Source organism: Stieleria tagensis (assembly GCF_024129865.1).
In the GTDB taxonomy this organism is placed as follows: domain Bacteria; phylum Planctomycetota; class Planctomycetia; order Pirellulales; family Pirellulaceae; genus Stieleria; species Stieleria tagensis.
Genome location: NZ_JAMYFE010000091.1, coordinates 1 through 50,110, shown reverse-complemented (window position 1 = coordinate 50,110; position 50,110 = coordinate 1). Strand labels below are relative to the sequence as shown.

Genomic DNA, 50,110 nt, shown 5'->3' with positions numbered 1-50,110 from the left:
ACCAGAGTCAAAATCTTCGCCGCAAGTTTTCCAATTGTTGCCAGCCACCGTTTGTGGGTATTGGACTGAACCCTGGCGGGCCCAGCTACCAAGAGAGAATTCAATTGAGCGGCACTTGGGTGGGGCTCATCAGATAGGCGATCAGATCCCGAATTTGTTCGGGTGACAGTGTGGTCAGCAATCCATCGGGCATCGGCGATAGCGTCGTTTCATTGATCTGGTCGATGGATTCCAGCGGCAGCGTTTCCTGTCGCGACTGGGTTTGAATGACCATGGTTTTGTCGTTCTTTGACACCACCAGTCCATTCAACACGCGTCCGTCGTCGGTCAACACGATCGTCATCCGATAGTCTTTGCCGACCACGGCGCTGGGATCCAAGATGTTCTCCAACAGGTAGTCCAAACTGGCCCGCTGGGCGCCGGTCAGGTCAGGACCAATTTTCTCTCCTTCGCCAAACAACCGGTGACACTGCGCACACGTTTTCTTGAACAGGGCGCGTCCGGCAGACAAATCAGCCTCGGCGAGCAGTTCAGGTGTTAGCCGGTCTTTGGTCGTTTTGATGGCATCCCGTCGGTCGGTGGGTGAATCACGCAGTGTCCCCCAGACTTGACCGAGCTTGTCTCGCAAGCCGTCGTCGCCCAGACTTAAAATCTGCCGCGCATGAAACGCAGTGATGTCATCGCGCGGGATTGCGTCGCGATCAGCGCCCATCTGATCCAGCAACCCGGCTGCGAAACTCGGGCGTGAAACTAGAATTTCGATCACGCCAGGTCGATCATCGGATTGGAAACGACGATAGGTCTTGGCAAGTTTTTGGCCAATCGCGGGATCGTCAAACAACGCCAGGCCTTGAGCTGCTGTGGCATTGAGCCCGCGTTGGCCGAGTAGTTTTTCACAGATTTGGCGCAAATCATCCGGGCGAGCATCGATCAAGGTCCGCAGCGCTGATTGTCGCGTTTGCAAACCCTCCTTGGACGACAGCGCTAGTTCGCGCAGTTCCTCGACGGCTCTTCCATCGCCAAACAACAGATTCAGCTGGCGCGTGGTGTCGGGGCGATCCAGGGCTGCTACTGTCTGGGAAAACTGTGGCCAAGTGTTTGGCATCGAAACTTTCAACCAGCCACGAAACGCATCCGACATGCCCGCCAAAACACTCGCTTGCAACGCCGGCGGCATCTCAATCGCGGCGGCCAATAAATCATCCAGCGTGCCCGGATGGGACTCGACTTGGCTGGCGACTCCGCGAGTGATCGATTTGAGTGTCGATGGTAACCTGCATTGCTTTCCAACCGCAACCAAAGCCGCGGGATCATGGCCGACCAATGGCATCAGTCCGTACCACACCAGCGCGGGCAGGTCTCGGTCATGGGCAAATTCCTGACGCCGAACCAACTCGGTCGCCAGTTCGGCGCGATATTGCAATGGCAATCGTTGTAGCGTCGATGCCAATCCCATCAGCACCAATCCGGACGAATCGTTGCGAGCGATGTTGATCAGGGCCTGCCGCGTTTGCGGATCGTCTGGATAGGTGGCGTCGGGCAGTGGTCCGTGCAGGGTGTCGATTGGCCAATGATCGGTGAGCAAACGAATCGCCCAAACGCGGACATGTTCGTCGGGGTCCTGCAATCGGCTTCGAAGTTGTTCGGGGGTGGTCGCGCCAGATTGGTAGTCACGCCAGAGTTGTGCCAAACCGCTTTCACCACTCAGGCAGGCTGGTTTACTGAATGGACGCGTGGACGGTTGGCCGGCATCAAAACTGATTTTGTAAACACGTCCGCTGGTGCGATGAACGCCGGTGTGATCATGGCATTCCCCGGTATCACTCCAGTCCAACACATAGACATCACCATCGGGACCAACATTGATTTCGATGCCGCGAAAAAAGGGATCTTCCGCGATCAGAAAATCAGGTTCATGGCTAGCCACATATCCGGCGCCTTGCCGCCTGATGCGTTCCACGTTGGCACGCAATCCGTGCATGTTCAACGTGAACAATTTGTTCCGATAGTTTTGGGGCCAACGATCCGATTGATAAATCATCATCCCGATGTGTGCGTGACCGCCACCGAGACTGTTGGCCGCTCCGTCACGACTCGCCTGCCAGGTGCCGGTGCGGTCGTAGTGATAATGGTCGGCAATCATATCGATGCGATCGTAGACCAATGGATTCGCGCTGTCGCCAAAGGACTCCTTGAAATGGGCGCCGGAGATACAGTGCCACAGGTGACCGATGACGGTGTTGATGAAAAACAATTCACCGTTGGCGTCCCAGTCATGTCCCCAGGGGTTCACCGTGCCGTGACACAGGACTTCGACGGTTTGACGGTCGGGGTGATAACGCCAGATCCCGCCACTGATCGGGATTCGCTGCGTATCGGGTGTGCCCGGCACGCCAAGATTCCCAGGACACGAGTGCCCGCAGCGCCCATACAACCAACCATCAGGCCCCCACCGCAAACCGTTGGCAAAATTGTGATAGTTACTGTCGGCAACGGTGAACCCATCCAAGACGACTTGGGGCGGACCGTCCGGCACATCGTCTTGGTCGGCATCGGGTATGAACAATAACTGTGGGGGACACATCAACCAGACGCCGCCGCGCCCGAGTTCGACACTGGTCAGCATTTGCACCTGGTCGGTGAACACCTTGCGCGAATCCGCTTTTCCATCGCCATCACTGTCATCCAAGATGATCACTCGATCGCGCAGCGACAGGTCGAAGTGCTGGGTGCGATCGGAGTAGGTGTAGTTTTCGGCAACCCACATCCGCTGGCGATCATCCCAAGCCATCGCGATCGGGTTTTGCACCTCGGGTTCACTGGCGAAAACGGTGGCCGAAAACCCATCCGGCAACTGCATCGTCGCAGCGGCTTGTTCGGCCGGCATCGGCTGGGCATCCGAAGTGCTTTCGTTATTGAACACGACTGGAAAATCGTCGCCCAACGCCGTTGCGCTCGCCCAGGGAATTGTGGCAAAAACTAAACCGGCGACAAAACGAACGGCAGTCGGTGGAATGGAGTATCGAACGTTCACGTCGCAGAATCTTGGGCAGGAGGAGGAGAGAGGGGGAGGAGGCGTGGGAGATGAGCAATACGCGGCGATCGCGTCATCCCGAGCGTTTAATTTCGAATCAGCGTTTCAAAGGGTCTTTCACCGAATAGGTTGCGATAGCGTCCTGCGAACCGGCCAAGACTGGTCACTCCCCATTTGTGGGCGACCTGTTCGACGGTCGATTCACCGTGCTCCATGGCCAGCAATTCCTTGCGAATTTGGTTCATTTGGGTGACCAAAAACAAGCGACGCGGCGAAATGCCGTAGACCTTTTTTACTTTGCGTTCAATCGATCGCTGACTCATTCCAGTTCGGGCACACAGCGTTGCCATGCGAAACGGTTCTTTCAATCGTTCGGTTAGTTGGGTCTCGATACAGCGTACCAACGAACGTTCGCCGCAATCGCACCAAACCTGCTGCCCTTCGGATTCGGTGGCCAAGCGGAGCACGGCGTCTACCGATTCGAACAATTGCCTCTCCAAGCGAGAGGCCACTGCAACCAGTTCCGACGGGCACAGCGTTGCTGCGATTTGGAGGATCGAGGCGGCTACCGCGCGTAGCGAATTGACCGACGGTTTCGGGACTCGCAGATTGGTCGTGCCCCGAAGCGGCAGACGAAGTTCTTGCGAAGATTGCATTAAAGCGTGTCGCTGCAGTTGTTCGCGACGAAACTGCAGTGCGTACCAAGGTGAGGCGGGAGAACTGCGATAGTCCAACGTGCTGCCTTCGGCATAGAACTGGATGTGTGTGTCATCAAGTTCATATCCATTGACCCACGCCGGACGGACAGGACAGGGTGTCAAGCCGATCATGAGCCAGCCCTCAGGCACGGCCCCGATCGCGAAACAAGGAAGTGAATAGTGTCCCCGGTCGAGACGGCAATGCGGGAGAACCACTCGGTCAAGTTGACCTGTGAAGTGACCACCGCACAGCAGTCGATGTTCAAACCCGCTGGCACTCACCGCCTGAAACAGACACTCAGGCTCGAAAGTCTGTAACGATTGATGTCTGTTAATCGGGGCCATCTCGTTGCCTGGCGGAATGTGCACATTTAATTCAGTCTCAAACCGAAGATCGATATTTTACGTGATTCGAAACCCGATGCGGGTTTACCACCCAGAATAATTCCCCGCAGTGTCACCGGGCTCACCTAGCGATCGACCAAAAATCCATGGCTACCGAGTTCGTCATTCGATTCCTTCCCACGACTACACCTTGGAAACGCCACATGAAATTTCGACCACAACTCCTCTTCGCGGCGATGACAATCATTGCTGTCGCGTCGATTCCACTCGCCCAGGCTGCGGACAAACCAAACATTGTCGTGATCTGGGGTGACGACATTGGTGTGCATAACATCAGCAAGTACAACCATGGCATCATGGGGTATCGAACGCCGAACATCGACCGGATCGCCAATGAAGGAGCGTTCTTTACCGATGCCTATGCACAACAGAGTTGCACCGCTGGTCGCGCCGCATTCATCTTGGGGCAGCATCCGTTCCGAACGGGTTTGTTAACCATCGGCATGCCGGGCAGCGACCACGGGATTCCCGACTGGACGCCCACCATCGCCGATCTGTTGAAAGATCAGGGCTATGCAACCGGCCAATTTGGCAAAAACCACTTGGGTGACCAAGACAAACACCTGCCGACGAAACATGGCTTTGATGAATTCTTTGGGAATCTGTATCACCTCAACGCCGAAGAAGAACCCGAGGGATACTACTACCCAAAGAATCCCGAGTTCCGCAAAAAGTACGGTCCGCGGGGAGTCATTCATTCACATAGCGACGGCCGTGTGAGCGACACCGGCCCGCTGACCAGCAAGCGCATGGAAACGATTGACGAAGAAGTCCACACCCACGCAATGGACTTTCTGGAGCGAAGCGTTGAGTCCGAAAAACCTGTGTTTCTTTGGTACAACACGACTCGGATGCACGTCTTCACGCACTTGAAAGAAGAATCGAAAGGTCGCACCGGAATCGGGCTCTATCCAGACGGGATGGTCGAGCACGACGACTACGTCGGCAAAGTCCTGCAAAAACTAGAGGACCTCGGCATCGACGAAAATACGATCGTTGTCTACAGCACGGACAACGGTGCCGAACCCTTCACTTGGCCCGATGGCGGCGTGACCCCGTTCTACGGTGAAAAAGGAACGACCTGGGAAGGCGGCCACCGCGTGCCAATGCTCGTTCGCTGGCCAGGTGTCATCAAACCAGGAACGATTTACAACAACATCATCTCCCAGGAAGACTGGATGCCCACCTTCCTGGGCGCCGCCGGCGTTCCAGATGTCGTCGAAAAGTTGAAAGAGGGCTACACGGCCAACGGTCGCGAGTTCAAGGTCCATCCCGACGGCTACAATTTCATGCCGTTTTTCAAGGGAGAAACCGAGGAGAGCCCGCGCAAGGAATACTTCTACTTTGGCCAGGGCGGTGAACTCAACGCGATCCGTGTCCAAGACTGGAAGATCCACTTTGCAGTCGTCAATGGCAACATCGCTGATGGCGTTCGCCAAGTCCCGAACTGGCCGCTCTACATCAATCTGAAAGCGGATCCCTACGAACAGATGTGGAAGCGAGCCACGATGGGCTACTGGCGTTGGTATGCCGACAACATGTGGGTCATGGTTCCTGCTCAAGACTACATCAAAGAGTTTATGAGCACATTCAAAGATTACCCCTTTCAAGCCGGCGCTAGCCTGAACGCGGCAGGCATCAACTACCAGTCGCTCAAAACAGAGGACATTCTCAAGAAACTGGAAACCCTGGAATACCCTCGCAACTAGGATCGAAGAAGTATGAGTAAGTACATTGTTTGTGTATTTGACAGTGAAGACGCTGCCTACGCGCTCTCCTGAGCGACTTGGTTGGCGCACCAATTGCCGCGTCACCCTTTAGGCGTTGGACGACTTTTCTCTCTCGGCGGATTGCAGGCATCCGCCGAGAGTTTCGTTCGGCCCCCCAGGGTGGCACCTGAAATCCCCGCGACGGACCACTGGCAGGTTTTCCACACTCTCGCTCACGTTTCTGACTATCAACGTGTCGCGAGGAAAACCACTCAAAAGTCGCATTGATGCTGCTACAAATCGCCGGTCTCAATCGACCGAAATGCAGCTACAATCTAGTGATGATGCTCGCCTGCCATTCCACGCCCACCCCCCCGCTGATGCGTTTTATGCTTCCCTCTTGCTGCTGGAAATTCGACAAACGTCTGTCGTCGGCCCGACTAGCCGTCTCGCTGGCTGGAATCGCGTTGTTTTCAACGCTTGCCGTTTCTGCTGAACCGACCGTCGATTTCAATCGCGACATTCGAACACTGCTGTTTGGAAAATGCGTGACCTGTCACGGCCCGGACGAGAACGAACGGGCGGCCGGATTGCGGCTTGATACCCCCTCGGGGGCGCACGAGGATTTGGGCGGCTATGCGGCGGTCGTCCCCGGCGATGCCGAAGCCAGCGAATTGATGTTGCGGATCACCAGCGACGACGAAGACATGCGGATGCCGCCGGCGGGCAAAGGCAAACCGATGACGCCAGCCGAGATCGAACTGCTGCGTCGTTGGATCAATCAGGGTGGCCAATATGCAAAACACTGGTCCTATCAAGTTCCCGTTCGGCCTGAACTGCCAACGGTTGTCGACCAGGATTGGCCGCGTGGCGCGATCGATCGATTCACGTTGGCCAAGATGGAATCGGCGGGATTGCAACCGACCCCGGCGGCGGATCGATTGACCTTGGCCCGGCGGGTCGCGATCGATCTAACCGGGCTGCCGCCGACCTGGGAACAAGCCCAAACGTTTGTCAACGATCCAACCGACAACGCCTACGAAACCTACGTCGATTCCCTGTTGAGCCAGCCGGCGTTCGGCGAACGCTGGGCACGTGTCTGGCTGGATCTGGCCCGCTATGCCGACTCGGCCGGCTATGCAGACGACCCACCGCGAACGATCTGGGCCTATCGCGATTACGTGATCAACGCGATCAACCAAAACATGCCGTTTGATCAATTCACGATCGAACAGATCGCCGGTGACTTGTTGCCCAACCCCAGCGACGATCAATTGATCGCCACCGCCTTTCATCGCAACACGATGACCAACAATGAAGGCGGCACCAACGACGAAGAATTTCGCAACGTCGCCGTCGTCGATCGAGTCAACACCACGATGGCGGTTTGGATGGGCACCACCATGGCCTGCGCCCAATGCCACACCCACAAATACGACCCGATCACTCACGAGGACTACTTTAGCTTCTTTGCATTTTTTAATAGCACCGAAGATGCCGATCGGCGTGATGAAAGCCCACTGCTGAAGGTTTGGAGCGAGTCACAAAAACAACTGCAGAAAGAACTGCCCCAGCAGATCGCCGCATTGGAAAACCAGATCAAACAACCCTCGCCACAAGTCGACCAGCAACGCAAGCAGTGGTTGGCGGGATTCACCACGCCGCCAGTGTGGACGACAGCCACCAGCAAAATCATCGCTGCAAAACGCGACTTGCAAATCGACGCCGACAAATGGATCACCGGCAAAGACTCGGCCCCCGTTGACGGTGACACCTACCAGTTGCAAATCCCAACCGATTCACAATCGGTCACAGGCCTGCGATTGCAGACATCGGCTGACCAAGCCGACAATTTCGTGGTGACCCAAATTCACGCCCATTGGACGCCGACCGAATCGTCCCCGACACCGGCGCGTTTCGTCCGCATCGAATTGCCCGGCAAAGCAAAGCATCTGCATTTGGCGGAGATCCAAGTTTTTGGCAACCAACAAAACTTGGCTCTCGATGCCGTGGCTACGCAAAGTTCGACCTACAGCGATGCGATCGCCGCAAGGGTCAACGATGGCAACACCGACGGTGACTACCACCATCAATCCGTCCAGCACACCAGCCAACAATCCGATCCCTGGGTCGAACTTGATTTAAAAACCACTCGGCCGATCGACGAACTGGTGATTTGGAATCGCACCGACGGCAATCAAAGCATTCTCGATCGGCTGGATGGATTCAAAATTTCCCTATTGGACGAACAGCGAAACGTTGTCTGGAGCCGACAACCCGAACAACGTGGCCAAAAACGCTACTCGGAATCCACCTCCGGTGTGCGGCAAATCCGATTCCGTTCCGCATCGGCTGATTTCCAGCAACAGGGTTTTCCGGCTTCCAGCGTGATTGTCAGCCCTGCCGATCTAAAAACAGGCTGGGCCGTTTCGCCAGAGCAGGGCAAGCCGCATCAATTGACGTTGTTGCTGGAAACGCCGACACCAGCCGACCCAGGCTATTTGACCGTCTCCATCGAACAGCAATCGGTGCACAAGAATCATTTGCTCGATCACTTTCGATTACAGATCAGCTGCGACGACCAACTGACACGCTGGGCAGACCTGCCGCAGCCGATGCAAGAAATCGTTGCCCGGCGGCCTGAACAATGGAGCGACCAGGATGTGGCGGCTGTCGATCAATACTTCCGCACGATCGCTCCGGCGCTGGAACCCCAGCGCATCAAACTGGAATCCCTGCGAGCAGAACTGCAGAACATGAAACCGGTCACAAGTGTTCCGATCATGCGGCAGTTGCCGGACAAAGATCATCGTGTGACCAAGATCCAGATTCGCGGCAATTACCAAAGCACTGGTGACACGGTGACCGAGGGTACTCCGGCGGTGTTCCACCCGATCGAACATGCCGACGATCCAGACCGACTGGATTTGGCAAGGTGGTTGATCAGCCCCGACAACCCGCTGACGGCGCGTGTGATTGCCAACCGCCACTGGGAACAACTGTTTGGAATCGGGATCGTTGAAACCAGCGAAGAATTCGGCTCGCAAGGTGAACTGCCTTCGCATCCGGAATTGCTGGACTGGTTGGCCGTGGAATTTCGTGAGAGCGGCTGGGACATCAAGCAGTTGATTAAATCGATCGTGATGTCAGCGACCTATCGGCAAAGCAGTGTCACCACAGCCGAACGGGTTGATGTTGACCCGGCGAATCGGTTACTTGCCCGTGGGCCTCGGTTTCGCGTGTCTGCGGAAATGGTGCGTGATCAAGCCTTGTTTGTCAGCGGCCTGCTGAGCGACAAACGACTGGGACCGCCGGTCAATCCGCCACAACCAGAACTGGGATTGAAGGCTGCGTTTGGTTCCGCCACCGACTGGAAAACCAGCAAGGGCGAGGACCGTTTTCGCCGCGGGTTGTACACGACCTGGCGACGCAGTAGCCCGTATCCCTCGATGGCCCAGTTTGATGCGCCCAATCGCGAGGTCTGTACCGTCCGGCGGATCCGTACCAACACGCCTCTGCAAGCGTTGGTCACTCTAAACGATCCGGTCTATGTCGAAACCGCTCAAGCGTTTGCACGGAACATCATCGCAACCGGCGACACAGCGGAACAACGCATTCGCTATGCGTTTCACACCGCGTTGATCCGCGATCCGGACGATCAAGAAACCGAGCGTTTGGAACAGTTGGTGGTTCGCACCCGGGAGGCGTTTGAGCAATCACCGGACCAGGCCGTCAAACTGGCAACCGACCCGATCGGCAAATTGCCCGCGGGGGCTGATCCGATCGAATATGCCGCCTGGACGGTCGTCGGCAATGTCATTTTGAATCTGGACGAAATGTTGATGAAGCGTTGACCGCTCACAAAATCCGAACCGTCTTTCGCACCGCCACCCGCAATCAGCTCCCGCCTCCTTTGAGAGCCGCCGACATGGATCCTCGACTCACCCGCATTCACCAAAACACACGCCGTCACTTTCTACAGCAATCCACTGCCGGAGTCGGCGGGATGGCGCTCGCCGCGCTGATGGCGGATCCATCGGCTGGGGTGGCCGCACCATCGGCAACCCAGAATAACCCGCTGGCGGCACGGCCGCCGCAATTTGCGGCCAAAGCAAAACGGGTGATCTATTTGCACATGACCGGTTCGCCGCCGAACTTGGACCTGTTCGATTACAAACCCGAACTGATCAAACGCAGCGATCAAGATTGTCCCGACCAGTTCTTAGAAGGCCGTGAATTCGCCTTCACCTCCGGCACTCCCAAACTGATGGGATCGCCGCGCAAATGGAAGCAGGTCGGCCAAAATGGGATGTGGATGTCGGATGCGATTCCGCACTTCCATGACATCGCAGACGAAATGTGTGTGGTGCATTCGATGTACACCGACCAATTCAATCACGCTCCCGCCGAGCTGTTGGTTTACACCGGATCACCCCGCAGCGGACGTCCGTCGATGGGTTCCTGGGTGACCTATGGACTCGGCAGTGAGAACGAAAACCTGCCCGGCTTTGTGGTGTTGATCTCCAGCGGTGTGCAGCCCAACGGCGGCAAAAATTCGTTCGGTAGCGGATTTCTGCCATCGGTCTATCAAGGCGTTCAGTGTCGTTCCCAAGGCGATCCCGTGCTGTATTCCTCGGACCCGCCCGGCATGGACCGCAAGCTGCGACGGGCGACACTCGATGCATTGGCCGATTTGAATCAGATGCAAGCCGACCAGATGGGGCACCCCGAAACACTGACCCGCATCTCCCAGTACGAACTGGCCTACCGGATGCAAACCTCGGTCCCCGAAGTGATGGACATCTCGGCCGAATCCCAACAGACGCTCGACGAATACGGCGCCACGCCAGGCGGATCTAGTCTGGCCAACAACTGCCTGCTCGCCCGACGATTGGTTGAATCGGGTGTGCGGTTCGTCCAGCTGTTCGATTGGGGATGGGACTTTCACGGCACAGGCGCTGACACCGGCATCACCGATGGCCTGACGCAAAAATGCGCCTCGATGGACAAACCCATCGCGGCGCTGATCCGGGACCTGAAACGGCGCGGATTGCTGGAGGACACGCTGGTGGTCTGGGGGGGCGAATTTGGTCGCACCCCGTTCCGCGAAGGCCGCACGGCCAAGAGCAAGATCCTGGGCCGTGACCACTATCCAGACACGTTCACCATGTGGATGGCCGGCGGCGGGATGAAAAGCGGCTTTGAGTACGGCCAGTCCGACGAATTGGGATTCGGAGTCGCTGAAAACCCGGTCCACGTGCATGATTTGCAAGCGACCATCCTGCACCAGTTGGGTTTCGACCACGAACGCCTGACCTATCGCTTCCAAGGCCGTGATTTCCGACTGACAGACGTCCACGGACACGTCGTCAAAGACCTGTTGTCGTAAATCTTTGCCGCGAAGGGTTTACACCACTGATCGTTGTGGCTAACCTTCTTTGCTATTGAGATACATTCTCATTAGCTTTCAAAGTGTAGCAAGCCAGGCACTTTCCGGGCTCGAGCCGGTGCGATCGTCGCACCACCGGGACCTTGGTCACTGTGAGCCAGCTAGCAAGAAACGAAGCTATGCACCACATCGCATTGTGCGGTGATTGGGCATCCCGTTTCCTTGTTGGATGATCAGTTCTATGCGTGTCAGGTTGTTATTTGCTGTCGTGATCGGACTTGCGGTCGGTGTTTGTCACGACCTTTCGGCAGCCATCGTGGTGCCTGGTGATTCGGTCCCCGGTGTCGCCGGCGAAATCTTCACCTGGAATGAATCCCAGACGCACAGCACCTACGCGTCATGGCAACGTTTCGACGATTTTCCGGGTGGCACGTCCCCCGGATTTCTGCCGGCCGGAACCTCACCGGCGTCACAGAGCAGCTTCAACGCTGGCCCAACGAACCACTCGCTGACATTCGAATCGGATCAATCTTTGGCGTCCAGCGGCAACGCCTATGGTGGTCTGTTTGGTCCAGGCGACAGTTCGTCGTTCCTGACCGACGCCTACACCACCGTTCGCTCGGGCACATCCGGCGGCAACTTCACTCGAATCGTGGTGCAGTTCGATACGCTGGGATCAGAACTCGACTACAGCTCGATTCTGTTGAGCCCCTCAGCGGCCACCACCGGCACGGTCGCGCCGACGTTTGCGGTCGAGACCGAGCGCACCTCGCTGGGTGGTACGTTTGGCGGTGACGCAGTCAGTTATCTATCTAGCGATGTGGGACTTGAATGCGTCGCAGGACGAATACCGCGTTGATTTCATGGCCGCTGCCAACAGTATGTCGATCGACAATTTTCGCGTTGATAGTTTCACGCAATCGATGGCGTTTGTCTCGCCCAGCGCCGTACCCGAACCGAGCGGATTGGCGTTTTTGGCGATTGCCGCCGGCGGACTGCTGTGCCGACGATCGCGGCGGCGTCAATCGGTCGCTCCACGGTCCATCACTACCTAGTCGACGCTTCCTATTTCAAAGCACAAGACAGCGCTATGAACGCCAAACCAAACCGACGCGATCCACTTGGGTTCACCTTAATCGAATTGCTGGTGGTCATCGCGATCATCGGCATTCTGGTCGGATTGCTATTGCCCGGTGTGCAAGCGGCTCGTGAGGCGGCGCGGCGAATGTCATGCAGCAACAATCTGAAACAATTCGGATTGGCAATGCACAATTACAACACCGTCCAGCGTAGTTTGCCGCCATCGGTATTAGGAATCCGCGTAAGCAGTGCTCAAGGCCAACCGGTCAATCGTGCCGGGTTGACGGCCTGGGTTGCGCTGTTGCCGTACCACGAAGAAACGGCCCGCTACGAAGACTTTGATTTTAACTTGGATGGCGAGGCGCCCAGCAACGAAGCCGCAGCCAAGAACACACCGGCCGTGCATCGCTGTCCCTCGATGTCGTTGCCCGACACGTCGGATGCACCGCGAGGCTATTCGAGCTACGCCGTTTCGACAGGAACGAAAAAATACCGCAATCAAATGCACGACGGCGCCATCATTGATTCCATGAACGTGTTTCGTGGCGAACGCATCACGGGGGGGATTCCGTCAGCCGAGTCGTGGTTGAGCGGTGTCACCATCGCCGACATTTCAGCGGCTGACGGCACGTCCAATACTCTGTTGCTCGGTGAATACGGCGTCCAATTTCGCGACACCTCGTCGTTGCCCTTTCCCTATCCGGGAGCGAGCGGTGAGAGCGCAGGGAAATGGGCGGTCAGCTATCCGTATCATTCCACGGCATCGGTGTTTGGCCAATTCAACGCCAATCGCATCTCGCTGTTCGATATTCCGTCCTACGAATCCTTTCGTGGCCCACATCCAGGCGGCGTCCAATTCACATTAAGCGACGGCAGTGTTCGGATGCTGACTGAATCGGTCGATGCAGTCATTCTGCAGCGTCTGGCCGCACGCAATGATCACCAACAGATCAATCCGGAGCCCTGGTGATGACCAGCTTGCTACGATGCCTGCTAGGGATCGTCACAGTCCTACCCTTGCTAGGATGCACGCCGTCGGCTCGGCCGGGCGTTACCACGACCGGGACGGTCACCGTCGACGGCCAACCACTCTCGGGGGCCGTCCTGACCTTGGAACCGATCAATGAAACAACCGGTCCGAATGCGTCCGTTCCCGTCTTGGGCGGTCGCTTCGAAATCGATGCCAGCGCGGGTTTACATGGCGGCGACTATCGCGCGCGCGTGTCCATGATTCCGGCGGAGATCCGGGCATCGATCCCTGCAACCGCCGGCTACGAATTGCCACCGCCGAGTGCCGTGATCGACCCCGCCTTTGACGGCGATAGTCAACTGAAATGCCACCTGACGCCCGACGACGACAATCCCTTGGAATTTGCAGTTCGCTTTTTGGCACGCTGATAATTCCCCCCTTCCATCCACTCCGCTTCACTTCCCCCAACAATCGACGAGTTACCACTCATGTCACGAATTTGGAAACGGCTAACGGTTGCCGCTGCAGCATTGACTGCACTTGTCCTCATTGCCGGCAGCACGGCGCACGCACACTTCGCTTGGCTGGCAACCAATGCCCAGGGGCACGCCGAAGTCTGGTTCGGTGAATCGGGCGAGGATCACACCTATCCGATGCCCAAAACGATTCATTCCATTGAATTGCACAGCGATGGAACGGCGCCGGCAATCGAGATGAAACCGGTTGAGCTGGAAAATTTGGTGGGATTGCAAAGCGCCGCACCGGTTGATTCCAAAGCGAAAATCACGGGCAGTGTGACCTACGGTTTGTACCACGGCACCAAACTGACCTATCACGTCGAACACCTGCCACAATCCGATCCCGCCAACTGGCCGACGCAACCCCGCGAAAACGCCGCGCTTCAAACAGTGATCCAACAAACCGCTGACGGATCGTTGACGGTCAATGTGCTACGTGACGGCAAACCACTTGCTAAAACCGATGTCAAACTGTTCGATCATCAGGGACAGGAAGCGGACGATCAACAGACCGACGAAGCAGGCACCGTGACGTTTGCCGCCGACAAACTCTCCCCCGGATTGAACGCCCTGCTGGTGGGCTGGTCCGACGAAGACGCCCCCGGCAAATACCAAGGCGAAGCGTACGGCGGTACCACCGACTACTTGACGGCAACCTTTCGCATTGGCAAACCCTCGGAGCCCGGAGTGAGCAAACCAGCAGCGAAAAAGCCGCAGGTCGATGTCAACAGCGGCGCCTCCATCAAACCCGCCGGGTTGCCCGATCTGCCCGAGGAATTGACCAGTTTCGGTGCCGCAGTCGCTGGCGATGAATTGTTTGTTTACGGCGGCCACACCGGCAATGCCCATTCGTATTCGTCGCAGGAACAGTCGGACCGTCTGTGGAGCCTAAAGCTCAATTCGAATGACGACACTGCCTGGCAAACTCGATCCACTGGCCCGTTGCTTCAAGGTTTGGCATTGGTTGCCTATCAAGATCAACTCATTCGGATCGGCGGATTCACCGCACGCAACGAACCCGGCCAGGATCATGATCTGCATTCACAAACCGCAGTTGCCAGTTTCAATCCCAAGACCGATCAATGGACCGATCTTGCCCCACTCCCGGAAGGACGCTCGTCAACCGATGCAGCTGTTTTGGGTGACCGCGTGTATGTCTTTGGCGGTTGGAAGATGAGTGGTGACCAAGAAAACCAGTGGCACCAATCGGCTTACTCATTGGACTTAAGCGACCCATCGGCCAACTGGCAACCGACGGCACAGCCACCCTTCCAACGCCGCGCCGTGAGCGTGGCAGCCCACCAAGGCAAATTGTTTGTGATCGGTGGAATGCAACCGGACAACAAACCGACGACCCGCGTCGACGTTTATTCCCCCGATGATGACACCTGGACACAGGGCCCTTCGATCCCTGGCAGCGGGATGTCCGGATTCGGTTCGTCGTCTTTTGCAACCGGCGGGCACTTGTACGTCAGCACGATGGATGGATTTGTACATCGCTTAGATCCAAGCGGTGATCGGTGGACGACGATTGCGGCAATCGACCCGCCGCGATTTTTTCATCGGATGTTGCCGCGTGGCGAAAAGCAATTGCTGCTGATCGGCGGTGCCAACATGGAGATCGGTAAATTCACAGCGATTGATGCCATCGACCTGGCGGACAATCATTGATGACTGCGGACGATCGATCAAAACCGAGCAGTGACACCAGCGAAACCCAACCGGAGACCGTCTGGCGTCACCCATTGGGAATGAAGGTCATCCGCTTTGACGATCTGTCGCGATGTGGGGCAGAAGTCTGGATCGAACATGAAGGGCAACTGTACCGGCTTCGCAAAACACGTCATGGCAAACTCGTTTTGACCAAGTAGGCGTTCGAGGCGATACAATGCTTGGCGGTCGTTTTCCGATTCGCCAGTTGAGGTTGTCACGATGCCAAGATTTTTGACCGCTGCCCTACTTGTGCTTGCTCTGTCCACTCTGGGGCGCGCAGCCGATTTCCCTCCCGGAATGCAAACACTGGAAATCGGTGATGCCGCGCCCGATTTTAAGTTGCCGGGAATCGATGATCGCGATTGGACGCTGAAAGATCTAGACGGCAGCAAGCTGTTGATCGTCTATTTCACGTCGAATCACTGTCCGGTCTGTCACGCTCATGATCCCCGGTTCATGCAGTTGGTCGGTGAGATCGAGGCCGCCGGCCATGGCGATGACGTCAACATCGTTGCCATCAATCCCAACTCGGGTGACGGGCTGCGCCCCGATGAACTGGGCTATTCCAAATTCGATGACAGTTTCGAAGACATGGCACCCTATGCCAAATCGCATGGGTTTTCCTTCCCCTATTTGTACGATGGGGAAACGCAACGGACGGCAAAGCAATACGGTTGCCTGGCAACACCCCACGTGTTCATCTTCGACGCCCAACGCAAACTGCGATACAAAGGCCGCTTGGATAATTCGCGGTATCCCGATCCGAAAACGGTCAAATCACGTGAGGCACATGACGCCGTGTTCGCCTTGCTGGCCGGAAAACCGGTCGCTGTCCCCGAAACCAAACCGTTTGGATGTTCGACGAAGTGGCGGGAAAAAATCAGCCAGGTCAAACAGGACGAACTGAATTGGCAATCCGCCGACGTGACGCTGGACGAAATCGACACGCAGGGATTGGCCAAGCTGGTCGCCAACAAGACCGACAAGTACCGATTGTTCAATGTCTGGTCGACGACCTGCGTGCCCTGTGTCGAAGAATTCCCGGGCTTGATCCGGGTGTCACGGCGAATGGGGTTGCGCCCCTTCGAACTGATCACGATCAGCACCGACCTACCCAAGAACCGCGATCGAGTGAAAGCCTATTTATCGGCTCAGCGAGCCGTGCTGCCAAAGCGTCTGGCCGCATCGCTTGAGGCTGAGGGGCGGACATCGAACAACTACTTGCTAACCGATCCCGATATCGATGCCTTGATCGCAGCCCTCGATCCACAGTGGGAAGGCCCTGAACCGCACACCGTGTTGGTCGCACCCGGTGGCGAGGTCGTGTATCGACACAACGGCCTGCTGGAGGAATCCAAGCTGCTCGATGTGTTACTGAAAGTGATGAAAGACACGTATTAACATCAGCCGGATGGGGTCAGCGCGACGGCGCACGGTCATCACTCAGCCGCGGCTTCTTCCTCAGGTGCTTCGGGAAGGGTACCGCCGTTGGCCTTGGCACTGGCCACATCGGTTTCAAGTTCACGGATGATCGCCGGGTTGATTTGCTTGCCCAGCATTTCCCGTGTCTCTTTGAACATCAGGTCGACCTTGCGGCGTTGATTGGGGTTCCGCCCGATCTCTTTCAAGAACGCGCCCTGCTTCTTACCCATGTCATTCGCCAAGACTTCGTTGGTGGGCTGTTCACGCAGGGCGTTGAGCAACGATTCGGCTTCCTCCATTTCGCCATTCTTCAGCCGCAACCGAATCCGTGCCGAGAGTAACTTTCGCAGCGCGACCAAATCGATGATCGCGTTTTGTACGCCGCGCACATAGGCCTCGGCCTGCAACCGCATGTCGTCACCGGCCAAATCGGCGACCTCCATTTCGGTTAGACCGGGAACCATCGGTAACCGAGCTAGAACGGCACCACCGTTTTTGACGTATAGCAGACGCAGTGGATCCTCGGTCTTGGTGATCGACAAACGCCCATCCCAATCCGTTCGGCCCACGAACGTCATGGTTTTGCTTTGCAATTCACGCTCGTACAACTCGTACCCGATCAACGGCAGATCAGTGCGTCCCTTGGCGTGCAACCGCAGCAGTGTGGCGTCCTGGGCTGGTCGCAACAGCATGCCCATTTTAAAGGTGCGTTTGTTTTTCCGTCCTTGTAATCCGCCGGCCATGCCGGAGTAGTAGTCCATGTCGACGTTTGGTCCCTTGCGCTCGGTCGCAATCAAATAGGCCCAATCGATCGGACCAGCAGCGATCGGTTTGCCATTGCGATCGTCTTTCCGAATCATCGGTTGCAACACGCTGCCGACAGGCACGTTGGCAGGGGACTCAGGATTCATGATCAGATTTGCAGCGCGGATCATTCCCGTCGCCGTTTGTTGTCCGGCATCGTCGATCCGAACCATCGGTGAAAACGCTTGGGTGATCGCGTAGCCGACAACGTTGTGAACATCAAAGGTGGACGTGAACGGTGCGGTCACCGGCGCACCAAAGACACGCATCAGCGTTTCTAATTCTGCCACCGAAATGGTTGCTCCATTGGGGCGGTCATCAACCCGAACGACGTAAACCTTGTCGTACTGGTCGACGGCCGAGGCAACTTGGTCCGTGATCGGCAACGGGATAATCTTTGCGCCTGGTTTTTCGAACGTCGCAGCCTGGCCACGCGTGACCAGCAACGCCTCGGTTGATTCATTGTTCCACGTTTGGGCGAGCGCGAACGCATCGCCGGCAAATGTTTTCAGCCTGGCATCGGTGCCGCCCAGGGTGATGTCACCATAGGCTTCGGCACGACGCAAAACATCGGTACGCAATCCTTCGGTGACCGAAACCGCGCTGACATACTCCGGCAAACTTCGCACTGATTGAATACGAATCGCATCTTCGTGGTCGCGTTTGACGGCGATCACAGGATCCGACGCGGTGATGCGATCGAACGACAACTCATGCATCGAACGAAAGGCCGCGGTCGCGACCGGCGGCGGGGCATCGTGAATCGTCGTCCGCCACAATGCATTGAAATCCCGATCGAGATACTCCAGCAGCGGTCCACGCAGCGTGTCGGCGGTGTAACGAGGGTCACGCGATGCGATCCAGACCAACACCCGGTAGGGAGAATAGTCCCACGGTTCGGCTTCTTCTTCGACGGTCTCCGTTTCGGAGACATCCGCGCCATCATCCGCTGCATCGGATTGGGACCAAGCCGGCCCGGCAGCAAATAAAAACAACACAGACAATGAAACCACCAACAGTGACCCGAACCGCACTTGCGCCGGAGTCATTTCGATAGTCGGGAAACGAGTAACAGAACGACTCAAAATTCCAATCTCCAATTTCCGGCATTTTGATACAAGTTCACCAGCCGGTTGCCCATTCCGGTCAGGTTGGTGCGATAGGCAAACGAATCGACCATTTGCCACAGCGGCAACACCGGTAATTCATGGTGCGAAATCGAGTGCAGGACCAACAGGCGATCGCGGACTTCGCGCCAATTCATCGCCTCTTCCAAGCGTCGCAGGCCCAGCCCGATCAATTGGTCTTCGCATTTTGCCAACCCGCGTGGCCCCAGCAATCGCCGGGCATCAATAATCGGTTCCCAAATCGCCGCCGAGACATAGACGATGTCGGCGGTGTCCGGATCGGGATAGCTGCGACCGATTGGCAGTTGAACCAGTTCGACCTCCAGCCCGATCAATTCCCATTGACTGCGGATCGCTTCACAAGCAACTCGTGACAGGTTGTCCGCCGGAAATGCCAAACGCAGCGGCCGCAGTTTCGGTGCCGGTTGATCCTTGCGTTTCGCTTCGGCCTCTTTCAGATTTTTGCTGAGTGCGACCAACAACTGCGCCAGGCTGGGTTCAAAACGCCGCGGCAGAATCGAGGTGTCATAGGCATAGCCCAATGGATCGTCTTCGCCGGTCCCCGCCGGGAATGGGCCTGACAAAACACGACACCCTTCGGATTCCTTGTTCTCCAACAGCTCGCCTTTCAAGATGTCTTCGCGATTGATCCCGTACAGTAACGCCCGGCGAAAATTCTTGTCCGCTAAAAAGGCATGGTCCGAACAAGGCACCAACATGTGAATGGTGGGCAACGGGTACTGCACGACTTTGATATCGCGTCGAGACTTCAGCGCGATCGCGTCGGCGGGGAACAACTGATCGAGCACATCGATTTCACCCTGCAGCAATTTCGACACCGCTTCGCTGCCAGAGGTACATTTGACTTCGACAATCTCACGTGGTTTGTTGTTGTCTTTGCTGGCTTGGCGAGCTTGATCGGTCAACACAAATCGAGTGAGTTCGTCCGTCACAGAATCGATTCGATAGTCGCCAGTCGGGCCTCCCTGTTCACCGCCGAACCAGCTGGCGTCGACATTGATTTGCAACAGACAGGTCGGCAGGACGTGGGGGCGCCGCAGGACAGTCTCGATTCGACTGGGCCCATCGATTCCGATGCCAATCACCGAGGCGGCCCACGGCGAAAAATAGGTCTCGGAATCCGGATCGGTCCGCCGGGCCAATTGGTCGGCCAACACATCGACTTCGATCTTGTTCAACGGGTTGGGCAGCTTCGCGGTCTGCAAAATCAGATCCAACCCCAACCGATCAGGTGTCGTTTCTGCGGTGCCGAATAGGAAGTCATATTCGCCACCCTCGGGTGCGGCACCTTGGATTTCAAACAGGTTTCGATACAGCAAGCGTCCGGCTCGGCGGGCGGCCCAATTGTCCAGACGAACGGGGTCATAGACACGCGCCGATTGCAACACACCGACGGAAACCAACGGATAGATTTCGTCGATCTTGCGAACCAACTCGCGGCCACCTTCGATGTCGGGTTTCAGATACAGACTTTCCCGCGCCAATTGCCGCGCTGTGCGATAGTCTTTGGCACGTGCTGCTTCGATCGCTTCGGCACGTTTCTTGTTTGCCATCTGCAAAAAGACGCCATCCCATTTGCTGATCGCGGCCAGATCATAATTCTTGTAGTCGTTTCTCAGGCGAGCCAATAGTTGTTGGGCATTGTCCAAATCGCCTTCGTCGACCATCGACTGCATCAGGGCGCCGGTGGTGGCGCTGATCGCCTTGAGAACGTCGGATTGTTCAAATTGGGGATTGTAGCGGTGAAGTTCTTCCAACATTGCCAGTGATTCGGCACGCTGCTTTCCCTGGGCGCGTTGGATCGCGTTGCGCCACAAAAAGTTCGTCCGCAGCTGTTTCAAACCGGGACGATTTGGGTAGTCACGAATCAAAATCGACAAGAAGGGATAGGCGCCCGAAAAGTCATTTTTCGCGATCCGATCGGCGGTTTCGCGTTCTAGACGTTTTTCCCAAAAGTCGATGCGTTCGATGTCAGACCACTTGGCTGCGAACTCGTCGGTTTCAAAACCGAGGATTTCGAATCGCAATGAACCAGACGGCTTTGCGGGCATCTCGCGAATCGGCAGCAGACGCACTTTGGCCCAACCGCCACCAGAGGCGGCTGTCAGATAAATGATGTCGTGCGGTTCTTCCTGCAGCAGTCCCAGCCCCGGATTTTCCGGTTGCCCCGACTCGGCATAGGTCAACAACTGGGCCGTCGCTGCGCGTGGGCAGATAACACCCGTGACGCAAAATGATGCGACGACCAGTAAACAGCTCCGCAGAACCGTTCGCGTTTGAACGTGGGGGAATTGATTTCGTTTCATTGCCCGCTCACCTCACTGGGAATCGGAATCACATACACGACGCCTTCTTGGCCGGGAACCAACAACCGATCTTTTAACACCAGCGGAGTGGCCGATAGCGGTTCGCCCAATTCACGCAGTCCGGTCAACTGGTTGCCCGCCGGATCGATCACGGCAATCCAACCGGCGTCCGCCGAAACGATCAGTTGTCCGTCGTGAACCAGCACGTCGCCGACCGGAATGCCTTGAGGGACCGGGATCGCGAACGTTTGCTTGCCGTCGGTGGTCACGCCTCGCAGAACTTGATCATCCGTTAGCACAATCGCTTGGTCGCCCGCGGTGGCGGGTCCCCAAATCACGCGACCGTCCATCAGCGTCTGGAACTTTTCCTTTAGTGTCACCAAATCACGACCGATCACAAAGTCAGCCGCCGGACCGCTGATCGCTGCGAACAGGGTGGTGTCCACCGCCGCAATCGTGCCCAACGTGGCCGAGGGCAATTCAGCGGTCGCGAGTTGATTGATACGATCACCGACACGCAATCGATACAGCCCCTTGCGACTGTCGGCGATCACCACCTGTCCGGGATCGTCGGGCAAACGCACCGTATTGGTCCAGCTGACTTTATCCACCGGATTGCTGACCGGTTGGAACGGGGTGCCGAACTGCGAACCGGTTTCATAGTTCATGACAACGGCGCGGCCATTGTCCAAGGGCAGGAACAACCCGCCCCCGGCGACCAGTCCACGCCCTGACGGTGAACCGGACAGCACGTTCAAACTGACCAAGCGAAGTTTTTCGCTGGCTCGCGTTGGATCGTACACCGCAACTTGCTGGCCGCCTTCGCCGCCGGCTTGATTGACCAACACGCAGCGTTGGTCATCAATTGCCAACGGGTCTTCGAATCGCATGATCACACCCACGCCGCCGCGGTTTTCGATCGGGGCACTCGTGGCACCACTTTGTAGCGCCCCGGCATCCAATGCATACAGCGCCGCTTGGCTGGTCAACGCGTGCACGCCGGCGTCCGTCCGGCGGATCATTTCCACCGGAGCACCGATGTCGTTGCGCCACAGTTCTTCCCCGGTTTTAGGATCCACCGCGGTCACCCGCGTGCCAGTGGTGCCGCGCAGCTGTCGGGCGTGCACCAGGGCATCACCAATCGCCAACGGTTGGCCGACAAACGTGTCGCCTTCGTCTTTAAACCAATCGGGAACGACACGCCCACGATTGACTTGCAATTCATAACGACCGATTCGCGAACCAGTCGTCCACATCTGGCTGCGACCGACGGCCATTTGCGTCAGTGTGGGAGTGCTATAGGAGGCCAACTGTTTGGCGACGACCGATACCTTGTCCGTTTCGCTGGTCACTTCGACATCAAACACGGCGATTTCGCCCAAGTCGGTCAGCACAACCAGACGACGTTGTTCGGCAATGATCGGTGGCACCACAACGTTGCCGCTCATTCGGATCGAGTCTTGCACCTTTTTCACCTGACCGCCATCGGCATCCACACCCAAGATGTGGACGAGGCAATAGTCCGGTCCCTTGTTTTCGATCACGAACAAGTGTTCCAGCAACGGTGCCGGTGGCACGGCGATCGTGCCCGCAGCGTGTCCGACGTAGTAGCTTTCGATGCTGCTGCCATCATTGCTGTTGAGAACGTACAAATTGCTATGGTCACCCGGCAGATAGGCAACCGAACGACGTGAATCAACGCCCGGTCCGACTTCCAAGTTCTGGGGAATCTGTTGTGCCCACTTGGCGTCTCCGGTGGTGGCATCGATCGAAATCAATCGCCCGGATTTGGTCGACAGAAAAACTTCGTTGCGGCTGACGACAGGTTGATTGAACGGTTCGCCGATCTCGACACGCCAATCGACATCCCCCGTGCGCCCGTCACTGCGTTGTACCGCCAGAGCGGCCGATTCGCTTAGCAACACCGCGGTGCCCTCGTCCAAACGGATCGGCGAATGAGCCAGCGAATCGCCTACGTAACGTCGCCACAGCAACGTTCCGTCTTCGCCATTGAACGCCAGCACGCTGCCCTTGGTTTGGATAAAGATGACTTCGTTCCGCAAATCCGCGACGCGACGACCGCTACGCGCGTTGAGCACGATCGGTTTCAGCCCTTCGCTGGAAGCCGGAGGAATCGACTGTGGCAATTTTGCTGTCGTTTCAACCAGTTCCTGCTGGATGGCACTGGCCCGTGCGATCAGTTTCGTCAGCCGCTCGTTATCGCCCAACTCGGGAAAGTCTCGCAACAATTCATAGCGAACGTCATAGGCCGCCTTGGTCTTTTTGTCATTCAGCAGTTGGGTCATTTCATCGACCGATGCGTCCAAGCGTTCATTGCGTGTGATGTCACGCAACACCCGCCCTCGTTCCTCCTCGACCTCCTTCAAACGACCGGACAAAGTGGTCCGCATTGCCCCGGTCATGTACATCGGGTTTTCGGTCAGCGCGATTTGTTCATCCAATTTCCCCAGCAGCTCACGCTTGGCGGTGGTCTCGGATTTCTCAGTCGCTTCGGCGGCAATGTTCTCTGCGATTTTGACCAACAACGCAGCCAGATTCCCGCGTTCCTCGTTGAGTCCTTCTTCCTGTTCGATGCCTGGCAATTTCTGTTGTGCCAGCTCGGTGGCATAGGTCGGATCCGTCATCCCTTCGGCGCGATACAATTCAGTCATCGTGACGCGTGTGCGAGCAAGTGAACTGTGTTCATTGCTGTTACCAAAGGCATCTAGGAACTCTAAATAACGTTCCTGTGCGGCGGTGTAGTTTTGCTGGTCGTACAGTTCGTTTGCGATCTTGATTCGTTCGTCGTAGTTGCCACGCGCCAGCAGGAAGTACAGGCCGGCGCCGGCGAGCAACAGAAACCCGATCACGCCTAAAAAGCCATAGACCTTGAACGAGTCCCATTGGTTTTTATCGGGTTCGGGTTTGGTCCGACGGGCACGCGGACGATCCTGGTCCGGTGCGGAGGACAGATCGTCACCGCCGACCGCCACCGCTTCGACCGGAACCGCTTGGGCAGAACCAAACGTGTCGGCAAACGGATCGTCTCCGGCGATGGCTTCGACCGCTTCGACTTCGACCGGTTCAAAGTCATGTCCATCAATGGCCGCCAAATCATCCTCGACGATTTCGGCCGCCGCGATGGTGGTTTCATCGGCATACTCGCCACTACGCAATTCACCAATCAACTTGGTTGCTTGGAATCGAGTCAACTGGCCATTGTCGACCAACAATTTGGCGACAGCTTCGGGCGTCACGCCGGCGCCGCCTTGGTCGAGTTGTTCGCGGAGAGCTTCGATGATCTCCTGGTCCAACAGTCCGCGTCGTTCCAGTTGGTCAATCAGTTCGTTAGCAAGCATCGTGATCTAGGAAGAGTGAATTGGGTGACTAGTTTTTTGGGCGTTGCTGTTTAGGGTCAAACGCTGATGACCGAATCTGGAATCTTCGAATTGCCGTCTCACCGAGGGCGTGTGCGACAGACATTGGCGTGTCTCCAGAGCGTGGGATGCGAAACCAAGGCGTTGCTAATCGAATTCTTCGACTTGCGTGACCTGTGTTTCAGCGAATCCGGCGATCGTGCCCGCATCCATCGCGTCGACTAGGAATTGTAGTTTGCACATTTCGTGAACTTTAATCACCAGTCGCATTCCGCTACTGCCTTCGATCGCCCGTTTGAGTGCGGTGGTCAGATTCTGTTTCCCGGGTGTTTCCTCTTGCCATTCCGGAGCCAAAACCAAGAACGATCCGAATTCGTCGACTTGAACCTCGGTCATCTCCAGTTCGTCTTCCTCTTCTTCCACCACCGTCGTACTCGGGGCGTCAGTTTGTTGACGCGGCATCTCGATCGATTTTTGCAAACTGAATGCCGCCGTCACCATAAAGAAGATCAGCAGCAGGAAGGTGACGTCGACCATCGGCGTCATATCCAATTCTTCGTCTTCGCGTTTGGTTCGGACCAGTGCCGGTTCGTCATCGTCGTCATCATCATCGTCGCCGATATCAAACGGCTCGGGTTCCAATCCAGCGACCGGACTGGTCGATCCGGTGTCAGCGGGCGTTTCGGGATCAACCGCGATGGCATCCACCGGTTCGGCTTCGACCGCAACGACTTCCATCGGTTCGGAGTCAACCGATTCGCTCTCGGGCAGTGCTGGCGGTTGGGCATCGACATCCCACTCCGGCACGTGCACTGCGGTATCGCATTCGGGACAGCGCACGCGACGACCGGCCAACCGATCGTTGACTTTGTTGGTAGCGCCGCATTGGGGACAGGTAACTGGAATCGACATGCGTTAAAAATACTTTGGTACAACAACTATCGAGTGCAACGATTTTCAAATGATTTCCGATTCGATCACTTTGACATGATGGAATCCTGCAATGGTCGCCGCATCCATCGCGTCGATTCACTGTTCTTTCACCGCAATATAAGTGGAAGTGATGTCCTCGAATGCATCGCCAATGATCTTTTGCACCCGCGTGACTTCGCCGACCGTGATCTCGGCATCCCCCATGATCATCACATGGTTTTTCTCATCGCCGAGTGTGCTTTTGAGTTCCTTGCTGATGTATTCGATCAATTCGGAAGTCTGAGTTTCCTCGTCGCTGCTGAATTCTGATCCGTCGATTCGTTTGAGCACCACCTTGTCTTTGCCGGCGGCTTCAATGAACACCACCGCCGATTCTTTGGCGCTGATTGCGACACCGTTGGTCGCCTCGGGGATCTTGCCCATCTGCGTCGGGTCCATCTTGGAACAGACGACGAAAAAAATCAGCAACAAGAACGTGATGTCGATCATCGGCGTGATGTCCATCTCGTCATCGTCACGTTTCTTACGTGGCAATTGGAAGTCATCTTCCTCGTCTTCGGAAAGGTCTTCGATCACACTGCTCATGACGGGTTATTGGCCTCCGGTGCGGGCCAGTCCGGCTTTGTAAGCGTCAAAGAAGCGACCGAGTCCGGAACCGACCAAGTCTTCCATCTTGGCGATTCGAATGTTGACGTTGGCGACCAAGATCATCAGCGGAATGGCGATCGCCAAACCGCTGGCGGTCGTGACCAAGGCGACTTGAATGTCACCGGCCAGTGCACTCGGTTCGACGGTTTCGGCGGTGGCCAACGTCTTAAACGCCCCCATCATCCCGAAAACGGTTCCGAACAACCCGATCATCGGAGCGCTTTTGATCACGGTGCTGACCCAGCTGAGCCGATATTCCAGGTCGCTCATCACGTCGCGTTGGAATCGGTCCATCATCAGTTTTCGCGATCGCTTGTACCCGAGTTCGCGATTGCTAACGGCCAACTCGATCATTTGCGGCACCGCTCGCGTGTCGCCTTGGCAGTAGTCCAAGGTGCCTTCGAAATCACCGGCGGTCAGCATCTGCTCCACGTCGTCCATGAATTGATCTTGCTGTTCTTCGGTCTTGAATCGTTTTTGTGCCACACGATTCCAAACCACGACGATGCAATACAACCCCCAAAGCGCCACCGCGGCCAGTGCGAAATAGGTCGCATCGGCGATCATATTGAACAGAGAATACGCAAACAGCATTGACATTCGTGTCCTTCCAGAGGGTTGGATAAGGTGGATTAGTTGTAAACGGGGACGCGATGCCAAAGGCATCTGTTAGGTCGTGGGTGTCGCCGGCTCAGCGGCCTTTGCGGTACCGTTGGCTGACAATTTTGAACTCAAAACCACTGCCGTTGGAGGTGCTTTCGAACACCGTTTTGGCAATGTCGTGGGGAAACTTTTTGCCTTTGCTTTCGGCGTATTCTTTTTCCATGTTGGCCAACAGGTTTTCCAATTCGGCGGGGATGAAACGAATCACGTTTCGCCCGGCGTACTGAATCCCGGCGGCCGCCAACAGTTGACGGTCAAATTGCAACAGCGGATTGGAAAGCTTCCAAGAAAAGTACAGTCGTTTTTCAGTCGGTGGGTCGGTGTTGACCGTTTTCTTCGGCGATCCGGCCAGATTCGATGCCATCTCGATGACATTGGCTCCGCCGCCGCCGAATGCGGCCAATTCAATTTTGTAAAAATCCAGTTGTTGGGCGTAATCTTTTTTGCCTTTGGCGTTAAACGTCAGCTCCCAACGCTCCCAGCGGCCGATGATATCGTCGCCTTCGCCCTTGGGACCGGGTGGGCGGCTGTCACCGGCACCGGTTCCGGCGGTTGATGCAGCGGCATTGGTGTCCGAGGTCGTCAACGAGGCCGCCACACTGCTGACCGCGTCGGTCACCGCTTCGATCGTGTCGGCCAAGGTGGGCTCCATCAGATCCTCCACCTCCTCGGCTCCCGGCGGTTCAAAGTCACGCTCGAACCCCTCGGGGTTTTCACCGCGACCGGCCGGATTTTCGATGATCGGCGCCAACGCCAACGGTTTCGGTTCGCCACTGAGTAACCAGACGACAAACATCATGAAAACGAACGCCCCGAGAAACAAAATCAGGGCCAGGAACAACGACGTCAGCGAATCAAAGCGGCTGATCCGCAATTTGGCTCGCTCGGCACCGCGTTCGTCCATGCGATCATCGTCCGCCGCAGCTTTCGACGACGATCCTTTTTCTTGTTCGCTGACCGTTGCCATCGCTAGTTGTCTCCGTCCAAAAATTGGTATCCGGGCCGCATCGTCGTGTACCACTGCTTCCATTGCCGCTGGGCATTACGAAGTTCAGTGTTGTTGGGATCGTCCGGCATTCCGAAACCTTCAAATTTGCGGCTGATAAATCGTAGCCCATCGCGAGCGTATTGCCGAACGCTTTCATCGGGGTCACTGAGCGCAAAAATCAGCGCCGGGACGACACGCAGTTCGTCACTCATGCCCAGCAGCTTGGCCGATACCCGCCGGGCTTGCCAGGACTTGCTGCCGCGGACCAATCGTTCCAGCCGGTCTAATTGGGCGGCGCGTTTGACCGGATCGGTCGGCAGCACCGCGTTGTCGGCCAGCGCCTTGCCATCCAGCGCGTCGGCTCCGTCGGATTCCAACAAGTCCAACATTCCGGTGACCGATTGCGCCGGGGCGTTTTGTGTCGCCTTGCCGCCTTGCAGTTTCGCATCGCTAACGTCGGCGCCGAACTCGCGACCACCAATTGTCGTCGCACTCGCACCGCTGCCCAGCGATTTCTGGGTGCTGCGAATCAGGAACAGGATGGCAAACGCGGTGCTGACCGGTGGTGATGTGTGGGCCGTCGGACTCGTCCATCCCCCTTCTTCGGTCTGCAGAGATTTCAGTTCGCCCACGATTTGGTTGTACCATGCCGGACTTTGGTCGGCCGGCTGGCCTTTGGCGATCTCCAGAAAACTCTCGTAGCGTTCAATCGTGTAGACGATATAGAAATACCAGTATTTCAAACCGGCATCATTGGCGGCGTTGGCCTGACGCCATCGGTCCATGCCATCAACCGCACGCAAAATCGGCTCTTTGGGCAACTTGGCCGTCTTCCGTCGATTGGCATTGAGGTCTTCCTTGTACAACTTGATCGCTTTGGGAAGCCCGACGATTCCGGAGTCATCATCCAAGACCGATTCACCCCAAACCCGCAATGCGTCGCCGCCGATCAGCACGCTACTGCCGCCAGCGACGGCCATCGAAAGGCTGGTTTTTTCCTGGGTAATCAACTGGTTGCCGGGCGGTACTTTGCCGTGGTAGGGCCAGGGACCGTTCACGTCCTGAACCCGCAACAGCCACTGCACCGCAGCGACAACCCGTTCGTATTTCAATTTGAAACCGGCCCGGTCAAGCGTCCAAATCGCCAGCATCACATACTGGGTTTGGGAAACGTCGCCGAGTTTTTCGCCGGGGTACCCGAACCCACCATGTGGCATTTGGTGTTCATCGAAGTAGCGCTGGAACGTTGTCAATTCCGAACGAAATCGGTCGGGGCTAATTGCCGCCAGCAACAACACCGACACGGTCGCTTCGTAGTGCCCCTTGCTGGAGGGTCGGACGCTTAGATCGGCGGCAAATTTTTTCGCTTGCCTGATTCCCTGCGCCACGACCGGGTTGGATTCGTCGTGTTCGACTTTGAAATGCGCGTAGGCACAAATCACCTCTTCGCCTGGAGATTTACCGGCCTCCTTCTCCAAGAATCGCAATCCCCGATCGACCATCTGGACCACCACCGGATCGTCCGGCGTGTAGGCCAGCACCGGGCCGGCGATCAGCCAAGTCAACAAAACAGAAAAAATTGCTGCCCGGCCTGGTGACGGGGCCAAGGAAACGACCGGCAACCGGTTGCCAGTCGCATTCGGCACGGATTTCTGCGGAGTTGGCCGTACAGCCGGTAAAGTCTGTCGATCGCTCATGATCGGTTTGATTCGTTTATGAGAGTTGAACTTTCGATGTTCGCTGGCATCGTTTGCGATGAACCAATTGACGAGGCACGGCATCATACCCTACTATCCCAAAAGTTCGAATGAACCTTCCAACGGGTCAGGTAGCTCAGTTGGTAGAGCACGGCCCTGAAAAGGCCGGTGTCGCCGGTTCGAGCCCGGCCCTGACCACTCTTTTCGCTCGCCCCCCCAAAGAAATTCATGTTCTTTCCGGGGGAATCTGCCAGGCAGTATTCCAACAAGGTCGGAATTGTTGCCCATCGCACTCGGTTGCAAAATGCGTCTTTCAGAGATTCTGTCCGAGAAATTTTCTGTGCAGCTGACTTGATTCACCCAAAATGAATCGCGTTGCAATTCTTTAGGCGATCTTCTCGCGCGATGCTGAACAGCGATTTACGGTTTTTTTGAAAAAGTTCCGCCGTTCGGACGCCCACTTCTTTCACTCCGTGATTCTCGGACGCATTCGCTGCGCCGCCCCGATGGAAAACGCGGTTTCTGAATTCGCAACGCGTTCGCACAGCCACATCCGCCACGACAAAAACGATTGGTGGCGGTAAACTGGCCGCACGACTGGACTGCTCGCTCCGCACCAATGACTGGAAAAACGTGGGAAATTCATCTGACGATCCATCCAATCGCCCTGCCGCCGCTCCCAATCCCCCATCTGCTGGGACTCAAGACTCTGGGACGCAAGACTCTGGGGTCCCATCAAATTCCGACCCCGGTTCACCCCAGCAATCCGGTGGTGATCAGCATTCCGGTGGCGAGCAATGGGGCACGCGACTGGGAGTGATTTTGGCGGTCGCCGGTTCGGCGGTCGGACTGGGAAACTTTTTGCGTTTTCCGGGCCAAGCCGCGGCCAATGGGGGTGGCGCCTTCTTGCTGCCCTACTTCATCTCGCTGCTGATCCTTGGGATTCCGCTGTGCTGGGCCGAATGGACGATGGGTCGATTCGGCGGTCTGCGAGGGTTCAATTCGGCACCGGGCATCTTTAGCGTGGTCTGCCGAACACCCAAAGCCCGCTACTTGGCTGTTCCGGCATTGTTGATCCCGCTGGTGATCTACATGTATTACGTGCTGATCGAAGCCTGGTGCCTGGCCTATGCGGTTGCCTATGCCAATGGAACGTTGATGCAGGGGGCGGATTCGGAAGCCTACACTTCCTTTTTTGATGGCCTGGTCGGCACTGGCAAAGACGGCGCGGTACTGGGCGGCAGCACCAACCTGCTGTACTACGTTGGTTTCACGTTCGTCCTGAACTTCATCCTGATTTACCGCGGCGTCGCCAAGGGGATCGAAACGTTTTGCCGCATTGCGATCCCATTGATGGTGATCTGTGCGTTGTGTGTCTTGTTCCGCGTGTTGACGCTGCCGGCGGAAAAGGTCAACGCGGGTCTGGGATTCATGTGGAACCCTGACTTTTCGGCACTGTTCAACCCCGAGACCTGGTTGGCAGCCTCCGGACAGATCTTTTTCTCGCTGTCGGTCGGCTTCGGAGTGATCATCAATTACTCCAGCTATTTGAAAAAGAAAGACGACGTGGTGCTGAGCGGATTGACCGCGTGTAGCATGAACGAGTTCTTCGAAGTCTGTCTGGGCGGATTGATCACGTTGCCGGCGGCGTTCATCTTTTTGGGTGCCAGCGCCGGTGAGCAAGGCACGTTTGGACTCGGATTCATTGCCCTGCCCAATGTGTTCGCCCAAATGCCATGGGGCGGCCAGTTCTTTGGATTCCTGTGGTTCTTCATGCTGTTCCTAGCCGCCATCACAAGCAGCCTGTCGATGCTGCAGCCGGTGATTGCATTTTTCGAAGAAGGATTTGGGCTAAAACGTCATGCGTCGGTTTCGATGCTGGGTTTCATCGCCCTGTGCGGCAGCGGATTTGTGCTGTACTTCAGCGCCGAGATGAAAGCGTTAGATACCTTCGATTTCTGGGTGGGAACTTTCCTGATTTTCTTGCTGGCGATGATCCAGGCCGTGATGTACGGCTGGGTGTTTGGCATCAAGCGCGCCGCAGTGGAATCAGAGGTCGGGTCTTTCATGAAGATTCCAACGGTCGTTCAGTACATGCTGAAATACGTTGTGCCGGTCTACTTGAGCGTGATTTTCGTCAGCTTCATTTGGAACAATGTGCTGGACAAGGTCAACGCCGAAACCGGGGAGCGAACGCCGGGCTATCTGTCAAAAATTGCCAACGATGACGTGATTTTCATGTCCCTGTTGTTCATTGGCGGAACGATCGCGTTCCTGACGCTGATGGTTCACTTGGCTGGAAAGCGTTGGATCAAACAAGGTCGGTTTGACAACATCGGTTGAACGCCCGTCCGGATACCCATCAACGGAAACTTTGCATATGAATTTTGCTGGTTGGATTGTGATGACCGCCTCGGTCGGATCGGTCATTTCGCTGCTCGTTTTTTGCCTCTACCGCGTGCTAACATTGCCGCCGGCCCCGGATGACGATGCCAAATCATGAAACCGGTTTGTGTCATCAATGTTGTCGGGCTGACGCCACGATTGCTGGCTCACGCACCGACGATCCGATCGTTGGCGGGAAACCCAACGCCTGATCAATTAAAGAGCGGCTGCGAAAATTTTGCGCCGTGGACCAGCCCGTTGCCGGCGGTCACCTGTGTTTCCCAAGCCACCATGCTGACGGGAATGTCGCCCGGCCAGCACGGTATCGTTGGCAACGGATGGTATTTTCGTGACACCCAAGAAATACGTTTCTGGCAACAGGCCCGATCGCTTGTTCAGGGTCCCGCATTTTATGACGACTATGAAACCGCCAAAATGTTTTGGTGGTTCAATCAATCGTCGACCGCGCGGTACAGCTGCACGCCCAAGCCGCATTACGGCTGCGACGGCAGCAAAGTCTTTGACGTGCTCGATCACACCGGGTGCCAGCTAACCCAGCGTCACGGGCCGTTTCCGTTTTTCAGTTTCTGGGGCCCCGGCGCGGGACTTCCATGCAGCCGCTGGATTGCCGATGCGACGGCCACGGTGCTGCGTGAAAAAAAGCCACAGATCACGCTCGCCTATCTGCCCCACCTAGATTACGACTTCCAACGGTTGCCAGAACAAGATCCGCAGCGGGTTGCCGAAGTCGACCAATGTGTGGGAACCATTGTCGCCGCCGCCGATGACATCGGTGCGCAGGTGGTTGTCGTTTCGGAATATGGTCTGGTTCCGGTCAGCCGTCCGGTGTATCTCAATCGAGAATTGCGCAAGCAGGGCCTGCTGTCGGTCCGTCGTGGTCCGTTCGGCGAAATTTTGATGCCCGGCGAATCCAAATCCTTTGCCGTGTGCGATCATCAACTGGCGCATGTTTATGTCGCCGATCCCGATCTAAAACCGATGGTCCGATCGACGCTGGAATCGATCCCCGGCGTCGGCGGTGTGTTTGAACCCGGCGAATTGGAATTGGATCATCCACGCAGCGGAGAACTGATCGCGTTGGCCGATTCGGATGCCTGGTTCAGCTATTACTACTGGGACGACGACCAGCTGGCACCTGATTTTGCTCGCACGGTCGACATCCATCGCAAACCCGGCTACGACCCTTGCGAATTGTTTCTCACCAGCAAACTGCGCGCTGCGGCCCGGTTGATGCAAAAGAAGCTCGGCATGCGGTACAAAATGGACGTCATCCCCCTCGATGCCACGCTGGTCCGTGGTAGCCACGGATTACACGTCGATCCGGACGACGGACCGTTGGTGATCGGCCCCGCTACAGCCGGCCCGCTGCCGACCGACATGCGAGAGTTCGCAGCGTACGTTCGCGCGTTGTTGACCTAGGCGATGCGTGCGGCACTGGAATACCGCCCGGCCATCGATGGGTTGCGGGCGATTGCCATTGTTCCGGTGGTCCTGTTTCATTTGAACCCGGCGCTGTTACCCGGCGGCTACCTAGGCGTCGACGTGTTCTTTGTGATTTCGGGTTATCTGATCACACGCGTTCTGCTGCGAGATCTGGCCAACGAAAAATTTCGCATGCGGGACTTCTTTCTTCGCCGCCTGCGTCGATTGGCACCGGTGATCTTGGCTGTCGTTGCGTTCTGTTTGCTGAGCGCCTGGATCTGGTTCACTCAGGCCCAATTTGTTTTTGTAGCCAAACAGTCCTTGGCGTCGCTGCTGTCGGTGTTCAATTTTTTTGTGCTCAGCACGCTGGGCGACTATTGGGGCCCCGCGGCATCCAGCACCAGCCTGTTGCATCTATGGTCACTGTCGGTCGAAGAACAGTTCTATCTGATCTATCCCTTGTTGCTGGCGTTGGTTCACCGCTATTGGCCGCAGCGGATGACAGGGTTCTTGATCGCGCTGGCGGTGATCAGTGGCCTGGCCTATTCGATCGTCTCGGCGGTCAGCCAGCCGGCAGCGTTTTACTTGCTGCCCACGCGAGCCTGGGAACTGACAGGTGGCGGAATCCTGGCATCGATCGTCAGTCGCCCGCCTAGCCAGCGCCCTAAAACCGCTGCTGATCTGGACGTTCGCGGATTGCTGTCCGGCAATGTGGCTGGCGCTGTGGCGCTGGCGATGATCATCACGCCCTATTTTTTCTCAACACACAACCAATCCTCGATGATTGGCATGATCACTGTCGTGGTGGGCACGATTCTGATGTTGACCAATGATCAATCCGGTTCAGATCAATCGGGTCCAGCCGTCCCACCCAACCATCCCTCACGCTGGTTGGCGTTACCGGCACTGGTCTACGTCGGTTGCATTTCCTATTCCTGGTACATGTGGCATTGGCCCCTGATTGTGATCAACGATCTTGCCGGATTCTATTTTTCACCGTGGTCGGTTGGGCTGGCCGGATTTGTCGCGGCGATGGCGTCGTACCACTTGATCGAACAACCGACACGTCGTCGACCAGGTGTGGTCCGCTGGATCGCCGCGGGGTTTGCCGTCGTAGCAGCAGTGGCAATTTTGGGGCTGTTCCCACGGCCGACACCGACCATCGATCGCGATCTGTTTGCCACGCCGGTTTGGTACGGCAGTTACTACAACGCAGTGAAAACAGACACTTCCGGTCAGTGGTACCAACAGATCATGGCTGATGTTCGCGTGCCACAACGCGACGGCGCCAGCGACGCTGGCATCGAGCACGGCATCTTGCTGGGCACCGATGGGTCGCCACAGGTGGTTTTGTTTGGCGATTCCCATGCCACCATGTGGGCGCACCTGATCGCCGATCAAATCCGCCAACGCGATCAATCGCTCGCCGTGTGGGCGATCAACGGGATGGATCCGGTCCCCCTTGAATACTCTGTCGATGCAGCCGATCTGGACTCAAAGGGTCTGTCGAACAAACAACGCTATGACATGGCCCGAATTAAACAACTACGGCGATGGAAACCAAAGCTGACGATTGTCGCGATGCGCTGGTCGTGGCGTGACCCCGAGCGATTGCCGGAGTTTATTCAATTTGTCGCCGACAATAGTGACCAGGTGTTGCTGATCGGTGCCACTCCGGAATTGCGAATCGGTGACCAAAATGCCATCGACTACCTGGCATCCAGCGGCATCGCTCCGACCCAGGAAAACCAGTACCTGCCACGCGCCCTCAGTCCCAAGATTCGCGATTCAACCGCGCTGGTTCGCCGACTCGCGCGATCGATTCCAAACGTCCAGTACTTGGATTTGCAACCGCTGTACGAATCCGAATCGACCGCACTGGTATTGATCGGCAACGAGTGTTTGTATCTCGACGACGATCACCTGACTGAATTTGGCGCCCAACGGGCCGGCGAAACATTCTCGCGGGTGTTTGATCAAATCCTGCAGTGACTGATCACCGCGTTTCACTCAGCGGTCGCCAAGACTTCTGTCGCATCGGTCCCCAGATAGCGCTGAGCGATCTCAGCGATCGCGGCTTGATCGACCGCGCGGATATTGGCCAATGACTGGTCCAGGTCGACGTAGTCGTTGTGCATCAGGAAACGACTGCCGACGCTGAACAGGCGATTGCTCGGCCGTTCGCTCTGCATGATGTAGCCGGCGGTGGTCTTGTTGATCGCTTGGCTCAGTTCATCGGGCTTCACACCATCATCGACGATTTGCTGGATGATCTGGTCAACGAACCGACGATTGGATTGCATGTCGTCTGGGGCACAGACCAGGTAGGTGAACCAGGCACCTTGGTCACTGAACTCCTGCGGCCAGCAGGTCGCGACTTCGGCGCGACCGGTGTCGATCAATTCCCAGAACAACCGACTGCCGCCCTCATCACCCAAAACCGATGCCAATAGACGGGCGGCGTAGCGCTGCTTGCTGCCCGAGGTGGGACCCTCGGCGATTCGAATCAAATAGGCTTGAGCGGCATCCGGGATCGCGACTCGAGGATTCATTTCGATGCCTTCGGGCAGGCGATCCAGATCATCCGGGGACAACGACTCGCTCGCACAGCGATCCGACCAGTGCGCCGTCCGCTGTTCGATTTCGGCGACCAATGAATCAAAGTCGACGTTGCCGGTCGCAGCGAGCACGATGTTTTCGGGACGATAGCGCGAGCGAAAGTAGTCCTTCATTCGCGCGGCCGTCATGGCTTCGATCGATTCGCTGGTCCCCAACACGCGGCGGCCTAGTCCACGCGGTGAAAAATGAATCTCCATCGCGCGTTCGAACCCGCCAAACGGCGGCTGATCTTCGTACTTGGCGATCTCTTCCAAAATCACTTTGCGCTCGGTCTCAAATTCGCTTTCGTCCAATTCCGGTGACATCATGTCGGTCAACAGATCAACGATTCGGTCTTGGAATTTGGGCAGCACCGTTGCGTAATAGACGGTTTGCTCTTCCGAGGTGTACGCGTTGGACTGGCCACCGAGTTCGTCCAGTTCGCGGTTGACGTCTTCGGCGCTGCGACGTGCCGTTCCTTTGAACATCATGTGTTCCAGGAAATGGCTGAGCCCTGATTGCGGGTCAAGCTCGTTGCGTGCACCGGCGCGGACGAAATACCCGAGCGACATCGAGTAGCTGCGGGAGTCTGTTTCGGCAACGATCCGCAGACCGCTCGAAAGCGTAGCGTGTTTGAATTCAGGCATATTTGTTTGTTAACGTCGGCTGGTCAAACCGATAATTTTTCCGGTCCCAGGGTCACGATTCGATAATCCGCCGGCGGATGGGTTTCCCAGTAATCTTTGACATCGTCGAGCGTCAACGACTGAATGATCTCGCTGAGTTCTTCGGTCGTCAGAGCGCGGCCGATCTGCAGGAAATCACTGGCCAGCGAACTGGCGCGAGAGGCACTGGATTCTTGTTCCATGATCAAGCCGCTTTCGATGCGGACCTTCCATCGATCCAGTTCACTCTGCTCCAAATCCACGGGCAGGTTTTTGATTTCGCCGAGTGTCACGTCCAAGGTTTCTTGGGCTCGCGCCGGAGTGGTGCCGGCATAGCCAAAGATCCCACCGGCGTTGACCAACGAATGACAGCTTGCCGAGACGGTGTAACACAGTCCCCGTTTTTCGCGGACGCGGTCGAACAATCGGCTGCTCATCCCATCGCTTAGGATGCCGACACCGGCACGCATGCGAAAGTAATCGGGATGCCCATACTGGATGCTCGGGAACGCAAACGCGATGTGTGTTTGGCTACTGTCGGCTTCCAGATGTTCATAAGCCGGATGGCCGTCCGGCGTCGGCGCTGCGGGCACCGGATTGGATTTCCAATCACCAAACACAGCTTCGATTTGCTCCACCACCGCGGCTGGATCGACGCATCCGGCGACGGTCAAAATCGATCCGCCGGCATGGTAATTGGCTTGATAAAAATCTTGGACGTCTTGGCTGGTCAGTGCCGACAGCGATTCGCAGGTGCCCTGATTGCCGCGTCCCAAACGCGACCCATACTGCAATTCACGGACACGTCGCATCACCCGCTGGGTCGGTTCATCCTCGATCGCACGCAGTTCTTGGATCATCATCATCCGCGCGTCATCGAACTGGTCGGCCGGCAGGTGCGGTCGGCGGACGATGTCGCTATACAGCTTCAGCGCCTCACTGAAGGATTCGGTCGGCATGGCCGATCCGAACGAGACCGTGGCGGTCGAAACGCCACTGTTTCGATCCATGCCCAAGTTATCTTGCACGGCGACTAAATCGCGACTGCTGTAGTGGCCGGCACCGCGCTGCACCATCTCGCAAACCATCGATGCCAATCCCGCCGCAGGGCTGGATTCATATTCGATCCCGCCTCGTAACGACAGGGTGAATGCGGCGGTCCGCAGCCAGGGCATCGGCTGGACCAACACAGTCATGCCATTGGACATGGTGTGGGTGGTGATGTCGCCCGCGACAGAAGTTGCAGGGATAGGCATGTAGGAATTCGTTAAAGGGAGATGGGGCGCGAGTCGACAGAAACTTCGCTCGCTAGAGCCCAATTGAAACCACATCGACGGTTTTGACGCGGCCGATCAGGGTGTGGCTGCTGACGTCGTCGACATGAACGTCCAGCATTTGGCCCGCTTGGCGACGATTGCCGTCAAACACAACGATCCGGTCACAATGCGTCCGGCCGGTCATTTGCAGAACCATTGCGTCCGGATCGCTTTGATCGGCTTTCTTGCTGGGGCCCTCAACCAACACCTGAACGTCTTGCCCAACCAGTTTGGCGTTCTCTTCTTTGGCGATGCGATTCTGGACGTCTAGCAAGCGATGGTTGCGATCGGCTTTGACCTCTCGCGGCACATCGTCTTGCAAACGCTCGGATGCCTTGGTCCCAGGGCGGACACTGTATTGGAAGATAAAGCTATTTTTGAAACGACAGCGTTCGATCAAATCGATCGACTGCTGAAAGTCTTCTTCGGTTTCACCACAAAATCCGACGATGAAATCGCTGCTGACCGCGGCGTCGGGCAAAATGTGTTCGATCCGCTCGAACATTTCCATGTATTCGGCGATCGTGTAACCGCGTTTCATTCGTTTCAACACCACATCGCTACCGCTTTGGGCGGGCACATGCAGATACGGTGACACCTTGGGCAGATCACGGACGGCGATCAACAACCGCTCAGTCATGTCTTTGGGATAGTTCGTGACGAACTTGATCCGCTCGATCCCGTCGACCTCGTGTAACATTTCCAACAGCGACGTCATGTCAGTCGTTTCGCCGTCGGCGTTGTACTTGTAACTGTTGACCGTTTGTCCAAGCAGTGTGATCTCACGACAGCCCTGCTCGGCCAACAGACGGGCTTCGGACACGATCTGCTGTGGCACACGTCCTTGCTCGGGACCGCGGGTGTTGGGCACCACGCAATACGTACAGAATTTGTCACAGCCGATTTGGATTCGCAGGTAGGCCTGGAACGGTGTCGGCCGCATGCTCGGGTCACGCAGCGGGTCGAATGTTTCGTGACTGCGTGCGACGACGGCTTGCTTGTCGTCTTTGCGGCCCAACGACACCGCCATCTGACGTCCTTCGCCATCACGAATTTTGGTCAACAGTTCAGGGATCGCGTGCAGTTGGCCGGGACCGACCACCATGTCCACGTACGGCGCACGCTTGAAAATGATCTCCTGGTCTTTCTGAGCCATGCAGCCCATCACACCGATCAGTTTGTCCGGATTGGCTTTCTTGGACTCGCGGATCTTGCCCAGCGCGCTATAGATTTTTTCCTCGGCATGCTCGCGCACGCTGCAGGTGTTGTACAGCACGCAATCGGCTTCCTGCGGTGTGTCGACGACGGTGTAGCCGTGACGTTTCAGGTCAGCGATGACCATCTCGCTGTCCAAGACATTCATCTGGCAGCCGACGGTATGGATGTAGACGCGGTGTGTCATAACAGTGGGCTTCGTTTGAACGGGCGTCGCCGGCGAGTGGTCTACGGTGACCCGCTGAACGCAGTGGACAGCGGGCAAATAGACAGGAACTAAGTCGTCGGCGCCGGCTTTCGCTTGGGTTTGTAAATTTCAGTGGCGGTGCCAAAGTGGACCTCGCCGGCGTTCATCAACGTTTCGCTGAGCGTCGGGTGCGCGTGAACGCTTTCGGTGATGTCATGTATTTCACATCCCATCTCGATCGCCAACACGGCTTCGGCGATCAATTCGCCGGCGCCCGAACCGACGATTCCACAGCCGACCACGCGATGAGTTTCAGGATCGATCAGCCACTTGGTCAATCCATCGGTGATGCCCAGTGCCTGTGCCCGCCCGCTGGCCGCCCAGGGATAGACTTCGACTTCGACTTGAATGCCATCGCGCTTGGCTTCGGTTTCGGTCAGGCCGGCCCAGGCGATTTCGGGGTCTGTGAAGACAACCGCCGGGATCGCTTTCTTGTCGAAACTGGATGCCTTGCCCGCCAAGACTTCGGCAGCAACGCGGCCTTCGTGGGTCGCTTTGTGCGCCAACATCGGATCACCGGCAACGTCACCGATCGCCATGATGTGGGGATCGGCGGTGCGTTGTTGGGAATCACATTCGACAAATCCCCGGGCGTTGACGACGACAGAGGTATTTTCCAGTCCCAGCCCGCGGGTGACCGGCCGCCGACCGATGCTGACCAAAACGCGATCGAATTGTTCGTGCCCGAAATGACTCGGACCCTCAAACGTGACTTCGATCTTGTCACCGACCTCGGTCATCGAACCGACTTTGGTGTTGATCAGCACGCGGCCTTCGCACAGTTTGTCGATTCGTTTGGCGAGCGGTTTGACCAAGTCGCGGTCGGCACCGGGCAACAGGCCTTCGGCTAGCTCGACCACCGTGACCTTGGAACCCAATTGGGCATAGACGCTGCCCATTTCCAAACCGATGTAACCGCCACCGACGACCAACATGGTTTCCGGGATGTCTTTCAATGCCAGCGCCCCGGTGCTGTCCATCACACGGTCGCTGCCGATATTAAAAGCCGGCGGCATCGCGGGAACGCTGCCAGTGGCCAAGATGCAGTGGTCGAATGTGATTTGGTTGCCGACAGGAATCGACTCGTGATCGCCTTCGAGCTGCAGCGTGGTGGAATCGATAAACGAGCCACGGGCTTGGATCACGGTCACTTTGCGACGTTTGGCCAAGTTCCCCAGACCGCCGGTCAGGTTCGAAATCACTTGGTCCTTCTGCGCGCGAACTTTGTCGATATCGATCGTCGGCGGACCGGGATACTCGACTCCCCATTTGTTCTTCAGGTCGTCGACTTCATGGATGACCTTGGCAACGTGCAACAAAGCTTTGCTGGGGATGCAACCGCGCAACAAGCACGTCCCACCCAGACGCGGTTCGGCTTCGATGATCGTAACGTCCAGCCCTTCGTCGGCGGCTAAGAAAGCGGCTGCGTAACCACCGGGCCCACCGCCCAAGACAACAATGGGACAATGCATGGATTTCTATCTTCGATTCGCGTGGATGGAAAGCTCGTTGACGTTTCGATCCGCCCCCAAAAAACAACGGACGCCGAAGCGTCCGCGGCGGATAGTCCGATTGTATTAGCAAATCGGCCACGCCCATAGCGGAGCGTAGCCGAATGCATCGTGCAGGTTCGCGTTAACGCGACAAAAATTCGACGACGGCGTTGGCGTCGACCGGCAGGCTGATGTCGCTGGTTCCGGGCAGACCCAACATGGTCGCTTTCAGATTTTCGCTGTCGAAAGAAACCCAATCCAACGCGTCGGGAGTCGCATTGGCGATCACGCCACGGTAAACGTTCTTCAGATTCTCGCGGCCGCGGACTTCGATGATGTCACCCGGACGCACGATGTAGCTGGGTTTATCGACCTTGGCACCGTTGACCAGAAAATGGCCGTGGGCGATGCCCTGACGCGCTTGGGGACGAGTCTTGGTGAATCCGACACGACGAACGATGTTGTCCAAACGACGCTCGCACATCAGCAACAACAATTCACCGGTGTTACCCGATTTACGGCCGACGGCTTCAAAGTAGCGACGCAGCTGACGCTCGCCCAACCCATAATAATGTTTGATCTTTTGCTTTTCCTGCAATGCCGCCCCGTAGTTACTCGGACGACGACCGCGGACGTGCATCCCGGGCGGAGTGTTGCGGCGATCAAGCGCCCGGACCGCGCCGGCTGTTTCGTAAATCAGGGTGCCAAGACGACGGTTTACGCGTGCTTTGGGGCCAGTGTAACGTGCCATGAAACGTAGTTCTCCTGCGTCGACGACCGCGTCGGTTCAGACCGGATGCGGCAATCATGGGTAAAGGGGGGCTGCGAATCGCGAGGCCCAATTCGGGTCCGCGACAGAATCGCCGCCGGCGTGATCCGCAGCTGCACAGGGCAACAATTCCCTGTGGCGGTCACGCATCGGATTTTCGGAAGCCGCAGAGTGTCGCTGCTCAACCGGGATTTTTCAAGGGCAACGCCCCATTTTCGAGCACCGAAACATTGCCGGCCACCGGGGTCTGTCCCCAGCGGGATGCCAGCATCACACTGTTGATTCCCGACCCGATACCCAACATCGCCACCCGATCCCCCCCGCTCAGCTCGCCCCGCGCCGCCGCAGCAGCCACCGTCAGGGGCAACGCCACCGAACCGGTGTTGCCCAGCCAGGGAAATGTGATGCTGTCTCGATCCAACGGCAATTCCATCGATTCCAACATCGCAGCTCGATGGCGCCCCCCTACTTGGTGGCAAATCGAGCGATCAATCGAATCGCGACTCCACCCGCTTTCGGACAATAATTTCGCAAACCCGGCAACCCCCGCGGCAATCCCCTCGGCCATCAACTGCTCCGAATCCGTCTCCATCAGCGGATTCATGTTCGCACCGGCGGAATCGCTGGCACTGACGCACAAATCGTGAAACCGGGTCCGCGCCTCGGCGATCCCAACATCGACGCTGGAGGCATCGGCAGCCAATCTCGCATGGGACAGCAACCAAGCACAGCTGCCCGACCCGATCGTCAACGATGCAAATGCTCCCTTGATGTCCTTGCGTTTAAGGGTCGAGTCCGCAATCAACGCGTTCATTGTCGATTCCAACAACATCCGGCTGTTCTCGGTCCCCACCACGATCCCCGCTTCGATCGCACCGGATTCGATCATCATGGCGATCTGAACCGCTCCGTTGATCACTCCCAAACAGGCATTGGAGACGTCGTACACCCAACAATCCGACGACAGCCCCACGCCGTGGTGGACTCGTGACGCGGTGGCGGGTTCCAGAAAATCCCGACAAACGCTGGCATGTATCAGACAGCCGACTCGTCCGGGATCGATCCCCGCCGCCTCGATCGCCAGTTTGGCCGAGCGAATGCTGGGTCCGCTGGGCATCGTGCCCGTCGGCCAAACGCGTCGCTGGGCAATTCCCGACATCATCTCCAGACGGCCCTCGGGAAGTTTCAGTCGTTCGTACAGCGGTTGCAGCCGGCGTTCGATGTCGTCGCTCGACCAGACTTCCTCAGGGACCAACGCGCCGATGGACGCCAATCGAACGTTCTCAAACTTCACGCGTGGTTTCTCCGTCTGTCGCTGATTCAGTTGGGTATCTACCCGGTGTTGCCAGGTTCTGGATTTATAAACCGCTGTGAAATGTTTCAACAGCCTTGGTGCGGTCAATTGCAGGGATATCACGATCGCAGTGGCACCTAGCAAACAGCCCCCCCACCAGCCGACACGTCAGTTTTGAAGTTGTGATTTGATGGTAACCCGACGCGTCGGGCTACCAAAAACCAATCCCTCACGCCGCGCCGCTAGTCGATCGGAAAGCCTTCTCTCACCTCACATCAAACGCCCCGGGCTTCCTCATGGGCGTGTTAGCTAGCAAAAGAAAGGGTTGCTAGCACTGCCTGTCGTGCTAGCACGAGGCAGTTTTCACAAGATGTAGAGAATGTTTGGTTCTGGTGAAAGACACGGCTATTTTCCTCGCCGCACGGGAGACACGTGGATGTCACGCGTTTCCGACTGCCACCGAACCGCTGGGCGGTCCTGATACCAAGGACGGATAAGAGTGACTCCATGATGGATGTAAAACGCTCAATCCCTATTCATCTTTTCAGTCTTATTCGCCGCCGTTTTCGGCTCCGATTGGCGCTGGTCCTTGACCGGTCGACCGATCGATGTGGCCGATTTCTGCTCGGTTCGGTGCAGAGTTTCTCGACTCTTCCCTGCTCATTCATTGGTACAGCACGCTGCTGCGCCACCGTTCATGCATTTCGCGACTTTTATGAGGAAACGTCGGATGTCTAACCAAGCTGTTCAAAGCAAACCTGTGATCGGCATCAATTGCGATTTCAAAGCTGCTGATCGAAATAAGCCGGGGTTTGCCTATCTGGCTGCCGGTTATTTCCAGTCGATCCAGTCGGCCGGCGGAATCCCAGTTGTGATTCCACCCACGGATGATCCCGAAGCGGTGGCCCGAGCCCTCGAGCTGGTCGACGGGTTCATGATGATCGGCGGCGCCGATTTAGATCCTCGCAACGATGGGTTCATGTTGCACGCCAGCGTGCGACCGATGGATCCGGTTCGCGAAACCAGCGACCGTTTGCTGATCGCTGAAATCGCCGAACGACGCATTCCATTGTTGGCGATCGGTGCCGGCATGCAACTGATGAACATCCAACAGGGCGGCAACCTGTTCCTGCATATCAAAGAAGACTTGCCGTCCGCCGTGCCCCACCTGGACCCGCATGACCCCAACCATCGCCACACGTTGGAAGTCGAAAGCGACTCGCTGGTCGGACGTGTCTTTGGCGACGGCGAAATCCGAGTTAGCAGCCGCCACCACATGGCAATCGATGAAGTCGCTCCCGGTTTCCGGGTCACCGCACGCTGCCCCGATGGCGTCGTCGAAGCCATCGAAAGTGAAATGATGGACTGGTTCGCAGTCGGCACCCAGTTCCACCCCGAATGCAGCGCCGCCTCGGCGCTGGACGTCAGGATCTTTGAAGAATTCATCGAAGGCATCTGCGAAGCCAAGGCCCAAGAAGCCGACAAGCTACGCCTAGTCGCCTAGGCGCGGATGATTCATGGCATTGGCATTGATCGACACAAATTCATCGTTGGTCAAAGCGCTACGAGAGCCTGTCAGAAAACATTTTTCGCCAATCAGCCGGCACGCACTAGCGCCGGTTCCTTGGACCGTGCAAAGCTGGTAGCAAGGAACCGTGAGTTAGCCCTCAACGGCTGATAATCGGCTATCTTGTGGTGATGACACGCCAATTCTTGCCATTCGTTTTCAGCTCGCTGTGGGTGCTGTTTGCCGCTTCCCAGGATCTTGCACAGGATCCCACCCAGCTGCCTGCACCGCGGATCATCACCTGTGGCTGGAACGCGCCAACGGCTTCGCAGTTTGCACGTGACATCGACCAGATGCCTGGCGATCTGCCGCTGACCGGTTGCGTGATGACTCTGCACGCCGATTCGGGCAACCCCAACCCGCTGGCCACCGCACACAGTCGCGACGATTGGAGTCGGTTGAACGTGCAACGGTCGATCGATGCGGTCACCGCGGCAACCAAGCAGCAGATGGCTGACAACTACCTGTTGCTAAAAGCCAACCCGGGCGACATTGATTGGCTAGATGACGACGGTTGGCAAATCATCAGCGAACACTATCGCATCGCTGCTCGGCTTGCACGCCAGGCAGGATTGAAGGGGTTGCTGTTTGATGCCGAACCTTACACGAAACCGTTTCGGCAATTTCATTACACGCGGCAACCCGGCGCCCGCAAACATGGCTTTGACGAATACCAGTCGGCGGCGCGTCGACGCGGTCGCCAAGTCATGCAGGCGATCGCTGATGAATTTCCCGATGCCGAACTCTACAGCTATTTCCTGCTCAGCTATCTGATCGATGATCACCCCCATCGCGGACCCTCACCGGTCGGCCGATCGGATGCGAACTGGTGCTTGGCCGCGCATTCGTATGGATTGTTGCCGGCGTTTGTGGATGGCTGGTTGGATGTGATCCCGCGGACGATGACGATCATCGATGGCTGCGAGAACGCTTACTGGTTTGAAACGGAATCGCAGTTCGCCGACTGTGCCGAGGGCGTCCGCAGTCGCGGGCGACAATTGATCGCCACCGAGAATCAACCCAAATACGACCGGCAAATCCGTGTCGCCTTTCCAATCTACCTGGACGCGATTCATCCGACGCTGGCCGGGACCTACACGCTGCAGCCCGATCGCAGGGATCGACTGGAATTGCTGCGTCGCAATTTGTCCGCCGCACTGCAACACAGCGACTCTCTGGTCTGGCTGTATGGTGAACACGGCCGTTGGTGGCCGCCGGCGACGGACCAAGCGTTGTGGCATGGCAAAGACACGTTCCCGCATTGGGAAGAACAATTGCCCGGGATCTCGCAAGTGATCCGTGACGTGGTCGCAGCGACTCGATCGCCGCAACCCGATGCTGTCACGACAACGGACAATTCAGCATCGCCAAAGCCAACTTCACTGAAGCCCTCGGCAGCGGACCCCACGCCAGCGTCGGTGTCCGCCGAGGACGATCAACTGCACGCAACCGAATTGGACGTTCAACCGGTGTGGGAAAGCTGGCGGGACAACGATTCCGGCGCGGTCGTGTTGCAAGACGGCCAAGTCACGATCACCGGTTCACTCGACGGCGCCGGACTGGCGATGCTGCCCGTCGAACCCAACACGCGCTATATGATCCAAGTCCAGGTGGTGCAACAAGGCCGCGGATTGACCTGTCTGTCGCTGCGTTGGAGAACCTCCGACGGCAAGTGGGCGTCGACCAAGCATTATGACGTCGTTGCGTATCCGCCCGATGGTGATCCGACACAGCCGCGTACCATCACGGCGGTCGTTCTGTCCCCACCGACGCCGCATCAAATGGTGGCCATTTGTAGTGCCTCGCAGCAGTTGAGCGATGACGACGCCGCACTGTTTGGCAATCTGATGATCGGCCAAGTGGAAGAGTAACGCAAATCGATGTTTTTTTCGTTTCTGTTGTAAGACGGTGTGACTGCAGACGTGTAGAACAACGAGGTCCTGATTGTTTGGCGATTTCCATGTCTTTACGAGTCACCCCTTGTCCGTTGCACCGCTGACACGACCGAGTTTGCTGCTGCGGCTGCGTGATCGCGGTAACCACGAAGCGTGGAGCGAGTTTCTGGAGCTGTACGAACCGGTGATCTATCGGATCGCCAAACGCCGGCAAATGCAGGACGCCGACGCCCGAGAAATTGTGCAAGAGGTGCTGCTGCGGGTGGCACGAGCGATTGATCGATTCGATCCGGACACCGCCGGTTCGTTCCGTGGTTGGCTGTCACAGACCACACGCCGCGTCACCGTCGACCGATTTCGCCGCATGGCCAATCGTGAATCAGCGATCGGCGGTCCAACCGATCTCTTGAGCATCCAGCGTGACCCGGTCGTTGACCAGTTGCAGTCGGAGTTCGATTGCCAGCAGCGACGCCAACTGTTTCATTGTGCGGCCCAGCACGTTCAATCCATGGTCTCCGACACCGCCTGGCAATCGTTTTGGCAAACCGCGGTCGAAAACCGGACGGCCGACGAAGTCGCCGCGCGATTGGGGACCAGCCCCGGCGCGATCTATGTCGCTCGCTGCAGGGTGCTGAAACGTATCCGAGAATTCATCGAGCAACGGGAGGCGGATTGAGATGGTTGCTGCCAACTTCCCCAGCCCGACCGAACAGCCGGACCAACATTGCAATCAAGCCACGCTGCTGCAACTGTTGGACGAAACGTTGCAGGGCGATCCGCTGCGCGTCGCCGAGAGCCACCTGTCGTCCTGTGTCATCTGCCGCCAACGATTGGAAACGCTGGTCGCTGATCCATCCTGGTGGCAGGAAACAAGAAGTGTTTACACGTCCCATCAACAGGCAGCCGTCAACGATGGCTGGAGTCTGGGACGTCCCTCCGCCGCATTGGTCGCGGGCTCGGACGCCATGCTGGTTTGGCTGCGATCGATTTTGCGTCCCGATCAGCACGGCCAGGCATCGGTGCAGCATGCGACTTCACTGGGGACCCTTGATCGCTATCGAATCGACTCCATTGTCGGCAGCGGCGGCATGGGTGTTGTTGTTGCCGGCTATGACCAACAGCTGGCTCGTCCGGTCGCAATTAAATTCCTTGCGCCACACCTGGCCGGATTGGCACCGGCACGGCGACGCTTCGCCCGCGAAGCACGCGCGGCCGCAGCGATCACGCATCCAGCGATCATGCCGATCTATGGAGTCAATGAGAATTCTCACCCGCCGTATTTAGTCATGCCGCTGATCGGATCCGACTCCGCGGGTCGCAGTTTGCAAGACCGGATCAACGACGAAGGCCCGTTGCCGCTGGAGACAGCGATCGACATCGCAGCCCAGATCGCCGAAGGGTTGGCTGCCGCGCACGAACGCGGTGTCATCCACCGCGACATCAAACCCGGCAACGTCCTGCTGGAAGAAAACAGTCCCCGAATCCTGATCGGTGACTTTGGTTTGGCGCGAGCCATCGATGATGCAACGGTGACCGTCAGCGGCATGGTCACCGGCACGCCCCAGTACATGAGCCCTGAACAGGCGGCCGGCGACGACATCAGCCGGCAAAGCGATCTGTTCTCGTTGGGCAGCGTGCTGTACGCGATGATAACCGGCCGCCCTCCATTCACCGCCGATTCGCCGATCGCGGTGCTGCGCAAAGTCATCGACACTCAACCACGACCGGCCACGGTTCGCATCGAGTCGCTGCCGGCATGGGTCGACCGCTTGTTGGAACGGTTCCTGGCCAAAAACATCACCGAGCGGATCGCCACGGCGGATGATGCGGCGAGATTGCTGCGCAAAGTGGAACTGCATCTGCGTCAACCGTCTGCCAACGAACTGCCCAGCGAGTTGCAGCCGCCCACCAGTCGCCGCGGCCTGGTGGCGACAACCACAGCTACCCTGACCGCAATAGCACTGGCCGTAGCGACTCTGGCCGGAACAACTCTGGCCACAGTGCTCGTCACATCCGCTCTGACGCAAAGCCCGTCGAATGACGAACCGATGGCAACTCAACTGGCGACAGTGCCATCCACGCCGGCCGCCAAACAGTCAACACGCAAACAGCCAACCGACGCGCCGCCACCGGCGGACAATGATCGTGAACCGATCTGGGAATCGATCCGCCCCACTCGCAATCCGGTGACGATCGCTGCAACGCCCCCAACACCCGAACCCAATCTGCCACCGGAAATGTTGTGGCTGTGGCCGACATTCCCATCTGACGTGCAGCGGATTCACAATGAATTGCTGCAGATCGAAAACCAGACTGCCGGTGGCCGACCAGCACCGGTCGCTTCATCCGCTGACCACTTCTCCCCCTCGTTCTGACCAAGGATGCAAACATGACTCTCAAACATCGATCTTGGAAACCGATGCGGATCGGCAATGGCAAAATTGCATTGCTGATCACTGCGGTTGCCGTAAGTTGCTCCGGCACTTGGTTTGGCTGGTCGGCAACTCGGGCGGTCGCACAAGACGACGAGCCAACGGTCACCCGATTTGAAACCTACTGGGAACCGCAACAAGATGGCGAAACGACCCGCTTGGTACCAAGAACAAAGACCATCACTTCTGCCGGCGTAAGTTCTTTGAACAGATTGTCGACCTTTGAACAATTTCCCACCAACGCACCGACGCTGCCGCACGCTCGCGAAGTGGCCGAGTTGGCGAAGCAAATCGTGTCAGCTTTCGCGGCGGACGTGTCCACAGATGCCCCGGTCGGCCAACCGTTGCCCGGCGATGACAACCCCAACAGTCCGAAAACCAGATTGATCGAGATGTTGGGCGACCAATTTGATTTCATGCACGATCAGCAACAAGCTCAGATTGACGGCTTGGAGGCCCGACTGGAAAAACTGAAGTCCCAACACCAAGCCCGCGCAGAGGCTCGCGAGGAGATCATCACACGTCGCACGAATGAACTTCTCGGGCGCCCCGATCCGCTGGCATGGGATCCCAATCCGTCCGCGCGCATCAACTATCCCGCCCGCACCGGCGGTTACCCAACCGCCCCAGTGACCTTCGGTGCACCCGCAAACATACAGTCCCGCCCGCAGATATCCACGGCCCCTCGAGAACTGCCGCAACAACCATCGCTTTCCTTCAGTGCTCAACCACAAACCTCATCGTCAAATGGTTCTTCAGGCCGGCCATTTGCCAACCGTTTTGATCCCTCTTCTGCACTTCCTATCGATGGGGCATTGACTCGGAATTACGACACCCTGATCCAAGCTTTGGGAGAGTACTCGGTCATCGCAGGGAAATCGACGCGTGAGCGATTGAATGATTCGGTCAGGCAAACAAAATCACTGTTAAAACGCGCCGAAGCCCAATTGAAAGAAAGGCGTGAGAAATCGGGCCAACCGGGGGCAGAGGCATTGCAGTCGTTGATCGAAAAAACCGAGCGAACACTCAAGGTCGCCGACGATAAACTCAATCAACTGCCCACGCCAGCGATCTCAGCACCTGCCTTGCCAACGAATCGTGAGACGCCAACTTTTTCACTGGATGAATGAACCGTCGACTCGGCCTTCCATCCCGGTCACCGGCATCGGGCAGGCCGGATTCATCGTTTCCGAACGGGCTCACTGAGCCCAGTCGGATGAAGAAGCCCCACGCACTGTCGCGCTGGTATTCAAGCTGCGCTTCTATAGGGTAACCCGACGCGTCAGTTT

34 protein-coding genes and 1 tRNA gene are annotated in these 50,110 nt (G+C 57.1%); 19 read left to right on the top strand and 16 right to left on the bottom strand.

Features of this window, described 5'->3' with window-relative positions:
- Positions 1-100: 100 nt before the first annotated feature.
- Positions 101-3,034, bottom strand: a complete 2,934-nt coding sequence (locus NHH03_RS20555; RefSeq protein ID WP_253159159.1) for a PVC-type heme-binding CxxCH protein — start codon at positions 3,032-3,034, stop codon at positions 101-103.
- A gap of 86 nt (positions 3,035-3,120) precedes the next feature.
- Positions 3,121-3,864, bottom strand: coding sequence for a helix-turn-helix domain-containing protein (locus tag NHH03_RS20550; RefSeq protein ID WP_253159158.1), 744 nt, complete (start codon positions 3,862-3,864; stop codon positions 3,121-3,123).
- Positions 3,865-4,280: 416 nt separating this feature from the next.
- Between NHH03_RS20550 and NHH03_RS20545 the strand changes: the two genes are divergently transcribed.
- The 10 genes from NHH03_RS20545 (at position 4,281) to NHH03_RS20500 (ending at position 16,917) form a co-directional block, all read left to right on the top strand.
- Positions 4,281-5,846 (top strand): arylsulfatase, encoded by a 1,566-nt coding sequence (locus tag NHH03_RS20545; protein ID WP_253159156.1) that lies wholly within the window; start codon positions 4,281-4,283, stop codon positions 5,844-5,846.
- Positions 5,847-6,235: 389 nt separating this feature from the next.
- Entirely contained in the window at positions 6,236-9,700 is a 3,465-nt protein-coding gene (locus NHH03_RS20540) for a DUF1553 domain-containing protein (RefSeq protein WP_253159154.1), read from the top strand.
- Between the two features lie 74 nt (positions 9,701-9,774).
- A complete protein-coding gene (locus NHH03_RS20535; RefSeq protein WP_253159152.1) occupies positions 9,775-11,235 on the top strand; it encodes a DUF1501 domain-containing protein in 1,461 nt (486 codons plus the stop codon).
- A 241-nt stretch (positions 11,236-11,476) separates the two neighbouring features.
- Positions 11,477-12,094: a hypothetical protein gene (locus tag NHH03_RS20530; protein ID WP_253159150.1), complete on the top strand. Its 618-nt coding sequence runs from the start codon at positions 11,477-11,479 to the stop codon at positions 12,092-12,094.
- A complete protein-coding gene (locus tag NHH03_RS20525) occupies positions 12,063-12,290 on the top strand; it encodes a PEP-CTERM sorting domain-containing protein (RefSeq protein WP_253159148.1) in 228 nt (75 codons plus the stop codon). Before NHH03_RS20530 ends, NHH03_RS20525 begins: the two co-directional genes overlap by 32 nt.
- 35 nt (positions 12,291-12,325) lie before the next feature.
- Positions 12,326-13,285, top strand: a complete 960-nt coding sequence (locus NHH03_RS20520; protein ID WP_253159146.1) for a DUF1559 domain-containing protein — start codon at positions 12,326-12,328, stop codon at positions 13,283-13,285.
- Positions 13,285-13,713: a hypothetical protein gene (locus NHH03_RS20515; protein WP_253159144.1), complete on the top strand. Its 429-nt coding sequence runs from the start codon at positions 13,285-13,287 to the stop codon at positions 13,711-13,713. Before NHH03_RS20520 ends, NHH03_RS20515 begins: the two co-directional genes overlap by 1 nt.
- Before the next feature lie 60 nt (positions 13,714-13,773).
- Positions 13,774-15,474, top strand: coding sequence for a Kelch repeat-containing protein (locus NHH03_RS20510; protein ID WP_253159142.1), 1,701 nt, complete (start codon positions 13,774-13,776; stop codon positions 15,472-15,474).
- Positions 15,474-15,674 (top strand): hemin uptake protein HemP, encoded by a 201-nt coding sequence (hemP, locus tag NHH03_RS20505; RefSeq protein WP_253159140.1) that lies wholly within the window; start codon positions 15,474-15,476, stop codon positions 15,672-15,674. The genes NHH03_RS20510 and hemP overlap by 1 nt, the downstream gene beginning before the upstream one ends.
- Positions 15,675-15,735: 61 nt before the next feature.
- The gene (locus NHH03_RS20500; RefSeq protein ID WP_253159138.1) at positions 15,736-16,917 is read left to right on the top strand and encodes a redoxin domain-containing protein; all 1,182 of its coding nucleotides are present in this window, start codon (positions 15,736-15,738) and stop codon (positions 16,915-16,917) included.
- Positions 16,918-16,955: 38 nt separating this feature from the next.
- Here NHH03_RS20500 and NHH03_RS20495 read toward each other — a convergent pair whose 3' ends face one another.
- The 8 genes from NHH03_RS20495 to NHH03_RS20460 all read right to left on the bottom strand — a co-directional run bounded on the left by NHH03_RS20495 (position 16,956) and on the right by NHH03_RS20460 (position 29,589).
- On the bottom strand, positions 16,956-18,791 hold the full coding sequence (locus tag NHH03_RS20495) for a hypothetical protein (protein ID WP_253159136.1): 1,836 nt from the start codon (positions 18,789-18,791) through the stop codon (positions 16,956-16,958).
- Between the two features lie 32 nt (positions 18,792-18,823).
- Complete coding sequence (locus NHH03_RS20490; RefSeq protein WP_253159134.1) at positions 18,824-21,196, bottom strand: ABC transporter substrate-binding protein; 2,373 nt, start codon at positions 21,194-21,196, stop codon at positions 18,824-18,826.
- Positions 21,193-24,555 carry an outer membrane protein assembly factor BamB family protein gene (locus tag NHH03_RS20485; protein ID WP_253159132.1) on the bottom strand — a complete coding sequence of 1,121 codons (3,363 nt, stop codon included), beginning with the start codon at positions 24,553-24,555 and terminating at the stop codon, positions 21,193-21,195. The genes NHH03_RS20490 and NHH03_RS20485 overlap by 4 nt, the downstream gene beginning before the upstream one ends.
- A gap of 165 nt (positions 24,556-24,720) precedes the next feature.
- Complete coding sequence (locus tag NHH03_RS20480) at positions 24,721-25,485, bottom strand: biopolymer transporter ExbD (protein WP_253159130.1); 765 nt, start codon at positions 25,483-25,485, stop codon at positions 24,721-24,723.
- 117 nt (positions 25,486-25,602) lie between these two features.
- Positions 25,603-26,091, bottom strand: a complete 489-nt coding sequence (locus tag NHH03_RS20475) for an ExbD/TolR family protein (RefSeq protein WP_253159128.1) — start codon at positions 26,089-26,091, stop codon at positions 25,603-25,605.
- 6 nt (positions 26,092-26,097) lie between these two features.
- Complete coding sequence (locus NHH03_RS20470) at positions 26,098-26,754, bottom strand: MotA/TolQ/ExbB proton channel family protein (protein WP_253159126.1); 657 nt, start codon at positions 26,752-26,754, stop codon at positions 26,098-26,100.
- A gap of 91 nt (positions 26,755-26,845) precedes the next feature.
- Positions 26,846-27,784 (bottom strand): hypothetical protein, encoded by a 939-nt coding sequence (locus NHH03_RS20465; protein ID WP_253159124.1) that lies wholly within the window; start codon positions 27,782-27,784, stop codon positions 26,846-26,848.
- A gap of 2 nt (positions 27,785-27,786) precedes the next feature.
- Positions 27,787-29,589, bottom strand: coding sequence for a hypothetical protein (locus tag NHH03_RS20460; RefSeq protein ID WP_253159122.1), 1,803 nt, complete (start codon positions 29,587-29,589; stop codon positions 27,787-27,789).
- Positions 29,590-29,627: 38 nt separating this feature from the next.
- On the opposite strand from NHH03_RS20460, the gene NHH03_RS20455 reads away from it, so the two are divergent.
- The 4 genes from NHH03_RS20455 (at position 29,628) to NHH03_RS20440 (ending at position 35,322) form a co-directional block, all read left to right on the top strand.
- A tRNA-Phe gene (locus tag NHH03_RS20455) sits at positions 29,628-29,700 on the top strand.
- Positions 29,701-30,135: 435 nt separating this feature from the next.
- Positions 30,136-31,845 (top strand): sodium-dependent transporter, encoded by a 1,710-nt coding sequence (locus NHH03_RS20450; protein ID WP_253159120.1) that lies wholly within the window; start codon positions 30,136-30,138, stop codon positions 31,843-31,845.
- A gap of 156 nt (positions 31,846-32,001) precedes the next feature.
- A complete protein-coding gene (locus tag NHH03_RS20445) occupies positions 32,002-33,327 on the top strand; it encodes an alkaline phosphatase family protein (protein WP_253159118.1) in 1,326 nt (441 codons plus the stop codon).
- Positions 33,328-33,330: 3 nt separating this feature from the next.
- Positions 33,331-35,322 (top strand): acyltransferase family protein, encoded by a 1,992-nt coding sequence (locus NHH03_RS20440; RefSeq protein WP_253159116.1) that lies wholly within the window; start codon positions 33,331-33,333, stop codon positions 35,320-35,322.
- Positions 35,323-35,336: 14 nt separating this feature from the next.
- Here the strand turns inward: NHH03_RS20440 and NHH03_RS20435 are convergent, their stop codons facing one another.
- The 6 genes from NHH03_RS20435 to NHH03_RS20410 form a co-directional block, all read right to left on the bottom strand.
- Positions 35,337-36,575 carry a M16 family metallopeptidase gene (locus tag NHH03_RS20435; protein WP_253159114.1) on the bottom strand — a complete coding sequence of 413 codons (1,239 nt, stop codon included), beginning with the start codon at positions 36,573-36,575 and terminating at the stop codon, positions 35,337-35,339.
- A gap of 23 nt (positions 36,576-36,598) precedes the next feature.
- Positions 36,599-37,849 carry a M16 family metallopeptidase gene (locus tag NHH03_RS20430; protein ID WP_253159112.1) on the bottom strand — a complete coding sequence of 417 codons (1,251 nt, stop codon included), beginning with the start codon at positions 37,847-37,849 and terminating at the stop codon, positions 36,599-36,601.
- A 52-nt stretch (positions 37,850-37,901) separates the two neighbouring features.
- Positions 37,902-39,311 carry a tRNA (N6-isopentenyl adenosine(37)-C2)-methylthiotransferase MiaB gene (miaB, locus tag NHH03_RS20425; protein ID WP_253159110.1) on the bottom strand — a complete coding sequence of 470 codons (1,410 nt, stop codon included), beginning with the start codon at positions 39,309-39,311 and terminating at the stop codon, positions 37,902-37,904.
- An 89-nt stretch (positions 39,312-39,400) separates the two neighbouring features.
- Positions 39,401-40,843: a dihydrolipoyl dehydrogenase gene (gene lpdA, locus NHH03_RS20420; protein WP_253159108.1), complete on the bottom strand. Its 1,443-nt coding sequence runs from the start codon at positions 40,841-40,843 to the stop codon at positions 39,401-39,403.
- A 163-nt stretch (positions 40,844-41,006) separates the two neighbouring features.
- Positions 41,007-41,615 carry a 30S ribosomal protein S4 gene (rpsD, locus tag NHH03_RS20415; protein ID WP_253159106.1) on the bottom strand — a complete coding sequence of 203 codons (609 nt, stop codon included), beginning with the start codon at positions 41,613-41,615 and terminating at the stop codon, positions 41,007-41,009.
- Between the two features lie 199 nt (positions 41,616-41,814).
- On the bottom strand, positions 41,815-42,927 hold the full coding sequence (locus tag NHH03_RS20410) for a 3-oxoacyl-ACP synthase III (RefSeq protein ID WP_253159104.1): 1,113 nt from the start codon (positions 42,925-42,927) through the stop codon (positions 41,815-41,817).
- 730 nt (positions 42,928-43,657) lie between these two features.
- Here NHH03_RS20410 and NHH03_RS20405 point away from each other — a divergent pair.
- The 5 genes from NHH03_RS20405 to NHH03_RS20385 all read left to right on the top strand — a co-directional run bounded on the left by NHH03_RS20405 (position 43,658) and on the right by NHH03_RS20385 (position 49,951).
- Positions 43,658-44,431, top strand: coding sequence for a gamma-glutamyl-gamma-aminobutyrate hydrolase family protein (locus tag NHH03_RS20405; protein ID WP_253159102.1), 774 nt, complete (start codon positions 43,658-43,660; stop codon positions 44,429-44,431).
- Positions 44,432-44,625: 194 nt separating this feature from the next.
- Positions 44,626-46,365 (top strand): hypothetical protein, encoded by a 1,740-nt coding sequence (locus NHH03_RS20400; protein ID WP_253159100.1) that lies wholly within the window; start codon positions 44,626-44,628, stop codon positions 46,363-46,365.
- A 109-nt stretch (positions 46,366-46,474) separates the two neighbouring features.
- On the top strand, positions 46,475-47,065 hold the full coding sequence (locus NHH03_RS20395; RefSeq protein WP_253159098.1) for an RNA polymerase sigma factor: 591 nt from the start codon (positions 46,475-46,477) through the stop codon (positions 47,063-47,065).
- Between the two features lies 1 nt (position 47,066).
- Positions 47,067-48,764: a serine/threonine-protein kinase gene (locus NHH03_RS20390; protein WP_253159096.1), complete on the top strand. Its 1,698-nt coding sequence runs from the start codon at positions 47,067-47,069 to the stop codon at positions 48,762-48,764.
- Positions 48,765-48,778: 14 nt separating this feature from the next.
- Complete coding sequence (locus NHH03_RS20385; RefSeq protein ID WP_253159094.1) at positions 48,779-49,951, top strand: hypothetical protein; 1,173 nt, start codon at positions 48,779-48,781, stop codon at positions 49,949-49,951.
- The last annotated feature ends 159 nt before the right edge of the window (positions 49,952-50,110 follow it).

Excerpts from the sequence above, each read along its gene's own strand:
- NHH03_RS20550 (WP_253159158.1), bottom strand. The coding sequence starts at position 3,864 with ATGATCGGCTTGACACCCTGTCCTGTCCGTCCGGCGTGGGTCAATGGA.
- NHH03_RS20545 (WP_253159156.1), top strand. The coding sequence starts at position 4,281 with ATGAAATTTCGACCACAACTCCTCTTCGCGGCGATGACAATCATTGCT.
- NHH03_RS20540 (WP_253159154.1), top strand. The coding sequence starts at position 6,236 with ATGCTTCCCTCTTGCTGCTGGAAATTCGACAAACGTCTGTCGTCGGCC.
- NHH03_RS20535 (WP_253159152.1), top strand. The coding sequence starts at position 9,775 with ATGGATCCTCGACTCACCCGCATTCACCAAAACACACGCCGTCACTTT.
- NHH03_RS20530 (WP_253159150.1), top strand. The coding sequence starts at position 11,477 with ATGCGTGTCAGGTTGTTATTTGCTGTCGTGATCGGACTTGCGGTCGGT.
- NHH03_RS20520 (WP_253159146.1), top strand. The coding sequence starts at position 12,326 with ATGAACGCCAAACCAAACCGACGCGATCCACTTGGGTTCACCTTAATC.
- NHH03_RS20515 (WP_253159144.1), top strand. The coding sequence starts at position 13,285 with ATGACCAGCTTGCTACGATGCCTGCTAGGGATCGTCACAGTCCTACCC.
- NHH03_RS20510 (WP_253159142.1), top strand. The coding sequence starts at position 13,774 with ATGTCACGAATTTGGAAACGGCTAACGGTTGCCGCTGCAGCATTGACT.
- hemP (WP_253159140.1), top strand. The coding sequence starts at position 15,474 with ATGACTGCGGACGATCGATCAAAACCGAGCAGTGACACCAGCGAAACC.
- NHH03_RS20500 (WP_253159138.1), top strand. The coding sequence starts at position 15,736 with ATGCCAAGATTTTTGACCGCTGCCCTACTTGTGCTTGCTCTGTCCACT.
- NHH03_RS20495 (WP_253159136.1), bottom strand. The coding sequence starts at position 18,791 with ATGACTCCGGCGCAAGTGCGGTTCGGGTCACTGTTGGTGGTTTCATTG.
- NHH03_RS20490 (WP_253159134.1), bottom strand. The coding sequence starts at position 21,196 with ATGAAACGAAATCAATTCCCCCACGTTCAAACGCGAACGGTTCTGCGG.
- NHH03_RS20485 (WP_253159132.1), bottom strand. The coding sequence starts at position 24,555 with ATGCTTGCTAACGAACTGATTGACCAACTGGAACGACGCGGACTGTTG.
- NHH03_RS20480 (WP_253159130.1), bottom strand. The coding sequence starts at position 25,485 with ATGTCGATTCCAGTTACCTGTCCCCAATGCGGCGCTACCAACAAAGTC.
- NHH03_RS20475 (WP_253159128.1), bottom strand. The coding sequence starts at position 26,091 with ATGAGCAGTGTGATCGAAGACCTTTCCGAAGACGAGGAAGATGACTTC.
- NHH03_RS20470 (WP_253159126.1), bottom strand. The coding sequence starts at position 26,754 with ATGTCAATGCTGTTTGCGTATTCTCTGTTCAATATGATCGCCGATGCG.
- NHH03_RS20465 (WP_253159124.1), bottom strand. The coding sequence starts at position 27,784 with ATGGCAACGGTCAGCGAACAAGAAAAAGGATCGTCGTCGAAAGCTGCG.
- NHH03_RS20460 (WP_253159122.1), bottom strand. The coding sequence starts at position 29,589 with ATGATGCCGTGCCTCGTCAATTGGTTCATCGCAAACGATGCCAGCGAA.
- NHH03_RS20445 (WP_253159118.1), top strand. The coding sequence starts at position 32,002 with ATGAAACCGGTTTGTGTCATCAATGTTGTCGGGCTGACGCCACGATTG.
- NHH03_RS20440 (WP_253159116.1), top strand. The coding sequence starts at position 33,331 with ATGCGTGCGGCACTGGAATACCGCCCGGCCATCGATGGGTTGCGGGCG.
- NHH03_RS20435 (WP_253159114.1), bottom strand. The coding sequence starts at position 36,575 with ATGCCTGAATTCAAACACGCTACGCTTTCGAGCGGTCTGCGGATCGTT.
- NHH03_RS20430 (WP_253159112.1), bottom strand. The coding sequence starts at position 37,849 with ATGCCTATCCCTGCAACTTCTGTCGCGGGCGACATCACCACCCACACC.
- miaB (WP_253159110.1), bottom strand. The coding sequence starts at position 39,311 with ATGACACACCGCGTCTACATCCATACCGTCGGCTGCCAGATGAATGTC.
- lpdA (WP_253159108.1), bottom strand. The coding sequence starts at position 40,843 with ATGCATTGTCCCATTGTTGTCTTGGGCGGTGGGCCCGGTGGTTACGCA.
- rpsD (WP_253159106.1), bottom strand. The coding sequence starts at position 41,615 with ATGGCACGTTACACTGGCCCCAAAGCACGCGTAAACCGTCGTCTTGGC.
- NHH03_RS20405 (WP_253159102.1), top strand. The coding sequence starts at position 43,658 with ATGTCTAACCAAGCTGTTCAAAGCAAACCTGTGATCGGCATCAATTGC.
- NHH03_RS20400 (WP_253159100.1), top strand. The coding sequence starts at position 44,626 with ATGACACGCCAATTCTTGCCATTCGTTTTCAGCTCGCTGTGGGTGCTG.
- NHH03_RS20390 (WP_253159096.1), top strand. The coding sequence starts at position 47,067 with ATGGTTGCTGCCAACTTCCCCAGCCCGACCGAACAGCCGGACCAACAT.
- NHH03_RS20385 (WP_253159094.1), top strand. The coding sequence starts at position 48,779 with ATGACTCTCAAACATCGATCTTGGAAACCGATGCGGATCGGCAATGGC.